The sequence below is a fragment of the Pantoea sp. alder81 genome (assembly GCF_020179835.1).
Lineage (GTDB): Bacteria > Pseudomonadota > Gammaproteobacteria > Enterobacterales > Enterobacteriaceae > Pantoea.
Genome location: NZ_JAIUDA010000001.1, coordinates 459992 through 517662, shown reverse-complemented (window position 1 = coordinate 517662; position 57671 = coordinate 459992). Strand labels below are relative to the sequence as shown.

General features: G+C 54.8%; 58 protein-coding genes (2 of these 58 running past the window's edge). 15 read left to right on the top strand and 43 right to left on the bottom strand.

Annotation, left to right across the window (positions count from 1 at the left end):
• The 5 genes from hflD to LBW88_RS02455 form a co-directional block, all read left to right on the top strand.
• On the top strand, positions 1–150 hold the 3' end of the coding sequence (gene hflD / locus LBW88_RS02475; protein ID WP_224929153.1) for a high frequency lysogenization protein HflD. The gene continues 492 nt to the left of window position 1, outside the view; only the last 150 of its 642 coding nucleotides appear in the window; its start codon lies beyond the left edge, outside the window; it ends in the stop codon at positions 148–150.
• 44 nt (positions 151–194) lie between these two features.
• The gene (gene purB / locus LBW88_RS02470; protein WP_224929156.1) at positions 195–1565 is read left to right on the top strand and encodes an adenylosuccinate lyase; all 1371 of its coding nucleotides are present in this window, start codon (positions 195–197) and stop codon (positions 1563–1565) included.
• Between the two features lie 232 nt (positions 1566–1797).
• Positions 1798–2466 (top strand): two-component system response regulator PhoP, encoded by a 669-nt coding sequence (gene phoP / locus LBW88_RS02465; RefSeq protein ID WP_034822036.1) that lies wholly within the window; start codon positions 1798–1800, stop codon positions 2464–2466.
• 3 nt (positions 2467–2469) lie between these two features.
• Positions 2470–3930 (top strand): two-component system sensor histidine kinase PhoQ, encoded by a 1461-nt coding sequence (phoQ, locus tag LBW88_RS02460; RefSeq protein WP_224929159.1) that lies wholly within the window; start codon positions 2470–2472, stop codon positions 3928–3930.
• Between the two features lie 57 nt (positions 3931–3987).
• Positions 3988–5109: a cupin domain-containing protein gene (locus LBW88_RS02455; RefSeq protein ID WP_224929162.1), complete on the top strand. Its 1122-nt coding sequence runs from the start codon at positions 3988–3990 to the stop codon at positions 5107–5109.
• 144 nt (positions 5110–5253) lie between these two features.
• Here LBW88_RS02455 and pepT read toward each other — a convergent pair whose 3' ends face one another.
• The 5 genes from pepT to lolC all read right to left on the bottom strand — a co-directional run bounded on the left by pepT (position 5254) and on the right by lolC (position 10720).
• The gene (pepT, locus tag LBW88_RS02450) at positions 5254–6480 is read right to left on the bottom strand and encodes a peptidase T (RefSeq protein ID WP_224929165.1); all 1227 of its coding nucleotides are present in this window, start codon (positions 6478–6480) and stop codon (positions 5254–5256) included.
• Between the two features lie 119 nt (positions 6481–6599).
• Entirely contained in the window at positions 6600–7433 is an 834-nt protein-coding gene (gene cobB, locus LBW88_RS02445) for a Sir2 family NAD+-dependent deacetylase (RefSeq protein ID WP_224929169.1), read from the bottom strand.
• A gap of 149 nt (positions 7434–7582) precedes the next feature.
• Positions 7583–8827 (bottom strand): lipoprotein-releasing ABC transporter permease subunit LolE, encoded by a 1245-nt coding sequence (gene lolE / locus LBW88_RS02440; protein WP_224929172.1) that lies wholly within the window; start codon positions 8825–8827, stop codon positions 7583–7585.
• Complete coding sequence (lolD, locus tag LBW88_RS02435; protein WP_224929175.1) at positions 8827–9528, bottom strand: lipoprotein-releasing ABC transporter ATP-binding protein LolD; 702 nt, start codon at positions 9526–9528, stop codon at positions 8827–8829. Before lolD ends, lolE begins: the two co-directional genes overlap by 1 nt.
• Complete coding sequence (gene lolC / locus LBW88_RS02430; protein WP_224929178.1) at positions 9521–10720, bottom strand: lipoprotein-releasing ABC transporter permease subunit LolC; 1200 nt, start codon at positions 10718–10720, stop codon at positions 9521–9523. The genes lolD and lolC overlap by 8 nt, the downstream gene beginning before the upstream one ends.
• Before the next feature lie 240 nt (positions 10721–10960).
• On the opposite strand from lolC, the gene LBW88_RS02425 reads away from it, so the two are divergent.
• Positions 10961–11170 carry a hypothetical protein gene (locus LBW88_RS02425; RefSeq protein WP_224929181.1) on the top strand — a complete coding sequence of 70 codons (210 nt, stop codon included), beginning with the start codon at positions 10961–10963 and terminating at the stop codon, positions 11168–11170.
• Positions 11171–11263: 93 nt separating this feature from the next.
• The gene (mfd, locus tag LBW88_RS02420) at positions 11264–14707 is read left to right on the top strand and encodes a transcription-repair coupling factor (protein ID WP_224929184.1); all 3444 of its coding nucleotides are present in this window, start codon (positions 11264–11266) and stop codon (positions 14705–14707) included.
• A 157-nt stretch (positions 14708–14864) separates the two neighbouring features.
• Here the strand turns inward: mfd and LBW88_RS02415 are convergent, their stop codons facing one another.
• From LBW88_RS02415 to hinT, 8 genes are all read right to left on the bottom strand, one after another.
• A complete protein-coding gene (locus LBW88_RS02415) occupies positions 14865–15407 on the bottom strand; it encodes a glycine zipper 2TM domain-containing protein (RefSeq protein WP_224929186.1) in 543 nt (180 codons plus the stop codon).
• Between the two features lie 296 nt (positions 15408–15703).
• Positions 15704–17008 (bottom strand): NAD(P)/FAD-dependent oxidoreductase, encoded by a 1305-nt coding sequence (locus LBW88_RS02410; RefSeq protein ID WP_224929189.1) that lies wholly within the window; start codon positions 17006–17008, stop codon positions 15704–15706.
• 213 nt (positions 17009–17221) lie between these two features.
• The gene (ycfP, locus tag LBW88_RS02405) at positions 17222–17764 is read right to left on the bottom strand and encodes an alpha/beta hydrolase YcfP (RefSeq protein WP_200571325.1); all 543 of its coding nucleotides are present in this window, start codon (positions 17762–17764) and stop codon (positions 17222–17224) included.
• Between the two features lie 39 nt (positions 17765–17803).
• Positions 17804–18847, bottom strand: a complete 1044-nt coding sequence (gene nagZ, locus LBW88_RS02400; RefSeq protein WP_224929192.1) for a beta-N-acetylhexosaminidase — start codon at positions 18845–18847, stop codon at positions 17804–17806.
• Positions 18848–18862: 15 nt separating this feature from the next.
• On the bottom strand, positions 18863–19678 hold the full coding sequence (gene thiK, locus LBW88_RS02395; protein ID WP_224930287.1) for a thiamine kinase: 816 nt from the start codon (positions 19676–19678) through the stop codon (positions 18863–18865).
• Entirely contained in the window at positions 19665–20261 is a 597-nt protein-coding gene (lpoB, locus tag LBW88_RS02390) for a penicillin-binding protein activator LpoB (protein WP_034822075.1), read from the bottom strand. The genes thiK and lpoB overlap by 14 nt, the downstream gene beginning before the upstream one ends.
• A 10-nt stretch (positions 20262–20271) precedes the next feature.
• On the bottom strand, positions 20272–20637 hold the full coding sequence (locus LBW88_RS02385; RefSeq protein ID WP_166931791.1) for a YcfL family protein: 366 nt from the start codon (positions 20635–20637) through the stop codon (positions 20272–20274).
• 18 nt (positions 20638–20655) lie between these two features.
• Complete coding sequence (hinT, locus tag LBW88_RS02380) at positions 20656–21006, bottom strand: purine nucleoside phosphoramidase (RefSeq protein ID WP_224929195.1); 351 nt, start codon at positions 21004–21006, stop codon at positions 20656–20658.
• Between the two features lie 357 nt (positions 21007–21363).
• On the opposite strand from hinT, the gene LBW88_RS02375 reads away from it, so the two are divergent.
• Both LBW88_RS02375 and LBW88_RS02370 read left to right on the top strand, forming a co-directional pair.
• Complete coding sequence (locus LBW88_RS02375; RefSeq protein WP_224929198.1) at positions 21364–22968, top strand: MFS transporter; 1605 nt, start codon at positions 21364–21366, stop codon at positions 22966–22968.
• Complete coding sequence (locus LBW88_RS02370) at positions 22965–24104, top strand: glycoside hydrolase family 105 protein (protein ID WP_224929201.1); 1140 nt, start codon at positions 22965–22967, stop codon at positions 24102–24104. The genes LBW88_RS02375 and LBW88_RS02370 overlap by 4 nt, the downstream gene beginning before the upstream one ends.
• Positions 24105–24465: 361 nt before the next feature.
• On the opposite strand, the gene ptsG is transcribed toward LBW88_RS02370, so the two are convergent.
• From ptsG to yceD, 14 genes are all read right to left on the bottom strand, one after another.
• The gene (ptsG, locus tag LBW88_RS02365) at positions 24466–25902 is read right to left on the bottom strand and encodes a PTS glucose transporter subunit IIBC (RefSeq protein WP_224929204.1); all 1437 of its coding nucleotides are present in this window, start codon (positions 25900–25902) and stop codon (positions 24466–24468) included.
• A 283-nt stretch (positions 25903–26185) separates the two neighbouring features.
• On the bottom strand, positions 26186–26977 hold the full coding sequence (locus LBW88_RS02360) for a metal-dependent hydrolase (RefSeq protein ID WP_224929207.1): 792 nt from the start codon (positions 26975–26977) through the stop codon (positions 26186–26188).
• A 17-nt stretch (positions 26978–26994) separates the two neighbouring features.
• Positions 26995–27984: a DNA polymerase III subunit delta' gene (gene holB / locus LBW88_RS02355; protein WP_224930290.1), complete on the bottom strand. Its 990-nt coding sequence runs from the start codon at positions 27982–27984 to the stop codon at positions 26995–26997.
• On the bottom strand, positions 27981–28616 hold the full coding sequence (gene tmk, locus LBW88_RS02350) for a dTMP kinase (protein WP_224929211.1): 636 nt from the start codon (positions 28614–28616) through the stop codon (positions 27981–27983). Before tmk ends, holB begins: the two co-directional genes overlap by 4 nt.
• Complete coding sequence (gene mltG / locus LBW88_RS02345) at positions 28606–29625, bottom strand: endolytic transglycosylase MltG (protein ID WP_224929214.1); 1020 nt, start codon at positions 29623–29625, stop codon at positions 28606–28608. The genes tmk and mltG overlap by 11 nt, the downstream gene beginning before the upstream one ends.
• The gene (pabC, locus tag LBW88_RS02340) at positions 29622–30434 is read right to left on the bottom strand and encodes an aminodeoxychorismate lyase (RefSeq protein ID WP_224929217.1); all 813 of its coding nucleotides are present in this window, start codon (positions 30432–30434) and stop codon (positions 29622–29624) included. The genes mltG and pabC overlap by 4 nt, the downstream gene beginning before the upstream one ends.
• Before the next feature lie 122 nt (positions 30435–30556).
• Entirely contained in the window at positions 30557–31798 is a 1242-nt protein-coding gene (gene fabF / locus LBW88_RS02335) for a beta-ketoacyl-ACP synthase II (protein WP_224929220.1), read from the bottom strand.
• Positions 31799–31884: 86 nt separating this feature from the next.
• The gene (acpP, locus tag LBW88_RS02330) at positions 31885–32121 is read right to left on the bottom strand and encodes an acyl carrier protein (RefSeq protein ID WP_007885774.1); all 237 of its coding nucleotides are present in this window, start codon (positions 32119–32121) and stop codon (positions 31885–31887) included.
• A 153-nt stretch (positions 32122–32274) separates the two neighbouring features.
• The gene (gene fabG / locus LBW88_RS02325; protein ID WP_100702799.1) at positions 32275–33009 is read right to left on the bottom strand and encodes a 3-oxoacyl-ACP reductase FabG; all 735 of its coding nucleotides are present in this window, start codon (positions 33007–33009) and stop codon (positions 32275–32277) included.
• 10 nt (positions 33010–33019) lie between these two features.
• Positions 33020–33952, bottom strand: a complete 933-nt coding sequence (gene fabD, locus LBW88_RS02320) for an ACP S-malonyltransferase (RefSeq protein WP_224929223.1) — start codon at positions 33950–33952, stop codon at positions 33020–33022.
• Between the two features lie 16 nt (positions 33953–33968).
• Positions 33969–34922 (bottom strand): beta-ketoacyl-ACP synthase III, encoded by a 954-nt coding sequence (locus tag LBW88_RS02315; protein WP_224929226.1) that lies wholly within the window; start codon positions 34920–34922, stop codon positions 33969–33971.
• On the bottom strand, positions 34923–35963 hold the full coding sequence (plsX, locus tag LBW88_RS02310; protein WP_224929228.1) for a phosphate acyltransferase PlsX: 1041 nt from the start codon (positions 35961–35963) through the stop codon (positions 34923–34925).
• A 27-nt stretch (positions 35964–35990) separates the two neighbouring features.
• Positions 35991–36161, bottom strand: a complete 171-nt coding sequence (rpmF, locus tag LBW88_RS02305) for a 50S ribosomal protein L32 (protein WP_007885783.1) — start codon at positions 36159–36161, stop codon at positions 35991–35993.
• A gap of 14 nt (positions 36162–36175) precedes the next feature.
• Positions 36176–36697 carry a 23S rRNA accumulation protein YceD gene (gene yceD / locus LBW88_RS02300; protein ID WP_224929231.1) on the bottom strand — a complete coding sequence of 174 codons (522 nt, stop codon included), beginning with the start codon at positions 36695–36697 and terminating at the stop codon, positions 36176–36178.
• A gap of 143 nt (positions 36698–36840) precedes the next feature.
• Here yceD and LBW88_RS02295 point away from each other — a divergent pair, with 143 nt between their 5' ends.
• On the top strand, positions 36841–37422 hold the full coding sequence (locus tag LBW88_RS02295) for a Maf family protein (protein ID WP_224929234.1): 582 nt from the start codon (positions 36841–36843) through the stop codon (positions 37420–37422).
• Between the two features lie 11 nt (positions 37423–37433).
• Here LBW88_RS02295 and rluC read toward each other — a convergent pair whose 3' ends face one another.
• Positions 37434–38390 (bottom strand): 23S rRNA pseudouridine(955/2504/2580) synthase RluC, encoded by a 957-nt coding sequence (gene rluC / locus LBW88_RS02290; RefSeq protein WP_224929236.1) that lies wholly within the window; start codon positions 38388–38390, stop codon positions 37434–37436.
• Between the two features lie 301 nt (positions 38391–38691).
• Here rluC and LBW88_RS02285 point away from each other — a divergent pair, with 301 nt between their 5' ends.
• Both LBW88_RS02285 and rne read left to right on the top strand, forming a co-directional pair.
• On the top strand, positions 38692–38898 hold the full coding sequence (locus tag LBW88_RS02285; protein ID WP_224929239.1) for a hypothetical protein: 207 nt from the start codon (positions 38692–38694) through the stop codon (positions 38896–38898).
• Positions 38899–38962: 64 nt separating this feature from the next.
• The gene (gene rne / locus LBW88_RS02280) at positions 38963–42457 is read left to right on the top strand and encodes a ribonuclease E (protein ID WP_224929242.1); all 3495 of its coding nucleotides are present in this window, start codon (positions 38963–38965) and stop codon (positions 42455–42457) included.
• Between the two features lie 267 nt (positions 42458–42724).
• Here the strand turns inward: rne and flgL are convergent, their stop codons facing one another.
• The 11 genes from flgL to flgB form a co-directional block, all read right to left on the bottom strand.
• Positions 42725–43687, bottom strand: a complete 963-nt coding sequence (flgL, locus tag LBW88_RS02275; RefSeq protein ID WP_224929245.1) for a flagellar hook-associated protein FlgL — start codon at positions 43685–43687, stop codon at positions 42725–42727.
• A 21-nt stretch (positions 43688–43708) separates the two neighbouring features.
• Positions 43709–45352 carry a flagellar hook-associated protein FlgK gene (gene flgK, locus LBW88_RS02270; RefSeq protein ID WP_224929248.1) on the bottom strand — a complete coding sequence of 548 codons (1644 nt, stop codon included), beginning with the start codon at positions 45350–45352 and terminating at the stop codon, positions 43709–43711.
• A gap of 118 nt (positions 45353–45470) precedes the next feature.
• Complete coding sequence (gene flgJ, locus LBW88_RS02265) at positions 45471–46412, bottom strand: flagellar assembly peptidoglycan hydrolase FlgJ (RefSeq protein WP_224929250.1); 942 nt, start codon at positions 46410–46412, stop codon at positions 45471–45473.
• The gene (locus tag LBW88_RS02260; protein ID WP_224929253.1) at positions 46412–47518 is read right to left on the bottom strand and encodes a flagellar basal body P-ring protein FlgI; all 1107 of its coding nucleotides are present in this window, start codon (positions 47516–47518) and stop codon (positions 46412–46414) included. The genes flgJ and LBW88_RS02260 overlap by 1 nt, the downstream gene beginning before the upstream one ends.
• Positions 47519–47529: 11 nt before the next feature.
• Complete coding sequence (locus tag LBW88_RS02255) at positions 47530–48261, bottom strand: flagellar basal body L-ring protein FlgH (RefSeq protein WP_234472966.1); 732 nt, start codon at positions 48259–48261, stop codon at positions 47530–47532.
• Between the two features lie 43 nt (positions 48262–48304).
• Positions 48305–49087 carry a flagellar basal-body rod protein FlgG gene (gene flgG, locus LBW88_RS02250; protein ID WP_084935295.1) on the bottom strand — a complete coding sequence of 261 codons (783 nt, stop codon included), beginning with the start codon at positions 49085–49087 and terminating at the stop codon, positions 48305–48307.
• Between the two features lie 16 nt (positions 49088–49103).
• Entirely contained in the window at positions 49104–49862 is a 759-nt protein-coding gene (locus tag LBW88_RS02245) for a flagellar basal body rod protein FlgF (protein WP_224929256.1), read from the bottom strand.
• Positions 49863–49882: 20 nt separating this feature from the next.
• Positions 49883–51139 (bottom strand): flagellar hook protein FlgE, encoded by a 1257-nt coding sequence (gene flgE / locus LBW88_RS02240; protein ID WP_224929259.1) that lies wholly within the window; start codon positions 51137–51139, stop codon positions 49883–49885.
• A 24-nt stretch (positions 51140–51163) separates the two neighbouring features.
• Complete coding sequence (flgD, locus tag LBW88_RS02235; protein ID WP_224929262.1) at positions 51164–51838, bottom strand: flagellar hook assembly protein FlgD; 675 nt, start codon at positions 51836–51838, stop codon at positions 51164–51166.
• A gap of 12 nt (positions 51839–51850) precedes the next feature.
• A complete protein-coding gene (gene flgC / locus LBW88_RS02230) occupies positions 51851–52255 on the bottom strand; it encodes a flagellar basal body rod protein FlgC (RefSeq protein ID WP_200571263.1) in 405 nt (134 codons plus the stop codon).
• Positions 52256–52257: 2 nt separating this feature from the next.
• Positions 52258–52671, bottom strand: a complete 414-nt coding sequence (flgB, locus tag LBW88_RS02225; protein ID WP_200571260.1) for a flagellar basal body rod protein FlgB — start codon at positions 52669–52671, stop codon at positions 52258–52260.
• 153 nt (positions 52672–52824) lie between these two features.
• Between flgB and flgA the strand changes: the two genes are divergently transcribed.
• The 3 genes from flgA (at position 52825) to flgN (ending at position 54335) form a co-directional block, all read left to right on the top strand.
• The gene (gene flgA, locus LBW88_RS02220) at positions 52825–53484 is read left to right on the top strand and encodes a flagellar basal body P-ring formation chaperone FlgA (RefSeq protein WP_224929266.1); all 660 of its coding nucleotides are present in this window, start codon (positions 52825–52827) and stop codon (positions 53482–53484) included.
• A 105-nt stretch (positions 53485–53589) separates the two neighbouring features.
• Positions 53590–53898, top strand: a complete 309-nt coding sequence (flgM, locus tag LBW88_RS02215; RefSeq protein WP_034830662.1) for a flagellar biosynthesis anti-sigma factor FlgM — start codon at positions 53590–53592, stop codon at positions 53896–53898.
• Positions 53899–53903: 5 nt separating this feature from the next.
• Positions 53904–54335, top strand: a complete 432-nt coding sequence (gene flgN / locus LBW88_RS02210) for a flagellar export chaperone FlgN (RefSeq protein WP_224929269.1) — start codon at positions 53904–53906, stop codon at positions 54333–54335.
• 31 nt (positions 54336–54366) lie between these two features.
• Here flgN and murJ read toward each other — a convergent pair whose 3' ends face one another.
• From murJ to rimJ, 4 genes are all read right to left on the bottom strand, one after another.
• Positions 54367–55905 (bottom strand): murein biosynthesis integral membrane protein MurJ, encoded by a 1539-nt coding sequence (murJ, locus tag LBW88_RS02205; protein WP_224929272.1) that lies wholly within the window; start codon positions 55903–55905, stop codon positions 54367–54369.
• A 121-nt stretch (positions 55906–56026) separates the two neighbouring features.
• The gene (locus LBW88_RS02200) at positions 56027–56947 is read right to left on the bottom strand and encodes a Gfo/Idh/MocA family protein (RefSeq protein ID WP_224929275.1); all 921 of its coding nucleotides are present in this window, start codon (positions 56945–56947) and stop codon (positions 56027–56029) included.
• A gap of 1 nt (position 56948) precedes the next feature.
• Positions 56949–57590 carry a DUF480 domain-containing protein gene (locus LBW88_RS02195; protein WP_224929277.1) on the bottom strand — a complete coding sequence of 214 codons (642 nt, stop codon included), beginning with the start codon at positions 57588–57590 and terminating at the stop codon, positions 56949–56951.
• A 12-nt stretch (positions 57591–57602) separates the two neighbouring features.
• Positions 57603–57671, bottom strand: the 3' portion of a protein-coding gene (gene rimJ, locus LBW88_RS02190) for a ribosomal protein S5-alanine N-acetyltransferase (RefSeq protein WP_034820126.1). It continues 525 nt past the right edge of the window; the window shows 69 of its 594 coding nt (coding positions 526–594); its start codon lies beyond the right edge, outside the window; the stop codon is at positions 57603–57605.

Sequence of the window (57671 nt, the reverse complement as noted above, 5' to 3'; positions counted from 1 at the left end):
AGCAAAGTCCGCGCTACCTTGCTGGCAGGCATTCGTGCTGCTGTGCTGTGGCAGCAGGTTGGCGGTGGCCGCCTGCAACTGATGTTCTCGCGTCAGCGTTTGCTGCGTGAAGCCAAAACCATTTTATCCCGGCTGGGCCCGGCGTATTAAGCGCCGCCCTGCCCTAATTTGTTAACGATTCAGGAGTTGCACTGATGGAATTATCCTCTCTGACCGCCGTCTCACCTGTCGATGGCCGTTATGGCGATAAAGTCAGCCCGCTGCGCGCCATTTTCAGCGAATACGGTTTGCTGAAATTCCGCGTTGAGGTTGAAGTTCGCTGGTTACAGAAACTGGCTACGACCGCAGAGATCAAGGAAGTTCCTGCATTTGATGCTGACGCAAACGCTTTCCTTGATGCAATTGTCGCCAATTTCAGCGAAGAAGACGCGGCGCGCATCAAAACCATCGAACGCACCACCAACCACGACGTTAAAGCGGTTGAGTACTTCCTGAAAGAGAAAGTGGCCGATATCCCTGCGCTGCATGCGGTATCAGAGTTCATCCACTTCGCCTGTACTTCTGAAGATATCAACAACCTGTCGCACGCGCTGATGCTGGAAACCGCTCGCCGTGACGTCATCGTGCCTTTCTGGAACAAAATCATCGATGCGGTGAAAGGTCTGGCGCAGGAATATCGTGATATTCCGTTGCTGTCGCGTACTCATGGCCAGCCTGCTACGCCATCCACCATGGGTAAAGAGATGGCTAACGTCGCTTACCGCATGGAACGCCAGCTGCGCCAGTTAAGCAAAATCGAAGTGCTGGGCAAAATCAACGGCGCGGTCGGTAACTACAACGCCCACATTGCTGCGTATCCGGAAGTGGACTGGCATCAGTTGAGCGAGCAGTTTGTGACCTCACTGGGCATCACCTGGAACCCGTACACCACTCAGATCGAACCGCATGATTACATCGCGGAGCTGTTTGATTGTATGGCGCGTTTCAACACCATTCTGATCGACTTTGACCGTGATATCTGGGGCTACGTTGCCCTGAATCACTTCAAGCAGAAGACTATCGCGGGCGAAATCGGCTCTTCCACCATGCCGCATAAAGTGAACCCGATTGACTTCGAGAACTCCGAAGGCAACCTCGGTCTGGCGAATGCGATGATGCAGCATCTGGCGAGCAAACTGCCGGTTTCACGCTGGCAGCGCGATCTGACTGACTCCACCGTATTGCGTAACCTTGGCGTGGGCGTGGGCTATGCGCTGATCGCTTATCAGGCGACGCTGAAAGGTATCTCTAAGCTGGAAGTGAACCGCGATCGTCTGCTGGATGAACTGGATCATAACTGGGAAGTGCTGGCCGAGCCGATCCAGACCGTGATGCGCCGCTATGGCATTGAAAAGCCATACGAGAAGCTGAAAGAGCTGACGCGCGGCAAACGTGTGGATGCAGCCGGTATGCAGGCCTTTATCGACAGCCTCGAACTGCCGGAAGAAGAGAAAGTGCGTCTGAAGCAGATGACACCGGCCAATTACCTCGGCCGTGCGATTCAGATGGTTGATGATTTAAAATAAGTATTAACGGTGTGCCTGCGGGCACACCCTTTTTCCCCCCAGACGTCCGAGCAGTAGCAAATCGGCAAATGTATTCATCCATAGTCCCCAGTAGCAGTCAGTGACCGGAATGCATTCACGCAGCTTTTTGCCGCCGTCGTTAAAATGATGACAGGCAAGTGTTGTTCTCTTGTTTAGCTCGCTTAACATATACTCTTGCCATCATCACTGAGTTTGAAGGTAAGGAAATTCTATGCGTGTTCTGGTTGTGGAAGATAATGCACTGCTGCGTCATCACCTCGCCGTGCAGTTACGTGAAATGGGTCATCAGGTGGATGCTGCCGAAGATGCCAAAGAAGCCGACTATTTCCTGCAGGAACACATTCCCGACATTGCGCTGGTCGATTTAGGCTTGCCCGATGAAGATGGCATGTCGCTTATCCGCCGCTGGCGTGGTGATGCTGTGCGTCAGCCAATTCTGGTGTTGACGGCACGCGAAGGCTGGCAGGCCAAAGTGGAAGCCCTCGAAGCCGGTGCCGATGACTACGTCACCAAACCTTTCCATATCGAAGAAGTCGCCGCACGTTTGCAGGCGCTGATGCGTCGTAACAGTGGACACGCCTCGCAGATTATTGCCATGCCGCCGTTCCAGGTTGATCTTTCGCGCCGTGAAGTCACCGTCAATGATGCACCCGTCAAGCTCACCGCGTTTGAATACACCATCGTGGAAACGCTGATCCGCAACGCCGGAAAAGTGGTCAGTAAAGATTCGCTGATGCTACAGCTCTATCCCGATGCCGAACTGCGTGAAAGCCACACCATTGATGTTTTGATGGGTCGCCTGCGTAAAAAAATTCTTGCGCTCCATCCGACCGAAGTGATTAACACTGTGCGCGGCCAGGGCTATCGCTTTGATCTCTGATTTATGAACTGGTTAAACCGCTTACGTCCTTTCTCGTTACGCGCCCGGTTTTTACTGGCGACTGCCGCTATTGTCCTGTTTTTGTCGCTCTCCTACGGCATGGTTGCCGTAGTGGGCTATGTGGTGAGCTTTGATAAAAACACCTATCGCGTGATGCGTGGCGAGAGCAACCTGTTCTTTACTCTGGCGCAGTGGCAAAACAATAAACTAACCATTGCCCAGCCAGAGCGTATGACGCTCAATTTCCCGACGCTGGTGTTTATCTACGATGAACACGGCAAGTTGTTGTGGCAACAGCGCGATGTGCCGGACATCCGCAAAAACATTCGCCGGGAATGGCTGCTCAAACCCGATTTTTATGAAATCGACACCACGAATCGCACCAGCCTGGCCGCCATCGGCAACAACTCCGAGGTCAAAGAGCGGTTGCATCAACTGGATAGCGACAACAACGACACCTTTACCCACTCGGTCGCCGTCAACCGCTACGATGCCACCACCAACCTGCCGGCGCTGACGATTGTGGTGGTGGATTCCATTCCTCAGGAACTGCAGCACTCAGATGTGGTGTGGTCATGGTTTAGCTATGTACTGGCGGCGAACCTGCTGCTGGTGATTCCACTCCTGTGGCTGGCGGCCCACTGGAGTCTGCGCCCGATTGGTCATTTGACCGCGCAGGTGCGTGAACTGGAAACGGGTCACCGGGAGAATCTGGACGACTATCCGCCGCAGGAGTTACGCAGCCTGGTGCGCAATCTCAACCTGCTGCTGACCAATGAACGCCAGCGCTACACGCGCTATCGCACCACTCTGTCGGACTTAACACACAGCCTGAAAACGCCGCTGGCGGTGCTGCAGAGTACCTTGCGCTCATTGCGCAGCGGCAAGGATCTCACCGTCGAACAGGCAGAGCCGGTGATGCTGGAGCAAATCAGCCGCATTTCGCAGCAAATCGGCTACTACCTGCATCGTGCCAGCATGCAGGCCGACCATAATCCGCTGCAGCGCGATCTGCATTCGGTGTCGGCGCTGCTGGATAGTTTGTGCTCGGCGCTGAATAAGGTTTATCAGCGTAAAGGCGTCGAAATCACGCTGGATATCTCCCCCGAGCTAACCTTCATCGGCGATCAAAATGACTTTATGGAAGTGTTGGGCAACGTGCTGGATAACGCCTGCAAATACTGCCTGGAATTTATAGAGGTCAGCGCACGGCAAACCGATAAGGCACTGCATCTGTTTATTGATGATGACGGTCCCGGCATTCCTGAAAGTAAACGCGATCTGATTTTCGTGCGTGGTCAGCGTGCCGATACGTTGCGTCCCGGACAGGGCCTCGGCTTAGCCGTGGTACGCGATATCCTCGAACAATACGCCGGTCAGGTGATCGCCAGTACCAGCCCGCTGGGCGGCGCACGCATGGAAGTGATTTTCCAGCGTCAGGAAGTTGAACATCACCGCGAGTAGAAAGGTCTGCGGGCTGTTATACTTGCCTGCATTCATGGCCCTAACCGGAACACTCGTATGGACTATCAGCTCGATATTAACTGGCCCGACTTTATTAAGCGCTACTGGCAAAAACGCCCGGTGGTGCTCAAGCGTGGTTTTAAAAACTTCATTGATCCCATTTCTCCTGATGAGCTGGCGGGTCTGGCAATGGAAAACGAGGTGGATAGCCGCCTGGTGAGCCATAACAACGGTAAATGGCAGGTTAGTCATGGGCCGTTTGAAAGCTATGATCATCTCGGTGAGAGTAACTGGTCGCTGCTGGTGCAGGCGGTCAACCACTGGCATGAACCTTCTGCCGCGCTGATGCGTCCGTTCCGCTTCCTGCCTGACTGGCGCATGGACGATCTGATGATCTCCTTTGCCGTACCGGGCGGCGGCGTAGGCCCGCACTTCGACCAGTATGATGTGTTTATCATTCAGGGCACCGGTCGTCGTCGCTGGCGCGTAGGCGAAAAAGTGCCGATGAAACAGCACTGTCCTCATCCCGATTTGCTGCAGGTTGAGCCGTTTGACGCCATCATCGATGAAGAGATGGAGCCGGGCGATATCCTGTACATCCCGCCGGGATTCCCGCACGAAGGCTATTCGCTGGAAAATGCCATCAACTATTCGGTCGGCTTCCGTGCACCTAACGGTCGTGAATTGATCAGTGGCTTCGCTGATTACATGCTGGCGCACGAATTAGGCAGCTATCGTTTCAGCGATCCGGATGTGCCATCGCGCGATTGCCCGTCACAGATTTTGCCTTCTGAAGTGGAAGGGATTCGTCAGGTGATGCTGGATGTGATTAATCAGCCAGAACAGTTTAATCAGTGGTTTGGTGAGTTTATCTCACAGACACGCCACGAACTGGATATCGCGCCACCAGAACCGCCTTACCAGCCCGATGAGATTTATGATGCGTTGCAGCAAGGCGATGCGTTGACGCGTCTTGGTGGCCTGCGCGTGTTAACGCTGGGTGATGCAGTGTTTGTGAATGGCGAGCGCGTGGCGTGCAGCCACCCGGAAGTGCTGGCGGCACTGGCACACAATCAGGTATTAACACTGGAAGATTTCGGCGATGCGCTGGATGACCCGTCGCTGCTGGCACAGCTTGCGGCGCTGGTGAACAGTGGCTACTGGTTCTTTGGTGAGTAATCCGCTGGGCTAAAATCGCGCATCCTGGTAGCGGCGCGATTTTTTACACTGGCCAGCAGCCCAATTGGCGCTGACAGATACCCAAGGGACTGCGCCGCAAAAAGAGATGTTGATGAAAGGCCTGCTTAGCAGGCCTTTTTCATGCTATTTCTTCTCTGCTGCCAGCGCAGACAAGCGCACAATCACGTCCACCGCCTGCGACATCACATTCAGTGACGCGAACTCGTGTTTACCGTGATAGTTATAGCCGCCGGTGAACAGGTTCGGGCATGGCAAGCCTTTCCACGATAGCGCGGAACCGTCGGTGCCACCGCGAATCGGCTTCACCACCGGTTCAATTCCGCAATCGCGAATCGCCTGCAGCGCCAGCTCAATAATCTGCGGATGCGGCTCAACTTTTTCACGCATATTGCGGTAGCTGTCGCTGATTTCCACTTTCACCGAGCATTCAGCCTGCAGCCCTTTACCGACGCGATCAGCAATCTCTTCCAGCAGCTGTTTACGCTTTTCGTAGCTGTCGGCGTCGAAATCACGAATCAGATACATCAGCTCGGCGTGCTCAACCGTGCCTTTGATGGTGTGCAGATGGAAAAAGCCTTCATAACCGTCAGTGAACTGCGGTTTTTCTTTCGCTGGCAGCTCGGCGTGGAAACGCATTGCCAGATCCAGCGCGTTCACCATGACGTTTTTTGCACTGCCAGGGTGCACGTTATTGCCGGTGATTTTCACCATCGCGGTGGCCGCATTGAAGTTTTCGAACTCGAACTCGCCGAGATCGCTGCCATCGATGGTATACGCCCAGTCCGCTGCAAAACCTTCCACATCGAAATGTGAGGCTCCGCGACCAATCTCTTCATCAGGGGTAAACGCCACGCGAATCGCGCCGTGCGGAATATCCTCTTTCACCAGGCGCGCCATCGCCGTCATGATTTCAGCGATGCCCGCTTTATCATCTGCGCCCAGCAAGGTTTTGCCATCGGTGGTGATCAGCGTATGGCCAATCAGCTTGTGCAGGATCGGGAACATCACCGGCGAAAGGATTTCATCGCCGTTGCCGAGCGCAATATCGCCGCCACGGTAGTTTTCGATAATCTGCGGATTGACGTTTTTGGCGGTGAAATCCGGTGACGTATCCATATGCGAGATAAAGCCAATCACCGGGGTTGGCCAGTCCACGTTGGCCGGCAAAGTGCCCATCACGCAACAATGATCGCTCAGGGACACATCCACAAATCCCAGTGCAATCAGCTCTTCCTGTAACTGACGCGCCAGCGTCCACTGCCCTTCACTGCTGGGCACCTGACGCGCCTGCGGTTTTGACTGAGTTTCTACTGCCACATAACTGAGAAAACGCTCAAGTAATTGATCCATTTGTCATCCCTCTAAAGAACCTGCGTTATTATCATGGCGCGTGAGGCGCGCCATGTTGCGTCAAATCATTATCCTTCAGGTTAGCGTTCTCAGCGCAAAGTGCTTAACCAGATATCGCCTTACTTATACAACCCGCGCAAAAAGGTGTGCACAAAATCCGGCACCACTTCACTGGCTAAACCATACTGGCTCTCCGCGAACTCATTCCCGACCTGGCTCGGCTCCAGATTGAGTTCAACGGTATGCGCACCCTGCAATTTCGCTTCATGGACAAAGCCGGCGGCTGGATAAACATGTCCGGAGGTGCCAATGGCGATAAACAGATTCGCTTTCTCGATCGCCTGATAAATTTCTTCCATGCCGAGCGGCATTTCACCAAACCACACCACATGTGGACGCAGTCGTGACGGGAACTGGCAGCAGGTGCAGCGATCGTCCGGCTTGACATCTTCCGTCCATTCCAGCACCTGACCACTGCTTTCACAGCGCACTTTCAGCAGTTCACCATGCATATGCAGCACGCGCTGGCTGCCTGCTCGTTCATGCAGATTGTCGATGTTTTGCGTCACCAGCAGGAAGTTGTCACCCAATACCTGCTCCAGCTCGGCCAGCGCTTCGTGCGCGGCGTTCGGCTGAATCTCTGGTTGTTGCAGTTGACGACGGCGCGCATTGTAGAACCCTTGCACCAGGTCGGGATTGCGATGAAAACCTTCTGGCGTGGCGACATCTTCAACCCGATGCTCTTCCCACAATCCGTCTGCGGCGCGGAAAGTTTGAATACCCGACTCGGCGGAGATGCCTGCACCGGTCAGTACCACTACGCGCGGTTGCGGATGCGCAGCCAGTTCGGCTTTGCGATCGCGTTCAAAGATGCGCTGGCGAAAGCGCTGATGCACTTTGCGGCGATTTTTCTTGTCGCGGGCGAGTCGTAGGCGGCGGCGCGGTATGCGCATAAAGGCTCCTTATGCTGCGGTGGTTTTCACCGCATGTCGGGTGTTTGGCTCGGGTTAATGGTTCCCGATAATAGCGGTTGCGCATGACGGCTGCATGCCACAGTCGCTGAAAATGTGCGCAGCCGCGAAGGCGGCTGCGTTTTTTATCATTACTGTCCGCTGAGTACGCGAGCCGGATCGATACGGCTGGCGCGCCGTGCCGGATACCAGCTGGCAATCAGGCTGAGCAGGATAGCGGTCACCAGCACCGAAATCACATCAATCCAGTGCAGCTCCGAAGGCAGGAAGTCGATAAAGTAGATATCGCCTGCCAGCAGCTGATGGCCGGTAACATGCTCAAGTCCACGGATGATCGGTGTCAGGTTGAGCGCCACCAGCACGCCCACTACCACGCCGCTGATGCTGCCGAGCAATCCGGCCAGCAAGCCATACCAGATAAAGATGGCACGGATCAGGCCATCTTTGGCACCCAGCGTGCGCAGCACCGCGATATCACTGCTCTTGTCTTTCACCGCCATCACCAGCGTGGAGACGATATTGAAACAGGCCACGCCAATCACCAGCACCATCGCCAGATACATGATGGCGCGAATCATCTGGATATCGCGATACATGTAGCCGTAAGTACCAATCCAGCTCTTAATATAGACGTAGGAGTGGGTGGCTTCACCGGCATCGCGTACCAGTTTCTGCGCCTGGAAGGGGTCGCTCATTTTCAGCGCGATACCGCTAACGCTGTCACCCATGTCGAGATATTTTTGCGCATCCGCCAGGGGCACCAACGCCAGGCTGTGGTCCAGCATCCCGCTGAGTTGCAGAATGCCCGACACTTGCAGGCGAATACGCTTCGGCTGCAGCAGCTTATTTTCACCGTCGTTATTCGGGATCATGATGGTGATCCAATCGCCCTGCTTCACGTTGAGCGATTTGGCAATGCCGCCACCGAGGATGATCTGCTGTTTATCCGCGCCGAACTGCTGCCACGCATCGCCATCGACAAAGCTCGGCAAAGCGCTGAGGCGTGATTCCTGTTGCGGATCGACACCTTTTACCTGCAGCGCCTGCATCTTCGCACCGCTCTCAATCAGGCCGGTGAAGTTAACATAAGGCGCCGCTGCCGCGATGCCCGGCACCTTTTCAATCGGTGCGATCATCGGCTGCCAGTTGCGGAAAGGCTGATTCACCGGCTCGATTTCACCGTGAGGTACCACGGCCAGAATGCGCTTGTTCAGCTCGCGCTCAAAACCATTCATCGCACTCAGGCCAATGATCAATACGGCGACACCGAGGGCGATGCCGATGGTTGAGATGATGGAGATCAGTGAGACCATGCCACCGCGCCGCCGACCGCGACTAAAGCGCAGCCCAAGCAGCAGGGATAATGATGAACCCATCAGATGGCTCCCAGCGTCAGATGCTCGCTCAGTTGGCCGTCACGCATCTCCATCTGGCGATTAAGACGTTTAGCCAGATTCAGATCGTGCGTCACCACCAGAAATGCGGTGCCCTGCTGCTGATTCAGCTCACCCAGCAGTTTGAAAATCGCATCGGCGTTACGCGCATCCAGGTTACCGGTCGGTTCATCGGCCATCACCAGGCGCGGACGGTTCACCAGCGCACGCGCGATTGCCACACGCTGACGCTCACCGCCGGACAGCTCAGACGGCCGATGTGCGGCGCGTTTTTCCAGTCCTACCGCTGCCAGCATTTCCAGCGCGCGCGCGGCGGCTTCGGCTTTTGCGGTTTTGCCAATCAGTAATGGCATCGCCACATTCTCCAGCGCGGTGAAGTCTGGCAATAAATGGTGGAACTGATAGATAAAGCCCAGTTCGCGGTTGCGCAATTCGGCTTTGGCAGCAGAGGACATGTCATTCAGTGATTTGCCATCGAACACCACATCACCTGAGGTGGGCGCATCGAGGCCGCCGAGCAGATGCAATAAGGTACTTTTACCCGAGCCGGAGCTACCAACGATGGCCGTCAGTTCGCCTGGCTGCAGGCTAAAAGCCACATTGCGCAGCACATCGGTCTGCACGCTGCCTTCCTGATAGCGTTTGCACAGGTCACGACACTGCAACAAAGGGGTATTACTCATAACGTAAAGCCTCAGCGGGTTGAACGGCGGCAGCGCGCCATGACGGATAAAGGGTAGAAAGCAGCGCAACGATCATTGAGACCAGCGCAATCGTGACCACCTGCCACACGTTGATGTCGACCGGCAACGCCGCGCCATCAAGGAACAGGCCAATCACTGGCATCAGATTGTTAAGCTGGCTGGCGAGCAATACGCCAAGCAGCGTGCCGAGCAAGGTGCCGATAATGCCGGCACTGGCGCCCTGCACCATAAACACCGCGACAATCTGTCGACGGGTTAAGCCCTGCGTTTGCAAAATCGCCACTTCGCCCTGCTTTTCCATGATCAGCAGACCGAGTGAAGTAATGATATTGAACGCCGCCACCGCGATGATCAGGCTAAGCAGCAGTCCCATCATGTTTTTTTCCATACGCACCGCCTGGAACAGATCGCCCTTGCGCTCGCGCCAGTCTTTTAGCGTCAGGCCATCAGGCAGTTTCTGTTCGCTGAACGCATCAACATTCAACGGTTTCTCCAGCCACAAGCGCCAGCCGGTAATGTTCCCCAGCGGATAGCGCATCACGCGCGAGGCATCCTGCTGATTCACCAAAATCTGATAGGCATCGACTTCACTGTTGGCGGCATAGGTGCCTGCAACCGTGAAGATACGCTGGCTGGGCAAACGCCCGACCGGCGTGAACTGACTCACCGTCGGCACCATCAGACGCAGCTGATCGCCGCGTTTGACACCCAGCTGTGACGCCAGCTGCTCGCCAAGAATCACGTTGTATTGGCCCGGTTGCAGCACGCTTTGTTGGGTATTGACGAGGTACGGCGTCAGCGGATCCTGCTCATCGGGATTGATGCCCAGCATCACGCCCACGGAAACGTTGCGTGCGCTTTGTAGCACCACATCCGCGGTGGTGAGCGGTGCGACACGCGTGACACCCTGCAACTTGAGGCTATCCGCCGTTACCTGCTGCGGATTGATGCTGCCTTTGTCGCTGGTGACCAGCGCTTGCGGCATCAGGCCGAGGATATTGCCTTCCAGCTCGCGCTCGAAGCCGTTCATGACGGACAGCACGGTCACTAACGCCAGCACGCCGAGCGTGATACCGATGGTGGAAAGCCAGGAGACGAAGCGACCAAAGCGGTCTGAAGCACGTCCACGCATGTAGCGTAAACCGATGAATAACGCGACTGGTTGATACATGAGATCCGTCTTGGCAGTTGCCTGAAAATAAGTAGGAGGATGATAAAGGAGCCGTCCTGTTTATGAAACCTCTAACCCTCTGAGTCTGCGGCAAAGTTGCATCCAAATACGTCGCAATCTGCGTCAATGCATAAAATTGCGACAGAATAATGATACTAATTGTGCGTTTATTGGTCATTACCTGGCGTAGACTGAGCTTGAAGTCTTTTGAAAGTTCCAGGCAGGCACAGAGGTACCCATATGTTCAAATATCCCAAGGGCAGTATCGTTAAGCACAAATCGGGAGAAATTAGAGGCGAGATCGTCAACGTCTTTGAACAGGGAGATGCGCCAACCGGCTATTACGTGAAGTGGGACGACGGCAATCACAGCTATCATCTGGAAAAAGAGCTGTCGTGGGCCAACGTCGATCGCCCGCGTATGCACTACACACAGCAATCGAGTAAGTAACAAAACCGAGAAATAGCACCGCGACAGATGATCCTCAGGGCGGATTATGGAATGATGACGCCCTGGAATCCAAGGAGAGAATGTCGAGTCCTTATGTCGGAACAGAGTCGTTATACCCTGCCTGCGAAAGCGGGCGACCATCGTCAGCTCGGCGAACTAATTGGTGCCGCGCAGGCGGTTGAGTGCGCCAGTATCACTGAACGCCACCCGGGTCCGGTGCTGATGATTACGCCGGATATGCAATCTGCCCTGCGCCTGCAGGAGGAGATTCGCCAGTTCACCGATCTGCCGGTCACTAATCTCGCCGACTGGGAAACGCTGCCTTACGACAGCTTCTCGCCGCATCAGGACATTATCTCCGCCCGTCTTTCCACTCTCTATCAACTGCCCAATCTGACTCGCGGTATGCTGATTATGCCGGTCAACACGCTGATGCAGCGCGTCTGTCCGCACAGCTTCCTGCACGGCCATGCGTTGGTGATGAAGCAGGGGCAAAAGCTGTCGCGCGATGCTCTGCGCGATCAGCTGGAACAGGCCGGTTATCGCCATGTCGATCAGGTGATGGAACACGGCGAGTACGCCACGCGCGGCGCCCTGTTGGATCTGTTCCCGATGGGCAGCGATCAGCCCTATCGCATCGACTTCTTTGATGACGAAATTGATAGCCTGCGTCTGTTCGATGTGGACAGCCAGCGCACGCTGGAAGCCGTTGAGGCCATCAATCTGCTGCCTGCGCATGAATTCCCAACGGATAAGGCGGCAATTGAGCTTTTCCGCAGCCGCTGGCGCGAGCTGTTTGATGTGCGCCGCGAGCCGGAACACGTCTATCAGCAAGTGAGCAAAGGCACGTTACCTGCCGGGATCGAGTACTGGCAGCCGCTGTTCTTTGAGCAGGAGTTGCCCACGCTGTTCAGCTATCTGCCCGCCAACACGCTGGTGCTCAACAGTGGCGATCTGCACGGCAGCGCAGATCGCTTCTGGCAGGATGCTAACGCCCGTTTCGAAAATCGCCGCATCGATCCCATGCGTCCACTGCTGGAGCCCGCAACCTTGTGGCTGCGCCCGGATGCGTTGCTGGGTGAACTGAAAGCCTGGCCGCGCATGCAGCTCAGCAGCGAAACGCTGCCAGAAAAAGCCGCCAATACCAATCTCGGCTATCAACCGCTGCCGGAACTGACGGTGCAGGCACAGGCCAAAGCGCCACTCGATCTGCTGCGCCAGTTCATGGAGCAGTTTGATGGACAGATTATTTTCTCGGTGGAAAGTGAAGGTCGTCGTGAGAGCCTGCAGGAGCTGCTGGCGCGCATCAAACTGCGCCCACAGCCAATTGAGCGTTTTGAAGACGCCGCCAGACAGCCACACAGTTTAATGATCGGTGCCAGCGAACGCGGGTTCATTGATAGCGCAGGCCATCGTGCGCTGATTTGTGAAAGCGATCTGCTGGGCGAACGCGTGAGCCGTCGCCGCCAGGACAATCGCCGCACCATCAATCCCGATGTCTTGATTCGTAACCTTGCTGAACTGCATCCCGGTCAGCCGGTGGTGCATCTGGAACATGGCGTGGGCCGTTATATCGGCCTGACCACGCTGGAAGCCGGCGGCATTGTCGCGGAATACCTGATGCTCTCTTATGCGGGTGACGCTAAGCTGTATGTGCCGGTTTCGTCGCTGCACCTGATTAGCCGCTATGCGGGGGGCGCCGATGAAAATGCACCGCTGCACAAACTCGGCAGTGATGCCTGGTCACGCGCGCGCCAAAAAGCGGCGGAGAAAGTGCGTGATGTGGCGGCCGAACTGCTGGATATCTACGCCCAGCGTGCAGCCAAAACCGGCTTCGCCTTTAAGCACGATCGCGATCAATATCAGCTGTTCTGCGAAGGCTTCCCGTTTGAAACCACGCCGGATCAGGGCCAGGCCATCAATGCCGTGCTGAGCGATATGTGCCAGCCGCTGGCGATGGATCGTCTGGTGTGCGGTGATGTGGGCTTTGGTAAAACCGAAGTCGCGATGCGCGCCGCCTTCCTCGCGGTAGAGAACGCCAAACAAATCGCCGTGCTGGTGCCCACCACGCTGTTGGCACAACAGCATTACGACAACTTCCGCGACCGTTTCGCCAACTGGCCGGTACGCATTGAGATGCTGTCACGCTTCCGCAGCGCCAAAGAGCAGAGCCAGGTGCTGGAACAGGCGCGTGAAGGCAAAGTGGATATTTTGATTGGCACGCATAAGTTGCTGTCAAACGATCTGAAGTGGCATGACCTCGGCCTGCTGATTGTCGATGAAGAGCATCGCTTTGGCGTGCGTCACAAAGAGCGTATCAAAGCGATGCGCGCTGATGTCGATATCCTGACCCTCACCGCCACACCGATCCCACGTACGCTGAATATGGCGATGAGCGGCATGCGCGATCTGTCGATTATTGCCACACCACCCGCGCGACGTCTGGCGGTGAAAACCTTTGTGCGCGAATACGACAGCCTGGTGGTGCGCGAAGCGCTGCTGCGTGAAATCTTGCGTGGCGGTCAGGTTTACTACCTGTACAACGATGTCGAGAACATCGAAAAAGCCGCGCAGCGTCTGGCGGAGCTGGTGCCGGAAGCGCGCATCGCCATCGGTCACGGCCAGATGCGCGAGCGCGATCTGGAACGGGTGATGAATGACTTCCACCACCAGCGCTTTAACGTGCTGGTGTGTACCACCATCATCGAAACCGGTATTGATGTGCCGAGCGCCAACACCATTATTATTGAACGCGCCGATCACTTCGGTCTGGCACAGCTGCATCAGCTGCGTGGTCGCGTCGGGCGCTCGCATCATCAGGCTTATGCATGGCTATTAACGCCGCATCCCAAAGCGATGACCACGGATGCGCAGAAGCGTCTGGAAGCCATTGCCTCGCTGGAAGATTTGGGCGCCGGCTTTGCGCTGGCGACGCACGATCTTGAGATTCGCGGGGCCGGTGAGTTGCTGGGTGAAGATCAGAGCGGCCAGATGGAGACCATTGGCTTCACGCTGTATATGGAGCTGCTGGAAAACGCCGTCGATGCGCTGAAAGCGGGCCGCGAGCCGTCGCTGGAAGACCTCACCAGCAATCAAACCGAAATCGAGCTGCGCATGCCTGCCCTGCTGCCGGATGATTTCATCCCGGATGTGAACACGCGTTTGTCGTTGTATAAGCGTGTGGCGTCCGCGAGCGATGAACAAGAGCTGGCAGAATTGAAAGTTGAGATGATTGATCGCTTCGGCAAATTGCCAGATGCGGCACGCAACCTGCTGGATGTCGCTGGCCTGCGCCTGGTCGCGCGAGCACTTGGCGTGCGTAAAATCGAAGCCAGTGATAAAGGCGGATTCTTCGAGTTCGCGCCGCAAAATCAGGTCGATCCCGGCTGGCTGATTGGCCTGCTGCAGAAAGATCCCAAACAGTGGAAGCTGGATGGCCCAACGCGTCTCAAATTCACCCGTGAATTGGAAGATCGTAAAGTCCGTATGGAGTGGGTGCAGGGCTTTATTGCCGAACTGGCGAAGAACCGGATTTAAGCCGCGCTATCGTCACGGCATCATGGATTGCGCTGCGATCAGCACAGAATGGTTTCTGCTTAGCGCAATCCCTCCCGCCGTAACGATGTTTAAGCCATAAAAAAAGCGCCTTGCGGCGCTTTTTCCGTTACTGCTGCTGTGACGTGTCTTTGCCCAATCAGGCCTGATTCGAATTCAGGATCAGCTGACCATTACGGTCGAGTTGAATGCGGGTGCCAGGGTCATTTTCCATGCGGATTTTGCCCTGCTGGTCGCCTATTTTATAGGTCACATCATAACCCAGCATTTTTTCCTGTTTGTCATAAACGGTTTTGCAACGCTGCTCGTTGGTGGTGTAGGTATCACGATCCTGCATTGCACCCTGCACCTGATTACCACCGTAACCGCCCGCCAGCGCGCCCGCTACCGTTGCGACATCGCGCCCACGACCGCCACCAAACTGGTGACCGAGCACGCCGCCCGCCACTGCACCCAGTACTGAACCGGCGATGCGGTTCTCATCCTGTACCGGACGACGATGCGTTAACGTCACATTGCGACACTCCTGTCGCGGTTGTTTGATGCTCTCTTTGATCGGCGTAGCCGAGAGAACCTGTGCATACTGCGGGCCGCGATCAAAGACATCCATGCTGGCGACTGCGGCAACACCTAATGCTGCTGCCACGCCGATACCGATACCCGCTAACATTGATTTATTCACAGGAATGTCCTCCTGAATGTTGTTATCGCGCATTCCTGCCGCTACGAAATCCTGTGTAGCCGAGGCATAACCGGCGTGCGCGCCGCGCCGTGTTTGTGGATATAAGTTTTACAGATGGTCCGTAATTGCAACATCAGATTAATGGAGGAAACGCAGCGGAAACCCGTCAGGGCCAGTTTTTCGGAGAGTTCTGAGAGAAGCTGAAATACCGCCGTAACCTTAAGCTGAGCTGTCGTTTATCAGCGGGTTACGGCAGACGAAGCGGCATCGGGCGGCAGTTTGCCGCCCGCAAATCATCAGTGCAGCTTGAGGCGAGGACGCAGTACGCGGTTCAGGCTACCGACCAGCATCATCAGGCCGGTTTTGAAGTATCCATGGAGCGCAATCTGGTGCATACGATATAGAGAGATGTAGACAAAACGCGCAATGCGCCCTTCTACCATCATCGACCCACGCATCAGGTTACCCATCAGGCTGCCCACGGTTGTGAAGCGTGACAGAGACACCAGTGAACCGTGATCTTTATACACATAGGCTTTCAGTGGCTTGCCTTTGCGCTGCGCCAGAATGTTTTCCAGCGCGCGTGACGCCATCTGGTGTGCAGACTGCGCACGCGGTGGTACAAAGCCGCCGCCTGGCAACGCGCAGGACGCGCAGTCGCCAATCGCGTAGATGTCATCATCCAGCGTGGTTTGCAGCGTGTCTTTTACCACCAACTGATTGATGCGGTTGGTTTCCAGCCCGCCAATCTCTTTCATAAAGTCCGGTGCTTTGATACCCGCAGCCCACACCATCAGGTCGGCATTGATAAATTCGCCGCCTTTGGTATTCAGCCCTTCTTCTGTTGCGCTGGTGACCATGGTTTGCGTTAGCACACGCACACCCAGCTTGGTCAGTTCCTGATGGGCCGCTGCAGAAATGCGCGGAGGTAAGGCAGGCAGAATACGCTCACCGGCTTCCACCAGCGTCACGTTCAGTGATGAGCTATCAAGACCTTTGTAGCCATAGCTGTGCAGTTGCTTCACCGCATTATACAGCTCAGCCGACAATTCAACGCCGGTTGCGCCGCCGCCGACAATCGCAATGTTCACTTTTTCCAGGCTGCCTTCACTGGCTGAGAAGCGCAGGAAAAGATTCAGCATTTCATTGTGGAAACGACGGGCCTGATGCGGGTTATCCAGGAAGATGCAGTGATCTTTTACGCCCGGTGTACCAAAGTCATTGGAGGTACTGCCCAGCGCCATCACCAGACGGTCATAAGCCATCTCGCGCTGCGGCACCAGCAACTCACCGTTCGCATCGCGAATTTCCGCCAGCTCGATTGTTTTAGTTTCACGATTGATTTGCGTCAGCGATCCCAGCTGGAACTGGAAACCGTGATTACGCGCGTGCGCCAGATAGCTCAGCGCATCAATCCCTTCGTCCATCGAACCGGTGGCCACTTCATGTAGCAACGGCTTCCACAGATGGCTGTGGTTGCGATCGACGAGAATAATCTCGGCTTTCTTGCTCCGTCCCAGCTTATGACCGAGCTGTGTTGCCAGCTCTAAGCCGCCAGCACCACCGCCAATAATGACGATTTTTTCCATAGATGTAGTCAACAAAGACCCCCTCAAAGTTGTAAACCAATAGTTAATTAATGGTTACTAAAAACCTTAATAAACATAGGGTTGGCGACGTTTAAATCGCGAGCTGAGGGCAGAATATCACGGCGCTAACGACATATCATAAGAAAATTGATGTACATCAATCTTTCAACAGCATTATCAGAATGTTACACATTTTGTGCGCCGCATCACGCGGCGCGAGGTGGCTCATGCAAGGGATTTAAAGGCTTTGATGCGTTGTAAATGCGGCGAGATGTTCTTGAATTTATGGCTGGCCTGTTCGTCCCAAACAATTTCATAGAAGGGATGCAGCTGCGCCGCCGTACGCTGATTATCCAGCGCTTCGTCATGACGGGATAAAATGGTCAGGCAGCGGTCTCGGTTTTTCTCACGGAAATCACTGACGCACTTAGTGGCGATATCCAGATACTCTTCCGGGCGATCAATCTTGCCTTCCATGTTCTCAAACGGAAACAGGTTGGGGTTGAAGATCACCTGGCGCATACCGCAAAGAAAACCGATGCGCTCGGCCCAGTAACCTCCCAGCCCCACCCCGCAAATTAAGGGGTGCGCATCACCGCCCTGCTGCAGCAATTTATCGCACTCTTTCAGCAGAAACTGCATGTCATGTTTGGGATGCAGCGTGCTGTAACTGATCAGTCTGACGTCCGGGTCGATAAACTGCAGCTGCAGCACTTTTTCGTGGTTGCCCGGACTATTGGAATCAAAACCGTGCAGATAGATGATCATGATTATCCTCAGCGTGGAATGACATCCGGGCAGCGACGCTTATCTGCCCGACGCTTTATGCTCCAGCCAGCGATCCTGTAGCACGCTAAGCTGGTGATGATTCTGCTTCCAGCGTTCACTGGATTGCAGTGTCCCTCGGGTGTAGCGCCCCTGATGGTATAACTGTGTAACACGCTCCGCCTGGATCGGCGTCAAGTTATCCAGCACACTCACCGCACCGGCGCGCTGATTACACACCAGGATCATGTCGCAGCCCGCATTGAGCGACTGCTGCGCGCGCTCAGCATAACTGCCCATCACCGCCGCGCCCTCCATCGACAGATCGTCGGAGAAAATCACCCCGTTAAAACCGAGTTCTTTACGCAGCACGGTTTGCAGCCAATAAGGTGAGCCGCTGGCAGGTAACGGATCGATCTCAGTATAGATAACGTGCGCCGGCATCACGGCATCCAGCAGTTGCTCATCGATCAACTGCTTAAAAATCGCCATATCATGCTGGCGCAGCGTAGCGGCATCACGCGGGTCGCGCGGTGTCTCTTTGTGTGAATCAGCACTCACCGCACCGTGGCCGGGGAAATGCTTGCCGGTGGTTTTCATGCCCGCTTCGTGCATGCCGTTGATAAAACGGCGGGCGATTTGCAATGCAATCGCCGGATCTTCGTGGAATGAACGATCGCCAATCGCCGCGCTGATGTGGCCGATATCCAGCACCGGCGCAAAGCTGATGTCGATATCCATGGCGATCATTTCCGCGGCCATCTGCCAGCCCGCTTGCTGCGCCACTTCACCCGCCGTGGCGATATCATGCAAGGCCGCAAAAGATTGCATTGCCGGGAGTTTGGTAAAGCCATCACGGAAACGCTGCACCCGTCCGCCTTCCTGATCCACCGCGACCACTAAGCGATTACGCGAGGCGGCGCGAATCTGGCGCACCAGTTCTGCCAGCTGATCGACATCGTGGAAATTGCGGGCAAACAGAATCAGTCCGCCCACCAGCGGATGTTGCAGAATATCACGCTCTTCGGCGTCGAGTTCATAGCTTTCAACATCCAGCATCAGTGGGCCGGGGGTATTCATGGTCATGGTTACAATCCTGAGTTAAAGATCCTGCCAGCTGGCCTGCGCCAGCTGTTGCAAATGAGGGTCACCGCTCTGCTCAGCACGCAGCTGATACCAGCTCGCCATTAGCAGATGGAGCCACGGCTGCCAGCGCCGCATGTGGCGCTTGAGTATCGCTTCGTCAAGCTGGCTGCGCTGCGCGTAACCGGCAGTCCAGTCGCTTTGATGTTCTCCATCGACCGCGCATAATGCAGCGAGTTCCAGCGCCACATCGCCATCGGCAGCATATTCCCAGTCGATGAGACGCAATCCGTTTGGCGTGGCAATCACATTGCCGGCGTGAACATCCATATGGATGGGTACGAGGCGCAACGGCTGGGGTTCACCTTGTCTGATGAGGCGCTGCAGTTGATGCTGCCAGCGCCAGTGGCGTTGCTGACAAAGCTGCCAGTAGTGTTGCAATAGCGGCGTCAGTCGCAGTCGATAGCCCAGCAGCGGCTGCTGATGTAAACGATGCAGCAAGGCAAGCACCGCGTCGTGCTGTTGATTGAACTGCGCAGGTGTCAGCACCTCGCCGGGCAACCAGCTCTGTAAAAGCCAGGGATGGTGCCAGTCCAGCGGTGCCGGCCCGAGTTGCGCCGCACGCATTTTACGTAGTACCCGATATTCGCGCTGACGATCAACAAACGGGATCGGATGCGGCGGTGAACGGCGCGCCAGCAGCTCGCCCTGTTCGGTTTTCACCCGCACGCTGTTGCCACTTAATCCCGGCAGCGCGAAAAAATGACCGGCAGCTTGCGCCGTCGGCCATTGTTGCTGTATCCGTTGCTGCAGTTGCGGATCAGGGTTGAGCAATACCATTTCCTGACCAGATAATTTCACCGGTTTGCACCAGCATCAGCTGCATCTGTAACGTCGGCGCTTTGACATCGCCCTGCGCGCTGCTGTACAGCACATACTGCGCGTTGACGTTACGCGCCAGGCCAATGGCTTTACTGCGCGAGTTAAGGCTGTCATCGGCTGACAAGCCCAGCGTCTGTTTTGCCTGTGCCAGCTGTTCTGGCGTCACCAAAGTGAATTTGCCGTTGTTCGCCAGCGCATTCTGAATAGCGTCGGTGGCTTTATCACTCTGCAACGATCCGTTGGTGCTGTTCTTGATGCGATCCACCAGCAGTACGCTGCCTGGATTCACACCGGCAGACTGCACCATATTCCCGACTAATGGTTGCACGCTGGCATTCCAGTTAATGGTTTTCAGTTTTGGCGGCTGCGGCACCGTTTCTGGCGGCGGCACCGGCTGCACAGGTGGCTGCTCCGGTTGAGTTGGCGTCGTCGGCTGGGTCGGTTCAACCGGCGCTGGGGTTTGCTGTTTCACCACACAACCGGTGAGCATCAACGCAAATAACAGCGCGCTGGAACGTTTTACACTGCGAATCACAGGTTACTCCTCAGAGATAAAGATAGAGACGCACCTTACTGGCGGTCAGGTTACCGATTTGCGAGACAACTTCTGTGCTGCCATGCGCCGGGACGATTTGGGTCTGAGCCGGTTCTTCCGGGGTAATCTCCAGTCCCTTCTCGTCATACCAATAAAAACGATAATGCACGGTCACCGGCGTTTCCCGCTGATTATAGAGCACGCTTGAGGCACGCATCTGTCCATCACGGCTGGCCAGCGCAGGTTCGTCGGTGATGATGCCCGCAGAGAGCACGGAAGATTCCATCACCAGCGATTGCGACGTGTTGATCATCGGTTTGTCACTGCTGCACCCGACAAGGGTCAGCAACAGCAGGCCACTCAGCCATTGACGCATCACTAGGTCCGCCTGAGGTTAAATAGACAGCATCGGACCCAGTGGCTGACCGCCGACCAGGTGCATATGAATATGATAAACCTCCTGACCACCATGCTGATTACAGTTCATGATCAGACGATAGCCATCCTCGGCAATCCCTTCCGCTTTCGCGATTTTCGCCGCCACGGTAATCATACGGCCCAGCGCATGCTCGTGCGCTTCTTGCACGTCATTGGCTGTCGGGATCAATACATTAGGGATAATCAGAATATGCGTCGGCGCTTTAGGCGCAATATCGCGGAAGGCGGTGACCAGTTCGTCCTGATAAACCACGTCGGCGGGGATTTCGCGACGAATGATTTTACTGAAAATCGTTTCTTCAGCCATGGTGCATTTCCTTAAGCCTGAGTTCAGTCAGGCAGTATGCGTGAGGAATTCGATTCCTTTCAACCTCAGGACAGCTTTTCTTGTATTAAATGGCTGCCTTTGCGCCATTTATCGCCTTCGTCGCATCTGTGTGCGGCACCTCGCATTTCTCAACGCTCAATCAACACGAAAATGAAACGCTGTTTTATAAATTAGAGATATCACGCCAGTTTCTTTGTGTTTTTGCCACTCAACCGACAACCCTTGCCAAATCACGAAGGTTTGCCGTTGCGCGGCGCTCTACTTTCTATCCAATCCGGGCAAGCAGTACGGAGTAATGAGGGATGTGTCATCCGTCGATTTCAAGGAGAACCTGCCATGCAGTCTCGTAAGATTGGTCTGGGCCATTATCTGGCTTACGGTTCCGGGGATTTCCTCGGCGCTGGCACCACGGCGCTTACCGCCGCCTGGTTGCTCTATTTCTACACCACCTTCTGTGGGCTTTCGCCGATTGAAGCCACCTTTATTTTTGCCGCTGCACGCGTGCTGGATGCGGTCGTCAGCCCGCTGATGGGCTTTCTCACCGATAACTTCGGATCCACCTGGCTCGGCAAGCGCTTCGGTCGCCGCAAGTTCTTTATCCTGCTCGGTATCCCGTGTGTATTCAGTTACAGCCTGATGTGGATCGGTGACATGAGCTTTTGGTGGTATCTGCTGACCTATCTGCTGTTCGATATGGTCTACACCATGATTCTGGTGCCCTACGAAACGCTGGTGCCGGAGATGACCGATGACTTTAAACAAAAGACTCGCTTCTCCGGCGCGAGAATTGCGCTGGCGCAGCTCTCCTCGATTCTGGCTGCCTTCCTGCCTGGCATTTTGATTGGCTGGTTTGGCAAAGAGAATCCCATCTCCTTCTTCTATGCCAGCCTGGTGTTCTCGGTAATCTGTGCGCTGGTGCTGACGCTGGTGTGGCGCTTTACCTGGGAACGTGCACCAGAGGATTTTTCCGCCGAATCGCGCCGGGCAGAAGAGGAGAAGGCGCAACTCACGCTATTCCAAAGCCTGAAGCGCCTGTATATCGAACTGGCCTCGACGCTGCGCATCCGCATCTTCCGTCAGCATCTTGGCATGTATTTGGGCGGTTACATCGCTCAGGACGTATTTAATGCTGTGTTTACCTGGTATGTGGTGTTTGTGCTGATGCAGAGCGCGCAAATCGCATCCAATCTGATGGGAACGATGGCGGTGCTGCAATTTATTGCGGTGATGGCGATGATCCCGCTGTGCATTCGCATCGGACCCGCTCCGGCCTATCGCATGGTGGTGATGCTGTTTGGCCTCAGCGCCCTCTCCTACGCCGGACTGTGGTACAGCGGGATGAACGATAACTTCGCGCTGTTAGTGCTGATCTCTGCCTTCGCTGGATTAGGACGTGGCGGCATCAACTACGTGCCGTGGAATACCTACACCTATATCGCCGATGTCGATGAAGTGATCACCGGACAACGCCGCGAAGGCATCTTCGCCGGGATCATGACGTTGACGCGTAAAGCCTCGCAGGCCGGTGCCGTGATGATAGTTGGCATCATGTTGCAGCTGGCCGGTTTCACCTCCGGTAAAGCTGAACAGGTTCCTGCGGTGGGCCACACCATTCTGCTGATCCTCAGCGTCGGCACCGTCGGCGTACTGATCTGCGGCTTCATTGTGTCGCTGCGCTTCAAACTTAATCTGCATACCCACACCGTTCTGCGCGAAGAGACGCTGAAGATGCGTGAAGCAGGACGCGTGGTCCCGGAACGTATTACACCGCAGGCGCGCGCCATCGTCGAAACCCTGGCGGGGATGCCGTATGAAAACTTATGGGGCAATAACAATGTCGGTTACCTCAACCGCAATAAGCCCGCAGCGCCCGCGCTGACCACACAACGCGACTCGCTTCACCCTCTCCCTACCCTGATTAACGATAGGAATGAACCATGACTGTATTTCCTGTGAAACACAGCGCCTTGTTGCGCCAGCCTGAATACCTGTTGCCACGCAGTGAGTTAGTGCAGCTGATTCACAAACTCACTGACAATCTGGTGAATATCACCGACCACAGCGGCGAGTTTTTGCTGCGGCTGGACGATGGCCGCGTCATAGATACCAAAGGCTGGGCTGGCTGGGAATGGACGCACGGTATCGGGTTGTACGGCATGCTGCATTACACCCAGCAGACGGGCGATCAGGCAACCCTCAAGATTATCGATGACTGGTTTAGCGCACGCTTAGCAGAAGGCACACCGACAAAGAACGTGAACACCGTATGTCCGTTCCTGACGCTGGCTTATCGCTATGAAGAGACCGGTAACGCAGCATGGCGTCCGGTGCTGGAACGCTGGGCAGAATGGGTCATGTATGAAATGCCGCGCACCGAGCAAGGAGGTTTACAGCACATCGTTTACAACAACGAAAATACCCAGCAACTGTGGGACGACACCTTAATGATGAGCGTGATGGCGCTGGCGAAAATCGGCCAGTTACTCGACCGCCCCGAGTTTGTCGAAGAAGCCAGCTATCAGTTTCTGATCCACACCCAATACCTGATGGATCGTCAGACCGGTTTGTGGTTCCACGGCTGGACCTTCGATGGCCGACACAATTTTGCCAACGCCCGCTGGGCTCGCGGCAACAGTTGGCTGACCATTGTGATCCCTGATTTCCTCGAAATGATGAATTGGCCGGAACAACACGCCACACGTCGCTTCCTGCAGCAGGTGCTGACCAGCCAGGTGAAGGCGTTGGCCGCTTGCCAGCACAGCAGCGGTCTCTGGCATACCCTGCTCGACGATCCACAAAGCTACCCGGAAGCGTCTGCCACCGCAGGCTTCGCTTATGGGATTCTCAAAGCGGTGCGTAAGCGTTATTTGTCCGATGAATATCGCCCGATGGCGGAAAAAGCTCTGCGCGGCGTGATCGCGAATATTGATGAGGACGGAGAGTTAAAACAGGTATCGTTTGGCACCGCGATGGGCAGCGATCTGGAGTATTACCGCCAGGTGCCGCTCACTTCAATGCCCTATGGCCAGGCGATGGCGTTGTTGTGTCTGACAGAGTATTTGCGGGTTTATCTGTAATCGCATTCACGTTGAAGTGGGAGAAAGCGGTGGCAGACGTGCAAATCTTACTGATTCATGGACCTAAGGCACTGAAAAGTAGAATGACCACCCAATGCCGCCAACACCGATGCCCTAATATCTGGCGATAAGTCAGTACAGTCCAATGAAGAACGGGGTTTTTTCAATACCGCACCTAAGGTGAGGTGCGAGGAAGCGGCGGCAGAGGAGTAAAGCGTCCCGCGACAGGGATGTCGCGGGCCGAGCCCCAGGGATGGTTTATGGCGTCTTTACGATCTGCCGCCGCTTCATCGCACAGGCTCGGCCTCTGCCTTGACCTTGACCTTGACCTTAGCCTCAGACCAAGCTCAATCCCAATCCTTTACATATTACGAATATAATCATCCATCTCAGTTTTCAGGTTATCGGACTTGGTGCCGAAAATCGCCTGAACACCGGAACCGGCCACCACCACGCCACGTGCGCCGAGGTTTTTCAGTTCAGCTTGATTCACTTTCGCCACATCCGCGACGCTCACACGCAAACGCGTAATACAGGCATCAAGATTAGTGATGTTCTCTTTACCACCAAATGCGGTAACCAGCTTACCTGCCATCTCGCTACCCGTGGTGGCGCTGCTCTGCTCCATTGCGGTGTCCTCACGTCCAGGTGTTTTCAGATTCAATTTCACAATCAGCACACGGAAAACGGTGTAATAAATTAAGCCGTAAATAATACCGACAATCGGGAACAACCAAATCTTGCTGCTGTTACCACTCAATACCACAAAGTCGATCAAACCGTGTGAGAAGCTGGTGCCATCACGCATGCCCAGCAGAATACAGATTGGGAAGGCCAGACCCGCCAGAATTGCATGGATCACGTAGAGAATCGGTGCAACGAACATGAACGAAAACTCGATCGGTTCAGTGATACCGGTCAGGAACGAGGTCAGCGCGGCGGAAATCATGATACCGCCCACTTTGGCGCGGTTTTCCGGTTTAGCCGAGTGCCAGATAGCAATCGCAGCAGCAGGCAGACCGTACATTTTGAACAGGAAGCCGCCAGAAAGTTTACCTGCGGTTGGATCGCCCGCCATATAGCGCGGAATATCACCATGGAACACCTGACCTGCGGCGTTGGTGAACTCACCAATCTGCATCTGGAAAGGCACGTTCCAGATATGATGCAGACCAAACGGCACCAGCGCACGCTCAACCACACCGTAGATACCGAATGCCACGACCGGGTTCTGATAGGCTGCCCACTGAGAGAAATCCTGAATGGCCGAACCGATCGGTGGCCAGATAAAGGACAACACGATACCAGTGAAAATCGCAGTCAGGCCGGAGATGATCGGCACAAAGCGCTTACCCGCAAAGAAGCCGAGATACTCAGGCAACTTGATGCGGTAAAAACGGTTGAACATGTACGCGGCGATCGAGCCAGCTATGATGCCGCCGAGCACCCCGGTATCAGCAAGGTGTTTCGCCTCAATTTCTGCTGGCGGTAAATGCAATACCAGCGGAGCCACCACCGCCATGGTCTTCACCATGATGCCGTAAGCAACCACAGAAGCCAGTGCCGATACACCGTCGTTATTGGTAAAACCGAGCGCCACGCCAATCGCAAAGATCAGCGGCATATTGGCAAATACGGAACCACCCGCCTCCGCCATCACATGAGAAACCACAGCCGGCAACCAGCTGAAGTTAGCCGAACCAACACCTAACAAAATACCGGCAATCGGCAAAACCGATACCGGCAACATCAGCGATTTACCTACTTTTTGCAGGTTCGCAAATGCGTTCTTGAACATAGAAACTCCTGAGTATGAGTGCATATTTGCGCAGTGCGCTGGCAAAGGGGGAGGATCCTTCACCGGGGTGACGCTGAGCGTCTTTTGATTTATTACGAAGGGTAAAATAAATCGATATTTGTTACTTTGACGGCTATCACGTTTCGTTCATGACAAGTGCTTGCTTTCTGTTATTTTTGACTGACTTGCCTGGATAAACAGCAACAAATCACTGCCCGTGCGGCGTTAAACGCCACACAGGTCAATGATTATGGAATTATTACAGAGTTTAAAATAAAGCGGATTAGCCGCCGAGACGGCTCATCGGGACATGGAAAAGACGCGAGAAGTTTTCGGTGGTGGCCGCGGCCAGTGTTTCGATATCCACACCTTTCAGTACCGCCATATAATCCGCGACATCGCGCGTAAAGGCAGGCTGGTTTTCTTTGCCACGATGCGGGACCGGAGCCAGATACGGTGAGTCGGTCTCTACCAGCATGCGATCCAGCGGCACATAACGCGCGGCATCACGAATCTGCTCGGCATTGCGGAAGGTCAAAATGCCGGAGAAAGAGATATAAAAGCCCATATCCAGCAACTGCGCTGCAGTCTCTTTATCTTCAGTAAAGCAGTGCAACACGCCGCCGCACTTTTCCACCTGCTCTTCACGCAGAATCGCCAGCGTATCTTCACGCGCATCACGGGTGTGCACGATGATCGGCTTATTCAGCGCGATGCCGGTGCGGATGTGTTCACGGAACGAGGCTTGCTGCTGCGCTTTAGTTTCCTGCTGATAGAAGTAATCCAACCCGGTTTCACCCAGCGCAATCACCTGCTCTTCTGCTGCCAGGCGACGGAACTCTTCAACATCGTATGGCGCTTCCTGATTCAACGGATGCACGCCGCACGCCAGGGCGATGTTTTCCCTGTCTCCAACCAGCTGTTTGATTTTATAGTAATCGGGCAACGTAGTGGCAATCGCCAGCATAAATTTCACGTTACGCGCTGCGGCTTTGGCGATCACATCGTCCAGATCGCGGTGCTGCTTCTCATAATCCAGGCCATCAAGGTGGCAGTGCGAATCAACAATAAACATACTTCTCTCTTTTACGCTTAGCCGACCGCCGTGGGCGACATTAAGCGTCCCCAGGCTAACAGGCGATCGGTCAGGATAAGTTCACGGTTCAGTGCGGCGACATGCAGCAGTTGCTCACGACACTGCATCCACTGCTGGACGCTGGCGTTGAGCGCGTTACTGTTAAGCTGCTGAGCCAGCTGTGAAACGACCTCAGGATGATCGCCGTTGCTCAGCCAGTTGCTGGCGCCCTGCTGCACTTTCATTGCATCCACCAGCAGTGAAATCAGCCAGCTTAAGCGCTCTGCCACATCGTCGCTGTTCAGCGCGGGCAGCAGTTGCAGGACATCGCTGTTTAACACGCCAGGCAAAGTTTCACACAGCTTCTCACGTGCCTGCCAGCGCTCTGGTTGCAGCAGCGCCAAGGCTGCAGCAGGCGCGCCGTTGCTCAAGCGAAGAGCAGCACGCAGAACCGCCTCGGATTGCGGCGACTGTTTCTGCAGCCACTGCAAACTTGGCAGCTCTTCCGGTGGGGAAAGATGCCACGTCATGCAACGGCTGCGCAAGGTTGCCAGCAAACGTGACGGTTCACGAACGCTAAGGAAAAACCAGCAGTTGGCCGGAGGTTCTTCCAGCGTTTTCAGCAACGCATTGGCGGCGGCTTCAGTGAGCTGCGCCGCATCCGGCAACCAGACAATCTTCGCTCCGCCCTGCTGAGCAAAATGGTAGAGCTTCTCGGTCACGTCACGTACTGCATCAATACCCAGCGAAGACTTGCCCTTTTCTGCCTCCAGACGATACCAGTCAGGATGAGTCTGCGCCTGCATCAGATGACAGCCGTGGCAATGCCCGCAGCTTTTTAATCCTTCCGGATGTTGGCACATTAACCAGCGGCTCACACCCCACACCAATGCATCGTCACCCATGCCATTGATGGCCTGTATCAGCAAAGCATGATGAGCCTGTCCGCTTTGATGACGGGTGATGATCTGCCGATAGGGCTGATTCAGCCACGGATACCAGTTCATGCCGCCTGACCTGCCAGCCATTTCTGCAATGCTGACTTAAGTGACAATGTCACTTCTTCAATGTTTTGAGTGGCATCAATGGTTAAAATGGTGTCATCGGAGGCCGCCAGCGCCAGATAACGCTCGCGTGTGCGTTCAAAGAAACGCAGTGACTCCTGCTCAATGCGGTCGAGTTCCCCGCGAGCACGCGCGCGTTGCAGACCGATTTCAGGCGTGACATCCAGATAAAGGGTCAGGTCAGGACGGAAGTCGCCCAGTACTGCATCGCGCAGCGTGGTCATCAACTGCGCATCCAGACCACGACCACCACCCTGATAAGCCTGGGATGAGAGATCGTGACGATCGCCAATCACCCACGCGCCGCGCGCTAACGCGGGCTTAATCACGTTCTCAACCAGTTGCACACGGGCAGCATACAGCATCAGCAGCTCGGCTTTGTCAGTGACCTGTTCGCCATCAATCCCCTGCTTCACCAGCACGCGCAACTGTTCTGCGAGCGGCGTGCCGCCGGGCTCACGGGTAAACACCACATCTTCGATACCCTGCTCATGCAGCACCGCCACGATGGCATCACGCGCAGTGGTTTTGCCCGCGCCTTCAAGGCCTTCAATGACGATAAACTTACTTTTCATTTTTTTCCTTCATAGCCAGCCGATAGACCTGCACCGCTTTATTATGGCTGGCGAGATTGGTGGTAAAGGTGTGTCCACCTTTGCCATCCGCGACAAAGTAGAGATAGTTGGTTTTTTCCGGGTGCGCTGCCGCTTCCAGCGAGGCGCGACCTGGCATCGCAATAGGGCCAGGCGGCAAACCCGTAATGGTATAGGTATTGTAATCGGTCGGCGTTTCGAGGTCTTTACGCGTAATGGTGCCAGTATAGTTATCGCCCATACCGTAAATCACCGTAGGGTCGGTTTGCAGCTTCATGCCGGTGCGCAAGCGATTAATAAATACCGAAGCAACACGCGCGCGCTCTTCCGTCACGCCGGTCTCTTTTTCGATAATCGACGCCATGGTGACCAGATCCTGCTCTTTTTTATAAGGCAGATTATCCATTCGCCCCTGCCAGATCTCATCCACCAGTTTATTCATGCGCGTATGCGCGCGTTCCAGCAGCGAAACATCACTGGTGTTGGCGGTGTACAGATAGGTGTCGGGGTAGAATGCGCCCTCCAGCTGGTCCGCATCCATCTTCAGTGCAGTCGCTACCGTCGCAAACTGATCGTCAGTCAGCGTGTGTTTGAGGTAAGGTGCCTTACGCAGTTCGGCCAACCACTCCTTCAGGCGTGAACCCTCGACAAAACGCACCGGGAACTGTGCTTCTTTACCGCTGGCCAGCAGCTGCAGCAGCTGCCTTACCGTCATATTACTTTCCAGTCGGTAGGTTCCGGCTTTGAACTTTGCCAGCTCGGGCTCAAGTTTCAATAGCGGTCCAAACCAGATACTTTCAGGAATGATGTGCTGGCTTTCCAGCTGGGCTTCCAGCACGACCCGACCGCTGCCGGCGGGCAATGTGTAGATCGTTTCCTCATTAATGGTCAACGGTGTATCGGCGAAACGTTCAATCTGCCAATAACTAAATGCAGCCGCGAGGCCGGCAATCGCCACAGCGCTGGCGAGTATTTTTTTCATTCGGGTCATGATGCTTCCATCTTTTGGCAACTGGCATACAGCTGCTGGTACAGCGTGCGTGCGGTGAACGAAACATCGTCAATTTTCCGCACAGGTAAAACTGGCATCAGGGCGTTGCAGATCACCACTTCGTCGGCGCTAAGCACATCCTCCCTGCTTCCTTCAATTAACTGACAAGCCTGGCCTTCCGACGCCATCTGCGCCATCAGATAACGGCGCATAATGCCATCGACACCCGCTTGCTCAAGACGCGGCGTGAATACCTGATCGCCTTTGCGCCAGAATAAATTAGCCGCACAGCATTCCACCACCGCCCCTGCAGTGTCAAGCACCAGCGCTTCGTCAGCACCGGTGTGGTCGAGATGCTGACGAATCAGCACCTGCTCAAGGCGGTTGAGATGTTTGAGGCCGGCGAGCAGAGGATTGCGTGCCAGTCTCACGGGGCTGGTCACAAGCGTAGCGCCCTGCTGCTGCAAGGTTTTGTAATGTTGCGGCCACGGGGAAAGGGAAAGGATGCGCGTCGGCGTTGTGCAACCGGCTCGGCTATATCCCCGGCCACCGGCGCCAGGCGTCAGAATCACTTTTAAAACCGCCTCGGCTTGACCGTTGGCGGCATGCTGCATCTCCGCAGCCAACTGCGCCATATCCGGTAAGGGGATGTATAAACGTTCACAGCTTTCCTGCAACCGCTGCAAATGGGCATTTAACAGTTGTATCTTGCCAGCCACCACCGCAGCAGTGGTAAAACAGCCATCACCAAACTGCACCGCGCGATCGCGTGCAGAAAGTTCGATCTGCTCGACGCCGTTTATCCACATTCCGATCACCTCTGGCTACCCTGCCAGTCTGAATACCACTGACAGCGGTGAGAATCTATGCCACTGCGTGACAAAATATAAAAAAGGCCCGCATTGCGGGCCTCTGTTTGGCTGGGTAAGACTTATACCTTGCGGAAGATCAGCGAGCCGTTGGTGCCGCCAAATCCGAAGGAGTTACACAATGTGTACTCCAGCCCGCTCACCTGACGTGCCGTGTGAGGCACGAAGTCGAGGTCACAACCTTCATCTGGATTATCCAGGTTAATGGTTGGCGGAACCGCCTGGTCGCGCAGCGCCAGAATCGAATAGATCGCTTCTACCGCGCCCGCTGCACCCAGCAGATGCCCGGTCATGGATTTGGTAGAGCTGACCATCACACTGTGAGCCGCTGCACCAAATACCGACTTAACTGCCTGAGCTTCAGCTTTGTCACCGGCTGGCGTCGAAGTGCCATGCGCGTTAACGTAACCAATCTGCTCAACATTCAGTTGCGCATCACGCAGTGCATTCACCATCGCGGCGGCTGCACCTGAACCATCTTCCGGTGGAGACGTCATGTGGTAAGCATCGCTGCTCATGCCGAAACCAATGATTTCCGCATAAATTTTCGCACCGCGCTTTTTGGCATGCTCGTACTCTTCCAGCACCACAATGCCTGCACCATCGCCCAACACAAAACCATCACGATCTTTATCCCACGGACGGCTTGCCGCCTGAGGGTTATCGTTATTGGTAGAGAGCGCACGTGCTGCACCGAAACCACCGACACCCAGTGGGGTACTGGCTTTCTCTGCACCACCTGCCAGCATCACGTCAGCATCGTTATACGCAATGATACGTGCTGCATGGCCAATATTATGCACACCAGAAGTACAAGCAGTCGCAATCGAGATGCTCGGACCTTTCAGGCCATACATAATAGTCAGGTGACCTGCCACCATGTTAACAATGGTAGAAGGAACGAAGAACGGGCTGATTTTGCGCGGACCGCCGTTGACCAGTGAACTGTGGTTATCTTCAATCAAACCCAGTCCGCCGATGCCGGAACCGATAGCTGCGCCGATGCGACCGGCATTTTCGTCAGTTACGACCAGACCGGAGTCCGCCATAGCCTGAATACCGGCAACAATGCCGTATTGGATGAAGTCATCCATCTTGCGCTGATCTTTGCGCGAGATGAATTCATCGCAATTAAAATCTCTTACTAAGCCCGCAAAGCGCGTTGCGTAGGCACTAGTATCAAAATGGTCGATCAGGCTGATGCCGCTCTGACCGGCAAGGAGAGCACTCCAGGTAGACTCTACGGTATTGCCGACAGGAGACAACATGCCAAGACCAGTCACAACTACACGACGCTTAGACACGTACGTCCTCCAGGGAGGGAAAAAATAACGCTATGTGGGGCAAACATAAAACTCAGGCGGTCGAGGTGACCGCCTGAAGATATTCATTAGCCTTGGTGGCTATTGATGTAATCGATCGCTGCCTGAACGGTAGTGATTTTCTCAGCTTCTTCGTCTGGAATTTCAGTATCAAACTCTTCTTCCAGAGCCATTACCAGCTCAACGGTGTCAAGAGAATCTGCACCCAGGTCTTCAACGAAAGAAGCAGTGTTAATCACTTCGTCTTCTTTAACACCCAGCTGCTCAGCTACGATTTTCTTAACGCGTTGTTCGATATCGCTCATACTATTTAATTTCCTATCAAAACTCGCTTTCGCGATGGTTTTCGTAGTGTATAAAATGTTGAAAAAGATGCAACAAAATCCCGGCTGGTCGAACCACGATTTTGCGCTATTCTGCGGTGTTTACCGCAGATAATGCAAATGATTTCGTGATTATCAGACCATGTACATGCCGCCATTGACGTGGAGCGTCTCACCCGTGATGTAAGAGGCTTCGTCAGAGGCTAAGAATGCAACAGCATTGGCAATCTCCTGCGGGTCGCCTAAACGACCTGCCGGCACTTCTGCCAAAATGCCCGAGCGCTGATCTTCGTTCAGTGCACGCGTCATGTCCGTCTCAATAAAGCCCGGAGCTACGACGTTTACGGTAATGCCACGTGACGCAATTTCTCGCGCCAGTGATTTGCTAAAGCCAATCAAACCTGCTTTTGCTGCCGCATAGTTTGCCTGACCCGCGTTACCCATGGTTCCAACAACAGAACCGATGGTAATGATACGGCCCACGCGTTTTTTCATCATGGCACGCAATACCGCCTTAGAAAGACGGAAGACAGATGTCAGGTTGGTATCGAGGATATCCGCCCATTCATCGTCCTTCATGCGCATCAACAGATTGTCACGCGTAATGCCTGCATTATTGACTAAAATGTCCACTTCGCCAAATTCGGCGCGAACTTTCTCGAGCACGCTCTCAATAGAGGCGGCATCGGTAACGTTCAACAGCAGACCTTTGCCGTTATTGCCGAGGTAAGCACTGATTGCTTCCGCACCGCTTTCGCTGGTGGCAGTTCCCACCACTTTCGCACCGCGCGCAACCAGCGTTTCCGCGATTGCACGGCCAATGCCGCGGCTTGCGCCAGTAACCAGCGCTACTTTACCTTCAAAGCTCATGTTTTTCCTCTTATTCCTGTGTAAGCGCAGCAGAGAGTGAAGCAGAATCGTTCACGGCTGCAGCGGTCAGGCTATCCACAATACGTTTGGTCAGGCCGGTCAGGACTTTACCAGGACCGATCTCAAACAGCTGGCCAACGCCTTGGGTGGCAACAAATTCAACGGCTTCGGTCCAACGCACTGGGCTGTAAAGCTGGCGAACCAGTGCACTGCGGATCGCAGCAGCATCGGTTTCACACTTGACGTCAACATTATTGACAACAGGCACGGCAGGTGCGTTGAAAGTGATGCTTTCCAGTGCCACAGCCAGTTTATCTGCTGCCGGTTTCATCAAAGCACAGTGTGAAGGCACGCTCACAGGCAGTGGCAGTGCACGTTTGGCACCCGCTGCTTTACATGCTGCTCCAGCACGCTCCACCGCTTCTTTGTTACCCGCGATAACCACCTGGCCCGGCGAGTTAAAGTTGACGGGTGAAACCACCTGACCTTGCGCGCTCTCTTCACAGGCTTTACGGATTGATTCATCATCAAGTCCAATAATCGCCTGCATGGCGCCCGTACCTTCTGGTACCGCTTCCTGCATCAGTTTGCCGCGTAACTCGACTAACTTGATCGCATCAGCGAAGTTCAGTACGCCAGCACACACCAGCGCAGAATATTCACCGAGGCTATGGCCAGCCATCAGCGTAGGCTGCGGGCCATTTTTGCTCTGCCAGACGCGATAAATCGCGACGGAAGCCGCCAGCAACGCAGGTTGCGTCTGCCAGGTTTTATTCAGTTCTTCAGCTGGACCTTGTTGCACCAACTGCCATAAGTCGTATCCCAATGCATCAGAAGCTTCACGGAAAGTGGCTTCAACCTGCGGGTTTTCCACAGCCAGATCGGCCAGCATGCCGACGGTCTGTGAGCCCTGTCCTGGGAAAACAAAAGCAAATTGTGTCATCTGTCTTTCCTGTCAATCAAAAGCGAACCAGCGCAGAACCCCAGGTGAAACCACCACCAAAGGCTTCCAGCAAAATCAGTTGGCCAGGCTTGATACGGCCATCTCGCACCGCTTCATCCAGTGCGCTAGGAACCGATGCCGCCGACGTGTTGCCGTGACGGTCAAGGGTAACCACCACTTTATCCATGCCCATGCCGAGCTTTTTGGCGGTGGCACTGATAATGCGCAAGTTAGCCTGATGCGGCACCAGCCAGTCGAGCATCTCACGATCAAGATTATTGGCTTGCAGCGTTTCATCAACGATGTGCGCCAGTTCAGTGACTGCAACCTTAAACACTTCGTTACCGGCCATGGTGAGATAGGCAGGTTGATCCTGATGCTCGCGATCCTGATACGGCAGCGTCAACAGCTTGCTGTAACGTCCATCGGCATGCAGGTGAGTAGACAGGATACCTGGCTCTTCGCTCTGGCCGAGAACCACCGCACCCGCGCCATCGCCAAACAGAATGATGGTGCCACGATCGTTAGGATCCAGTGTGCGAGCTAAGACATCTGCACCGATCACCAGCGCGTGTTTCACCACACCGTTTTTAATGTACTGATCGGCCACGCTTAACGCATAGGTGAAGCCCGCACAAGCAGCAGCCAAATCGAAAGCCGCACAGTCGTCAATTTCCAGCATCTGCTGGATCATGCACGCTGAGCTTGGGAAGGCGTGGCTGGAAGAGGTGGTCGCCACGATAATCAGGCCAACATCGCTGGCCGCAACGCCTGCCATTTCCAGCGCGCGCTGAGCGGCGGTGAAGCCCATAGTGGCAACAGATTCATCCGGCGCAGCAATGCGACGCTCACGGATGCCGGTACGGCTGACAATCCACTCGTCCGAAGTCTCCACCATTTTTTCCAGATCCGCATTGGAGCGAACCTGCTCAGGCAAATAGCTGCCCGTACCGATAATTTTGGTAAACATCTACGCTTTGTCACTCCTGGCTAATACAGCGTCAAGGCGCGCCGCAATCCTCTCTGGGACTTGCCTGCGCACCGCCTGCTCTGCCTGCTCTATCGCCACGGCAAACGCACGTTGATTCGCCGCACCGTGGCTTTTGATCACTGTTCCGCGCAATCCTAACAGACAAGCGCCGTTGTACTGGTCGGGGTTGAGATGACCGAAACGTTTAGCCAGGCGCTTTTGCAACCAGCGCCCTACCCATTTCAGCCACCAGGCCCGTTTTTTTCCATCCTCTGACGACTTGAGCAGAGAAAGAAACATTCTTACCACGCCTTCCATGGTTTTAAGCGTGACGTTTCCCACGAAGCCATCACAAACCAGCACATCCGTCTTGCCGGTGAGGAGATCGTTCCCCTCAAGATAACCAATATAGTTGATTTGCGGCGTGTCTCGCAGCACCGCAGATGCTGTGCGAATCGTTTCCAGGCCCTTTGTCTCTTCCTGCCCAATGTTGAGCAGTGCGACACGCGGTCTGTCGATTTCCAGCACTTCCTCGGCCATGACAGCGCCCATGATGGCAAACTGCACCAGCATATCGCTATCCGATTCTACATTTGCGCCAAGATCCAGCACCACTGTTTTGCCCTGTTGTTGATGCGGCAACACCGTCATCAGCGCAGGTCGCTCAATACCTTCCAGCGGCTTCAACAACATTTTAGCCAAGCCCATTAACGCACCGGTATTACCGGCACTGACACAGGCTTGTGCTTGTCCCTCTTTCACCAACTCTAACGCCACGCGCATCGAGCTGCCGCGACTGTTTCGAATGGCTTGTGAAGGTTTAGCATCACTTGCAATAACCGATTCGGCAGGAATAACCTGCACACGCCCCAGTAATGAGGAATCCGCTTTGGCAAGAAATGACGAGATGATGTCGGGATCACCGACCAGAAGAAGAACCAGATGCGTATGAGAGGCCAGTGCCTGCAAGGATGCAGGCACTGTCACGCAGGGACCGAAATCCCCGCCCATGGCATCAACTGCCAGGGTCAAACGTGTCAAGGTATCGCCTTGCGTAACCGCAAAGAATTACTTGGTGATAACCTTGCGACCGCGGTAGTAACCATCCGCAGTGATATGGTGACGCAGATGAGTTTCACCAGAAACTTTATCTACTGACAGAGCTGCGGTGGTCAGCGCATCGTGCGAACGACGCATACCACGCTTAGAACGGGTTGGTTTATTCTGTTGTACGGCCATGGACCTTACTCCTATTACTTACGCTTTAAACTGGCTAATACGGCAAATGGATTCGGTTTTTCTGCCTCTGCAGGCAACTTACCAAATACCATGTCCGCGTCGGACACTTCACAGTGTTCAGAATCATGCACCGGAACTACAGGCAGCGCGAGGATGAGTTCATCTTCGATAACTGCCAGCAAGTCGATTTCGCCGAAATCATTGATATCAACTGGCTCGTAAGCTTCCGGCAGTGCCTCGGCCTGCTCATCAGAAGAGACAGGACTGAAGCAATAGCTTACGTGAACAGCATGAGGGAATGACTGGTTGCAGCGTTGACAAGACAATGTCACCTGCGCATCAGCTGTTCCTTGCAGAACGGCTAAGCGCTGGTTGTCAATCGCAAACGACATGGTGCATTCCACATCACTGTCCACACTCACGACCGTGTCGGCCAGGCGCGCCACCAATTCAGGTGCATACACACCTTGGTAATCAAGGCGCTTTTGCGCGGCGCGGGCCACATCGATCGTCAGGGGTAATTTTACCTTTTGCATAGGGCGCGCATATTAACTTTGTAACGTCATAGAGTCAAAGAAAAAGGCCGGTTTACAGCATCTTTCACCCGTTAGTCGCATCCAGTGCGGCGCATAGTTTAAAATGCCTGTCATCTTTACGCTATCAATTCTGAAAAAAAATCATGACACCGTTAATTCTAGCCTCCACTTCCCCGTTCCGTCAGGCATTGCTGAGCAAGCTTGGCCTGCCTTTTATCGCCGTTGCGCCTGATTGCGATGAAACGCCGCAACCGAATGAAACTGCTCCGCAGTTAGTGCAACGCTTAGCGCTGGCAAAAGCACAGGCGCTCGCCGCGCTGCACCCACAGAGCTGGATCATTGGTTCCGATCAGGTCTGTGTGCTCGACGGCACTATCACCGGAAAACCGCATACGGTGGAGAATGCTTGCCGGCAATTGGCTTCTGCCAGTGGCAAAGCGATCACGTTTTATACCGGGCTCGCACTGATTCAGCCGCAAACGGCACAACAACAGGTGATTTGCGAACCGTTCAATGTACATTTTCGGCACTTAAGTCCGGAAGAAATCCGTCACTATGTCGAAAAAGAGCAGCCGTTAAATTGTGCGGGCAGCTTTAAAAGCGAAGGCATGGGAATTTGCTTGTTTGAGCGGTTGGAGGGGCGCGATCCCAATACGTTGATTGGACTACCGCTGATGGCTTTAAATGAGATGCTGATAAAAGTGGGCATCAACGCATTGGGTTGATGCCCGCTGAATTAAGCTTTTTTCTGACGCAACTGCGCCAGGCAGTGTTTCAGCGCGTTATCCAGTGGCGCTTCCATCCGCAGGACTTCGCCGGTATTGGGATGGGTAAACGTCAGCGCTGCAGCATGCAGGAACAATCGTCCCAGGCCGGTTGACGCCAGCTGACGATCAAAGTCCCGATCGCCATAGCGATCGTCAAAGGCGATCGGATGCCCACCATGCAGCGTGTGCACGCGAATCTGGTGCGTGCGCCCGGTCACCGGACTGGCTTTTACCAGGGTGGCGAAACCAAAACGCTCTTCCACTTTGAATCGGGTTTCAGATGGTTTGCCTTCCGCATTGACGCGAACGACACGCTCACCGCTTTGCAAAATGTTTTTCAGCAGCGGCGCCTGCACCACTTTCAAATGTGAAGGCCAGTCACCGCGCACCAGCGCCAGATAATCCTTCTGCATGCCTTTTTCACGTAACTGCTCGTGCAGCGAACGCAGCGCAGAACGTTTTTTTGCCACCAGCAGAATACCGGAGGTGTCACGGTCAAGACGATGCACCAGCTCGAGGAAACGGGCTTCAGGACGCAGCGCGCGCAAGCCTTCAATCACACCAAAGCTGAGGCCGCTACCACCATGCACCGCCGTGCCCGATGGCTTGTTCAGCACCAGCAGATGATCGTCCTCATAAAGGATGGCATTTGCCAGCGCGGCAACCTTATCGAGTTTCGGTGATACCGTCTGCTCTTCACGCTCGGCCACACGCACCGGTGGAATACGCACTTCATCCCCCGCCTGCAGTTTATATTCCGGCTTCACGCGTCCTTTATTCACGCGCACCTCGCCTTTACGCAAGATGCGATAAATCATACTTTTCGGCACACCTTTGAGCTGAGTGCGCAAAAAGTTATCAATACGTTGTTCGGCATTTTCAGCCGTAATGGCGACATAAAGTACGCCGGGATTCTCAGTTTTCATGGCGGCGATTCTAAATAGTGTCCCTGGATAGCGCCACCCCTTTTTCTGTGCTTAACTCTCTCTTTGTCGCGTTGGCAAAAGGTCATAATGATGACTTTTTCACCGATGCGATGTTAAGCCCTGCAAATGAACAGGTTAAGGATGCACAAACTTCACAGCTCGGCAAAAGTCGCCTTGCTATATGTGAGTGAGCAATGGAATAATGCAGGTGTTTCTGCCCTGGAAAAATCCAGGCAGGATAAAGAGCGAAATAAGTCATTTTGCCGGATTGAACGGACACGCAGCAATGGCGTAAGACGTAATGTTAAATCAGGCACTTAGCGGGCTGCGGGTTGCAGCCTGGACGACAGACTGGGATGTGTGGATTTCTGAATTTACTATAGCTATTCCACCTTCAGGCGCTGTTTTTCCTTATGAAAAACAGGCCACCGACAAGATTTGCGCCCCTTTAGCCGCCGACAACCGTGAGGTTGACGTCAGTGCATTAAGACACGGGGCCATCGGTTGATTCTCGTCCAGGGTAACGATGCCCGCAGCTACATCACTCATGTGAGAATAACGAGTAAGTCACGATGAAAAGAATGTTAATTAACGCATCTCAGCAGGAAGAGTTGCGCGTTGCCCTTGTTGACGGCCAACGTCTGTACGATCTGGATATCGAAAGCCCAGGACACGAGCAGAAAAAAGCCAATATCTACAAAGGTAAGATCACCCGTGTTGAACCCAGCCTCGAAGCGGCATTTGTCGATTATGGTGCTGAACGTCACGGTTTCCTCCCTCTGAAAGAAATTTCCCGCGAATACTTCCCTGCTAATTACAACGCACACGGCCGTCCAAACATCAAAGAGGTGTTGCGTGAAGGTCAGGAAGTTATCGTTCAAATCGATAAAGAGGAACGCGGAAATAAAGGTGCTGCATTAACCACCTTCATTTCTCTGGCCGGTAGCTACTTAGTCCTGATGCCGAACAACCCGCGTGCGGGTGGCATCTCTCGCCGTATTGAAGGTGACGATCGTACCGAACTGAAAGAAGCGCTGTCCGCGCTGGAACTGCCAGACGGTATGGGTTTGATCGTGCGTACTGCGGGCGTAGGCAAATCTGCCGAATCCCTGCAGTGGGACCTGAGCTTCCGTTTGAAGCACTGGGAAGCGATCAAAAAAGCCGCTGAAAACCGCCCAGCTCCGTTCCTGATCCATCAGGAAAGTAACGTGATCGTGCGTGCCTTCCGCGACTACCTGCGTCAGGATATCGGTGAGATTCTTATCGATAACCCTAAAGTTCTGGAACTGGCGCGTCAGCATATCGCTGCACTCGGTCGTCCGGACTTCAGCAGCAAAATCAAACTGTACACCGGTGAAATTCCGCTGTTTAGCCACTACCAAATCGAATCGCAAATTGAATCCGCTTTCCAGCGTGAAGTTCGCTTGCCTTCTGGTGGTTCGATTGTTATCGACAGCACCGAAGCACTGACAGCGATCGATATCAACTCCGCCCGTGCAACACGCGGTGGTGACATCGAAGAAACGGCATTTAATACCAACCTCGAAGCGGCTGATGAAATCGCCCGTCAGTTACGCCTGCGTGACCTCGGCGGCCTGATCGTTATCGACTTCATCGACATGACCCCTGTTCGTCACCAGCGCGCGGTAGAAAACCGTCTGCGTGAAGCGGTACGTCAGGATCGTGCACGCATTCAAATCAGCCACATTTCGCGCTTCGGCCTGCTGGAAATGTCGCGTCAGCGTCTTAGCCCATCATTGGGTGAATCCAGCCATCACGTGTGCCCACGCTGTAGCGGTACCGGCACCATCCGTGATAACGAATCGCTGTCACTGTCTATCTTGCGTCTGATTGAAGAAGAAGCGCTGAAAGACAACACTAAAGAAGTGCATGCCATTGTGCCTGTGCCCGTCGCCTCTTACTTGCTGAACGAAAAACGTGATGCAGTCAGTGCGATCGAGAAACGCCAGGGTGGCGTGCGTGCCATCATCGTGCCAAACGATCAGATGGAAACGCCGCACTACTCTGTACTGCGCGTGCGCAAAGGCGAAGAAACGCAGACGCTGTCTTACCATCTGCCGAAGCTGCACGAAGCTGAGATGGCGCTGCCTTCTGAAGAAGAACACGCTGAACGTCGTCGCCCTGAGCAGCCAGCGCTGGCCGCCTTTGTGATGCCAGATGCGCCGCCGGCACCGGTTGAAGTGGAAAAAGAAATCCCTTCTGTGGTTAAAGCTGATGTGAAACCGGCTGCTGCTGCCGCGCCTGCTGTTGCCAGCACCGGCTTCGTCGCTCGTCTGTTAGGTGGTTTGAAGAAACTGTTTGCTGGCGACGCGCCTGCTGCTGCACCGGTTGAAGCGAAGCCAGAAGAGAAAGCCGCTGAAAGTGAGAACAATCAGCAACGTGGTGACCGCCGCAACAACCGCCGTAGCAATAATCGCCGTGATCGCACCCCGCGCAACGGTGAAAATTCTCAGGGTCGCGAAGCCCGTGAACCACGTGAATCTCGTGAAGCGCGTGAACCACGCGAATCGCGCGAACCACGTGAAGCCCGCGAGCCGCGTGATAATCAGGACAATCGTCGTAACAAGCGTCAGAACGAGCCTCGTGGTGAACGTCCAGCGCTGACCGATGAGCAACTGCAGCAGCGTGATGAGCAGCAACAGCAACGTCGCGAACAGCGTGCTGAACGCCAGCGTCGTCGTCAGGATGAGAAACGTAATCAGCAGCAGGATCAAAAAGTCGCTGAAACCGTAGTTCAGACCGATATCGTTGATGAGAACGTTGCGCAGGAAGAAGAACGTGTGCAGGTTATGCCGCGTCGCAAACCGCGTCAGCTTAACCAGCGTGTCCGCGTAGGGGATACAACTGAATTCGCAGCGGCTATTCCAACGCCAGCAGCGACTGAAGCCGTTGTTGAAAATGCGCAACGCACTGCGTTCAATGAGCAATCTGACGTCGCGCAGGACGAACAGGAAGACAACGAGAACCGTGATAACGCCAATATGCCGCGCCGTTCACGTCGTTCACCACGTCACCTGCGCGTTAGCGGCCAACGTCGTCGTCGCTATCGTGATGAGCGTTACCCAACGCAATCTGCAATGCCACTGGAATCTGCTGCGGCTTCTCCAGAGATGGCTTCAGGCAAAGTCTGGATTACCTACCCGGTTGCCCAGACCCACGATCAGTTCTCCTCACAGGAAGCGCTGAACGAAATGCCTGATTACAGCTATCAACATACCGATGAATCGGCGGCACTGCCGGTTGCGGCAGCAGCAGAACACGTTGCTCAGCCAGCTGCGCAAGAAGCGGTTCATCAGTCTGAGCCGCAGGCACACACTGAAGTGCCAGTGGTGAATACCGATGATCTGACACCTGTCGCTGCGCCGGTTAACGAAGAGCCTGCTGTGATTTCTGCTGCTGTTGAGCAGACTGCGCAAGAAACCGCTGCTGAAGCCGTACCGGCTGATGAAGTGACAGCTGCGCCGGCTGAAACCGTAACTTCTAATGCAGTTGCAGATGTTCCGGCTGAATCAGTTCCTGCCGCTACATCTGCACCGGCTCAAGTCGTTCCTTCGGTTGAAGAGGCGTCGGCTAAGGCAGTCCCAGCGGTTGAAGAGGCATCTGCTCCAGCTGTTGCAGAGGCATCGGCTGAAGCGGCACCTGCTGCTGAAGTGACCGAAGCTGCCGCTGAACCTGTCGCGCCACGCGTCAGTGAAGCTGTCGAAGCGGCTGTACAGGCACCGGCTGATGTTGCTCCTGCGGTTGAAGCGCAAGTGGAAAACGTTCTGGCTGCACCTGTCGCTGCTGAAGCGCCTGTTGCACCAGTGACTGAACCGCATGCCCCTGTTGCCGCGCGTGATACCGTGGTGAGCAATGCTGAAACTCGCTGGAAGCATCATGCGACTGCGCCGATGACCAAAGCACCGGCCCCGGCATGGGAACCAGAAACCGTTCGTCACAGCGATTGGGTTCGCCCACCGTTTGATTTTGAAGGTCGTGGTTCTGCGGGTGGTCATAGTGCGACCCATCAGGCGACCGCACCGGCAACGCGTCCGGAAAGCGTTTAAGCTTTAGTTGCTATTCAGCGTTAACAAAACCCCGACTGGTTCGGGGTTTTTTATTGCCTGCCATTTGCCCGCTCACCTCTCAGCAAAGTCGCGTAAGGGTTGATGGGGTGATGGGGTGATGGGTTGACCTGGCATAGCCATCGAGGATGGCGCGATCAAGAACTTACACCGCTATCGGGCAGGCAAAAAAAATCCCACGGCCCCGAAAGGCGGTGGGAGAAACTAAGCGCGCCCGGTTTAAGCACGCTCAAATTTTCATGTCAGATCTTATGAGTTAAGCTGGAACAGCGACATCTTCGACATGTCAGTGAAGGTCTTATAAGACGCTTGCAGCGCGGTCTGTTGCATGGTGTAGCTGGAGATGGCTTGGGTGTAATCCACTTCGACCAGGTTACTCATCTGCGTAGCCATAATGGTGTCGTTGGTGTCACCTTGTGCATCCAGCGTATCAACTTCATCCATCTTAATACCGACTTCAGAACGCACTGATAACACGTTATTCAGGGAGTTGCTCAGACCACGGTTGGTCTTATCCATCGCATCCTGAAACGTCTGCTTAGTGGCATCATCAGCATCATCTTGCGGCACCTTCAGTGCTGCGATGGCGCTATCCAGCATATCAAACAGGTTAGTTTCACTGGTGCTGCCGTCCGGCTCAGCTTTCGCATTGCTGGTGATCGACATAAACACCGAATCACCGGTATTCCCTACTGTCATCGTACGGCTGTCACTGACTTTCTGGCTGATGGCATCGGTGCCACCCACATAGGTGACGCCCGTTCCCGTATCGCTGAAAGGCTCAGCTTCGGTTTTATAGCCCGCAAAAATGTAGCGACCATTGGCATCCTGGCTGTTCGCCAGTCCCAACAGTTGGTCACGCAGCCCCTGCAATTGTGTCGCCAGAGAGCCACGGTCATCATCACTGAGCGTGCCGGTTGAAGCATTGACGATGGTAGTCTGTGCGTCCTGAATGGCTGACGTCACGCCCTTCAGGGTATTTTCTTCTAACGACAAGCTCTGGTTAGCGAAGGTGCGGGCGGTAGCATATTGGCTACTCTTTGCCTGCGACTGCGCCAGGACGACCGAACTTGCCGCAGCAATAGGGTCATCGGAAGGATTATTCACACGCAGGCCGCTCGACAGCTGCTGGCCCACTTTTAACCAGGAGGATTGCGAGCCGGTAATGCCGCGCACCTGCTGGTCGAAAATCATATTGGTACTTAAACGCATGGCTATTTATCCTTTGATGACTTAGCCGCGGATATCCATCAGCGCGTTAAAAATGGTACTTGCCGTCTGCAGTACCTGCGCGTTGGCCATATAAAACTGCTGATACTTGGTCAGGTTGGCATACTCTTCATCGAGGTTTACGCCGGAAACCGATTGCTGACGGTCCGTGAGCTGCGTCACTACGTTTTCCTGAGTAGTGCTGGCCGTCTCTAGTGAGCTGGTTTTGTTGCCCACGGTGCTGACGATGGTGGCGTAGGCTTGTGCCAGGGTAGCATTGCCGTTGACCAGATTTTTATCCTGTAGCGCCAGCATTTTTTGAGCGTTAGTGTTATCACTTTCACCGCTGGTGGCAGACGATGCAGCCGCAATCTGCGACTCATCGGTAATCGCGACGGACATCCCGCTGATGACGTTTTGCACAGGTTTCACCAGGAAACTGTCTTTGGCTTGAGCTGTACCGCTGACTGTCAGGTCAAGACCATCAAAACTCAGCGTGGTATTGCCGTCAGTGTCAGTACCTGTCGTCGGCGTGACTTTCACGTTGTCAGACATGCGTGTTACTGACCAGTTGGTGCCGTCGTAGCTTACGGTGTAATTCGACGCCTTCAGCGCACTGCTGTCCGACCATGCCGCAGTCACTTCCGCGGTACCGGTGTTCTTGGTATTGCTCAATACGGTTGGGCTGCCGATATTGAAGAATTTCGAGCCCAAATCGCCATTACTGTCATAGCCGGTGGTTTGCACGGCGTTGAAGCTGGTGGTGAATGCAGCCGCCAGCTGACCCAGTTGGTTCTGCGCGGTGTCCAGGTCCTGCGTACGGAAAGCCAGTAAGCCACCTAATGAACCCGTGGTCAGCGTCTTCTCCGGAATTTCCACGTTGCCCGCAGTCTTATCGACGTAACCCACCGTGGTGCGCGAAGGATCGCTGCTGGATGGCATCGCCACCAGTTGCGTGGTGTTTTTACCGTTCACGAGAGTGGTGCTACCCATGGAAACGATATAGTTGCCATCCTGCTGCGACACGCTAACGCCCACAACGTTGTTCAGGTTATTGACCAGCTGATCGCGTTGATCCAGAAGATCATTTGGGGCGCTGCCAGCCGTGGTGAGCTTGGCAATTTGCGTGTTAAGGTCGGCAATCTGACTGGTGTAGGTATTAATCTGATCAACGCTGGATGAGACATCCGTGTTGACGCTGTTTTGCATGTTAGTCAGGTATTGCGCGGTGGTCTGGAACTGATTGACCAGCCCTTGCGCATAACTCAGCATTGACTGACGTGCTGACGGATCGTCTGCATTGCTCACCACGTTCGACACGTTGGTGAAGAAGCTCTGAATCGAGGTCGACAGGCTGGTGGTCGACGTTGACAGCAGGTCATCGATATTAGAAATCTGGTTATATTGCGTGTTTACCGCGCTGTAGTTGGCACTGGAGCCGCGCAACTGGGCAGTTATGAACTCATCATATTCGCGCTGCACGCCCGTAACATTCACGCCATTACCGTAATAGCTGTTGCCCGACAAGGTACTGTTCGCCTGGTTCAGCAAAATGGTCTGACGCGAGTAACCCGCTACCGTGTAGTTGCTGATGTTGTTACTGGTGGTGCTTAATGCGGCCTGTGCGGCGCTCAGCCCACTCATCGCTGAGTTAATTATGCTGGACATCTCGGTTCCTTTATTTCCCGTTAACCGGGCTGGCAGTCATCAGTGCGATTGCGCGGGCTAAAGCGCCCGCAGCTTATGATGGTTATCGGCGTGCTTAAGTGAAACTTGAGGCAAAAAATCAGAACAAATCAGTGATATCCTGGCTGTACGCCTTCACCACTTTTTCGCCCATGTTTTTGAATTGCTGGATCATTCCTACTAACTTCTGCGCATATTTCGGATCGGTCGCATAACCCGCCGCCTGCAAAGCACGTGCGCCCTGCTCCGGTGTCGCGGCATTGGCTACCGCGGCATAGCGCGGGTTATTGGAAAGCAGTTTGACGTAGTCGCTGAGTGCCTCCATATAGGAGCCATAAACGCGGAAGGTGGCGCGCACTTTTTTCGCCACGCCACCCTCATATTCAGTGGTCATGATGTCGGTGGTTGCGCCTTTCCAGTCTCCACCCGCCTTGATACCAAACACGTTGAAGCTCGGTTTGCCGTCGCGCGTCAGGATCTGGCGCTGACCCCAACCCGATTCCAGCGCCGCCTGAGCAAGAATCAGGTGATGAGGAATACCACTCTGCTGACTGGCGGCCTGCGCGGGTTGAGACAACTGGGCAATAAAGTCATTGCTATCCGTTGGGAAACTGGACGGCGACACCGGCAGGCGCGGTACGGCCTTGCGCACCATCTGTTCCAACTGGTTGGAGGGCAGATTGCTATAAATGAAGCTGTTATCCAGCTTCATCGGCACGGTGCCAGCGGTTTCATCCGGCTCCTGAGCGGGCTGCATCTGTTTGACGATCAGATCCGCCATCCCTAGCCCGCGTTTACCGATTTCCTGCGCAATTTGCTGATCGTACATTGAGGTGTACATCTTCGTTGAATCGCTGCTGAAGATGCCATCCTGCGGCAGGGCTTCACGCATGCTTTTCAACATCATCTGTACGAACATCCCCTCAACCTGTTTTGCTACCTGCATCGCCTTCCCTTTCGGGTCGGCGGCCGCTTCACGCTTCAGGTTGTTCAACGAGCGGCTGTCATAGGCCGCATTCATCAGCGATTGCGTATCGGTCATCAGATGATTTCCAGTTTGGCGCGCAGGCAGCCTGCAGTTTGCATCGATTGTAAAATCGACATCAGCTCGATTGGCGTGGCGCCCAGAGCATTTAATGCACGCACTACGTTGTTGAGATTGGCGCTGGAGTTAACATGCTGTAAGGCTCCACCGCTCTGGCGTAAATCGATTGACGTCTGGGTGGTAGCGACCGTTTGTCCACCGGCAAAAGGTGTGTTCGGCTGGCTGACGTTCTGCTGCTGATTCACCGTCACCGACAGGTTGCCCTGCGCCACAGCACAAGTGTTCAGTGTGACTTCGCGGTTCATGACCACAGAACCGGTACGTGAGTTGATGATGACCTTGGCATCTTCAATCGGCACGGAAACGTCAATGTTTTGAATATCGGCCAGCAGGCGCACCTGCGAGCTGTTGTTGGGTGAAACACGAATCTGCACCGTGCGAGCATCCAGCGGTTGCGCGGATCCCACGCCACGGCTGTTAATTGCATCAGCGATACGCTGTGCCATGGTGAAATCTTCATTATTCAGCTGCAGGTTGATGGTGTTCTGGCTGCCAAAGTTACTTTGCAGCTCACGCTCCACCGTCGCACCGTCGGTAATACGACCACCGTTAAGCTGGTTTACCTGCACACTGCTGCCACCGGCTGATGCGCCCGCACCACCGACGAGGATGTTACCCTGCGCCAGCGCGTAAACCTGATTATCGACCCCTTTCATCGGCGTCATTAGCAGCGTACCGCCGCGCAGGCTTTTGGCGTTACCCAGCGAAGAAACCACCACGTCGATGTTTTGACCCTGACGGGCAAAAGTCGGCAATTTGGCGGTGACCATGACCGCAGCCACGTTCTTTAACTGCATATTGGTGCCGGTCGGCACAGTGATGCCAAGCTGTGACAGCATGTTGCTGACGGTCTGCGTGGTAAAAGGCGTTTGCGTGGTCTGGTCACCGGTGCCATCCAGACCGACTACTAAGCCGTAACCGATCAGCTGGTTGTCGCGCACGCCCTGCACGGATGTCAGATCGCGGATGCGATCCGCATGGGCCATCAGACTGACACCGAGCAGCAGGCTCAGGCTCAGACGCAGCAGAGTGTTCATTTTCATCATTACCTCGATTACATCGGCGACACGTTCAGGAAGAAACGCTGGAACCAGCCCATGGTTTGCGCCTCATTGATATACCCGTTTCCGACATACTCAATACGTGCATCGGCCACCTGCGTTGACAACACGGCGTTGCTGGCGCTGATGGTGCGTGGGTTAACCACACCAGAGAAGCGAATAAACTCAGTTCCCTGGTTAATTTCGATCTGTTTCTCACCGACCACGCGCAGGTTGCCGTTGGACAACACCTGATTCACGGTGACGGTGATGGTGCCGGTAAAGGTGTTATTGGCGGTCGCGCCACCTTTGCCAGCGAAGTCATTTTTGCCATTGGCATCCAGACCGGCTTTCTCACCGGCGGCGCCGACCAGACCGCTCAGGCCGGTTGGCACAGTGCTCACGCCAAAGCTGTTGCTGCCATCGCGGCTGGCGTTGGCGGACGAGCTTTTGCTGGCGCTGACGTTTTCTTGCAGCGTAATGGTCAGGGTGTCACCAATGTTACGTGGACGACGATCCTCAAACAGCGGCTGGTAGCCGTAGTTCAAAGGTGCCACACCCTGAAAAATGGAACCGTTCACCACTGGCGGTGCGGATGGCGTTGGCTCTGCCGTTGTTGCGCCCTGCACCAGTGGCGTGCGCGGTACCAGCGCACAACCGTTAAGTGTCAGTAGCAGCGTGGCTACTAACCAATGCCCAGGCTTGAGAATCACTTGCTTCGCCACGGAGTTCTGACCTTTTTTCATGTTCTTAATCAGGCCAGCCCCAAGCTGGCCCAACGATCCCAGATTAAATCTGGGTTAATTTCTGCAGCATCTGATCAGAGGTGGTGATCGCTTTGCTGTTGATCTCGTAAGCACGCTGCGTCTGGATCATCGTCACCAGTTCTTCCGCCACGTTGACGTTCGAGGTTTCAACATAACCCTGATACAGCAAGCCGGCACCGTTCTGGCCAGGCGTACTCTGCGTGGCTGCACCGGATGCCTGCGTTTCCTGATAGAGGTTTTCACCCAGGCTATCGAGACCCGCATCGTTCATAAAGGTACTGATTGTCAGCTGTCCGACCTGTGCCGGGTTGGTCTGACCTTGCTGGGTCACACTGACTACACCGTCACGCGAGATGGTGATGCTGGTGGCGTTTGCCGGGATAGTGATCCCAGGCTGCACCGGATAACCGGCATTGGTCACCAGCTGACCGTTCTGATCCACCTGGAATGAACCGTCGCGGGTATAGGAAGAGGTGCCGTCTGGCATCTGCACTTCGAAATAACCCTGACCGTTGATCGCCACGTCTTTTGAGTTGCTGGTCTGCGACAGGTTGCCCTGAGTATGCAGACGTTCAGTGGTCACAGGACGCACACCGGTACCAATCTGCAAACCCGAAGGCAGCGTGGTCTGTTCCGATGACTGAGTACCCGGCTGACGCAGTGTCTGATACATCAGGTCTTCAAACACCGCACGCGAACGTTTAAACCCGTTGGTTGAAACGTTGGCGAGGTTGTTCGAAATGACGTCCATATTGGTTTGCTGGGCGTCAAGGCCAGTTTTAGCGATCCATAAAGAACGAATCATGTTTTTTCCTTACGCCTTAGCTGCTCATGTTGAGCAGTTGATTAGCTTTTTGTTCGTTTTCATCGACGTTGGTGATGACTTTCATCTGCATCTCAAAACGTCGGGCGTTGGCGATCATATCGACCATGGTTTCCACAGGCTTGACGTTACTGCCTTCCAGCACGCCAGGCATCACGGCAACCGTTGCATCAGGAGCCAATGCGGCACCGCGTGTGGCCTGTGTCGCCTGGGTCGGACGGAACATGCCGTCGTCACCACGCTGCAACTCTTTGCCCGTGGCTTTCACCAGCTTCAGCTTGCCAATCTGCACCGTAGCGTTGGGCGCATCACCCGCATTACGCGAGGTGATGGTGCCGTCAGCCGCGATGGTCAGTTCAGAGCCTTGCGGAATGGCGATGGGACCGCCATCGCCCATTACGGGATTGCCTTGAACGGTCAAAATACCGGTCGAGCTGATCTGCATGTTGCCGTTGCGGGTATAAGCCTCAGAACCGTCAGCGGTACGCACCGCCAGCCAGCCATCTTGCTGCACGGCCACATCCAGCGGACGACCGGTGTTGTCCATCGCGCCGGGCGTCATGTCCGCGCCCGGTGTTGAAGCAGCAACCAGGGTGCGCGTTGGCAGCGACCAGCCGTTGACCGGCACCGCGCGCAACGCGTTGAGCTGAGCGCGGAAGCCCGGCGTTGAGGCATTGGCGAGGTTGCTGGCAGTCACCGATTGTTGTTCCATCGTCTGACTGGCGGCGCTCATTGCGGTATATATTGCGTGATCCATAGTGCAATCCCGTTAGCGTATTAACGTAATTGAATCAGTGTGTTAAGAATCTGATCCTGCGTTTTGATGGTCTGGCTGTTGGCCTGATAGTTACGCTGCGCAACGATCATGTTGACCAGCTCTTTACTCAGATCAACGTTAGACGCTTCCAGTGCACCTGAGGTCAGTGAACCGTAAGTGCCGGTGTTAGCCAGACCGATGGCTGCCTGACCTGAAGAGTTGGTTGCTGACCAGACGTTATCGCCTTCTGACTGCAAACCTTCCGGGTTAGAGAAACTCGCCAGTACAACCTGACCCAGCAACTGAGTTTTCTGGTTGGAGTAAGTACCGGTGATGGTGCCGTCATCGTTGATGGCGTAGCTGGTCAGGTCGCCCGGCGCATAACCATCCTGCGTTGGGTTTCCGAATGAAGTGGTACCGGTGTTCTGCTGAGCACTGCCCAACAAGCTGAGGGTAATCACCTGGTTAGCCGCAGCACCGTTATCAGCAACGGTTCCACCGGCAACAGTTGGCGGGTTAATGGTCAACGCAACGGTGCCATTGGTGTTCACGGTGGCACCACTAGTCACTGAGGTCAATTGACCGTTAGTACTAAACTGCATGGTGAAGGTGCCGACATTGTCACCGGTAGTCGAATCCACCGCATTCACTGTCCAGTTGTTACTTGTGTCTTTAACGTAATAAAGATCCAGTGCGTGGTCATTACCCTGCGAGTCATAAACGGTCACTGTGCTTTTAGCGTTGTAGCTATCCACATTTGAAGAATCAAACGGGGTAACCGTAGGAGTCGCGTCCGTAGAGTTCAGGTTAGAAACCAAGCCTGCGGTAGTCGTCGCACGCGCTGCCATCTGGGTTGTTGGTACGCTCAGCGCCACTGGATTGGCACCGGTCTGAATCGTTGGCGGTGTACCGGTAGCGGGATAGCCGGTCACGCTCATACCCTGGGTGTTCACCAGGTTACGGTTCGCATCCAGTGTGAACTGGCCATTACGCGAGTAGTAAACGCTGCCCGCGGCGTCGGTCATACGGAAGAAGCCGTTACCGCTCAATGCCACGTCCAGACCACGGCTGGTTGAAGTGGTAGTACCGTCGTTAAAGTTCTGAATAACCGCAGCGACCTTGGTACCCATACCCACGTTCGAGCCAGCAAACATATCGGCGAATGAGATGGTGCTGGATTTGAAGCCCGCAGTTGCGGAGTTGGCGATGTTGTTACCAATGACATCCAGGTTACTGGAGGCCGCATTCATACCACTTACAGCTTGAGAAAAAGACATAGCGTGTCTCCTGCTAAAATTGAATTAGAGAATCTGACGAACTTCATCAAGAGTGGCGGAGCCCATGGTGCCGAGATCCAGTTTTGAGGTGCTATCCACCGTACTCACGCCATTCACGTAAGCGTAATTAAGCGGTTGTGCCACCAGTTGGGTGCTGCCGTTGCTGGCGGCAATCGATACAGAATATTTTCCATCAGCGACCGTGGTGCCATTCGCATCAGTGCCATCCCATGAGAAGGCATGCACGCCCGACGTCAACGCGCCCAAATCGATGGTACGGACTACGGTTCCGCTGCTGTCCTTGATGGTGGCAGTTGTCGCCGTGGATGCGGTGGTCAATTCCACACCAAACGGTGTAGTGGTACCGCTGCCGACTAATACCTGGCTGCCATCGATCATCACACCATGGCCGATCAGCGTGGTGCTCTGCAGCGACTGGCTGGTGGTGAGCTGACCGGAGATGGAGCCCAGTGTGGTGTTCAGCTTCTCAATGCCGCTCAGGGTATTGATCTGCGCCAGCTGGGTGGTCAGCTGGCTGTTGTCCATCGGATTGGTAGGATCCTGGTTCTGTAACTGCGTCACCAGCATAGTCAGGAACTGGTTCTGCAGGTCCTGTGCACTGTTTCCGGTGCCGGTTGAGCTGGAGGAACTCAGTACCGTTGGGTCAAGATTGGCATTAACGCCGACTGCTACGCTCATGTTCGTGCTCCGTTATTGACCCATCGTCAGGGTTTTCATCATCATTGACTTCACCGTGTTCAACACTTCGACGTTGGCCTGATAGCTGCGAGACGCTGACATGGTGTTAACGGTTTCTGATACGACATCGACGTTTGGCATCTTGACGTAACCCTTGTCATCCGCCATCGGATTACCCGGGTCATACACCAATTTGGCCGGGGTAGGATCGTTCACCACGCCCGCGACTTTAACGCCACCGGTGGCCGCACCAGGGGCGGCATCGGTCTGGAAAATCACCTGCTTGGCCACGTACGGCTGACCATCCGGCCCGGTAACGCTGTCGGCGTTGGCCAGGTTACTGGCGCTGACGTTGAGGCGCTGTGACTGCGCGGTCATCGCAGAACCGGCGATATCAAATATATTCAGCAATGCCATGGTTATTGCCCCTGCAGAACGCTCATCATGCCTTTGATCTGGCTACTGATGAGGGTGAGATCGGTTTGGTATTTCAGGCTGTTATCAGCAAACTGCGTACGTTCGCGATCCATATCCACGGTGTTGCCATCCGCGGCAGGTTGATCGGGAATGCGGTACATCAGGTCCATGGATGGCTGAGAATTGGTTTCAGCGGCGATGTGGCGCGAAGAGGTGACTTTCAGCGACATGCTGCTGCCCTCTGCGCGACCGTTTTCCATCACCTTGCTCAGTTGGCTGGCAAAGTCGATATCCCGCGCCTGGTAGCCCGGGGTATCGGCGTTGGCAATATTTGACGCCAGGATTTCCTGACGCTGAGCTCGTAGGTTTATCGCTTCTGTACCAAATCGCAGCGCGGCATCGAGTTTGTCGAGCATGCTTCCTCCGCGAATGAGAATTTTGAGCTGACAGCTTAAGTGGACAAATGCAAGGGTGATCGTCTGAATAGCAGCAAAAATCACGGCTATTTTTGACATTGAATTTTTCGCGCGAAGAGTAGACTCAGGCCATCTTCTCGACAGGAGGCGTTTATGCGCAGTTTTTCACCTTTGCTGGCCACGCTGTTGTTGGCCTTCGCGCTGCCCGGCCATGCGGCGGATCTGACCGCCCAGTTAACGCAGTTTTTTAAAGCGCGCGATCCGCAGCATGCTGCGGGTATGACCGTGGTGGTGCGCACGCCAAAGGAGCAGTGGCCGACTTGCGAGGCACCGGAACTGCAACTGCCAGGCAACAGCCGCCAGTGGGGCAATCTCAGCATTTCCGCTAACTGTGCGCAGAACCGTCGCTTTTTACAGGTACAGGTTCAGGTAACGGGCCAGTATCTGGTTGCCAGTCGTCAGGTGGCGCGTGGTGCGGCACTTGATCCCAATGACTTCCGCATGGAAACCGGCCGCCTGGATGAATTACCGCCGCGCGCGCTGTTTGATAACAACAGCGTGACCGATGCGATTGCCCTGCGCGATATCCCGCCAGGACAGCCGGTGACCGCATCAATGCTGCGCCAGCCATGGCGCGTCAAAGCCGGCCAAAATGTGATGGTAGTGGCGAGTGGAAACGGGTTTAATGCCAGCAGCGAAGGACGTGCGCTGAACAACGCCAGCGCGGCACAAATGGTGCGCGTACGCATGGGAAATGGTCAGGTTGTCAGTGGTCGCGTCGACGCGGATGGGAATATTCTGATATCGCTATAAAGCGTTAAAGAACCCTGTTGTTCTGCCGATAGAGATATCAACAAAGACATTACCCTATGCTGACTCAGTTGACTGACCCTCAGCTGACCTTACAGGAGCACTACCATGAGCATCGACAGAACGCAGCCTTTAATCCCGGTGAGCACTGTACAATCCCGCGACACCAACGATAACAACGGCAAGGTGCGCCAAAACGTTACCGCTTCGACCAACGCCAGCACCAGCGAAAGCGGTGCCGAAGTGAAGTTGAGCACGGCTCAGGCGCAGTTGATGCAGCCGGGCAGCAAAGACATCAACACCGCGCGTGTTGAACAATTGAAAACCGCTATTCGTAATGGCGAACTGAAAATGGATACCGGTAAGATCGCCGACGCGCTGATCGCCGATACCAAGGCGTATTTAGAGGGTAACTAATCCCAATGGACAATCTGTTGACCACCTTAGATAAAATGCAGGACGTGCTGGCTTCACTCACCGTGGTGATGGATGAAGAGCAACAGCAGCTTTCTGCCGGCCAGGTTAATGGCAACCTGTTGCAGCGCATATCAGAAGACAAAAGCGCGCTGCTAACGACGTTGAATTATCTGGACGAAATGCGCCGAAATACCGAAAAGTCACTCGGTACGCAGGCGCCCTATGGTGGTCACAGCGACCGTGAACGCCGCTGGCAGAGCATTCAGCAGCATACCCGCCGTTTGCGCGATACGAATACTCATAATGGTATTCTGCTGCAGCATCAGATTAACTTCACGAATGATGCGCTCTCGGTACTAAAACCGCACCAGACTCAGGCGTTTTACGGGCCCGATGGATTAGGCAAAGGTCAGTCGACGCTCAGCCGCAAAGGCTGATAAAGAAAAATCCCGCCAAGGCGGGATTTTTTTATGCCAGCGTACGGCGGGCAAAATCTCGGGGTCGGAAGCCCAGCAAGCCCAGCATCACAAAGTAGGCACCGCCGCCAATCGCACAGACTGCGGCCAGACGCAGTAATCGCCACCACATCTGCCCTTCTTCCCAGGCCGGCATCACATGCAAAATACCCAGCAGCGCTGCCGCCATCACCACAACCGCAATCAACAGACGCATCAGGAAGCTAAACCAACCCGGCTGCGGCTGGAAGATATCCTGTTTGCGCAATTGCCAGTACAGCAGCGCGGCGTTTAAACAAGCCGCTAATCCAATCGACAATGACAATCCGGCATGTTTGAGTGGGCCGATAAATGCCAGGTTCATCACCTGCGTCATGATCAACGTCACAATGGCAATCTTCACCGGGGTTTTAATGTCCTGACGCGAATAGAAGCCTGGCGCCAGCACTTTCACCACAATCAATCCCATCAAACCGACGGAATAGGCCACCAGCGCACGCTGCGTCATGGCGGCATCAAACGCGGTAAATTTACCGTACTGGAACAGCGCCACGGTCAGCGGGCCGGAGAGGATCCCGAGGGCAACGGCACTGGGCAGAGCCAGCAGGAAGCAGAGGCGCAGGCCCCAGTCCATTAGACGGGAATACTCATCATGATTACCGCTGGAGAAGCTTTTTGCTAATGACGGCAGGAGAATCGTGCCCAGAGCCACACCCAGCACGCCCGACGGGAACTCCATCAAACGGTCGGCATAATACATCCACGACACCGATCCCGAGACAAGGAACGAAGCAAAAATGGTGTTGATAATCAGGGAAATCTGGCTCACCGAGACGCCAAGAATTGCCGGCCCCATTTGACGCATGACGCGCCACACGCCTGCGTCACGCAGGTTGAGACGCGGCAACACCAGCATGCCGATTTTCTTCAGATGCGGTAGCTGATAGAACAACTGTAACACCCCACCGACCACCACCGCCCAGGCCAGCGCCATTACCGGCGGATTGAAGTGAGGGGCAGCAAACACCGCAAAACCAATCATGCTGATGTTTAACAGCGTGGGCGCAAACGCCGGAACGGAGAAGCGATTCCAGGTATTGAGTATTGCACCGGCCAGCGACGCCAAAGAGATCAGCAGAATATAAGGGAAGGTGACGCGCAGCAGTGAACTGGTGAGCGCGAACTTATCGGCGGTATCGGCAAATCCGGGCGCGGTCACCACTATCACCCAGGGCGCGGCAATCATGCCAAGCACCGTCACCACCGCCAGCACCAGCGTCAGTAAACCGGAGACGTAAGCAACAAAGACGCGCGTGGCATCTTCGCCCTGCTTACTTTTGTACTCCGCAAGAATAGGCACGAACGCCTGCGAGAAAGCGCCTTCCGCAAAGATACGGCGCAGCAAATTGGGCAGTTTAAAGGCCACGAAGAAGGCATCGGTGGCCATGCCGGCACCGAAAACGCGTGCCACAATGGCATCACGGGCAAAGCCCAGCACGCGGGAAAAAAGGGTCATCGAACTGACCGCAGCCAGCGATTTCAACAAATTCATTTTGAGTGGCGCATCCTGAAAAGTGTCGGATAAATGAGCAACTTAGCGCGGACATCTGCTGATGTCCGGCGATAGTCTACTGCCACGGCGGGAAATGACCAGCATTGAGTGTTACAAGGGGTTATTCCTGTTCGGCATCGCGCCACAGTTTTTCCACCAGACGCTGCGCCGCCAGCGCCTGTTCACCACTGGTCTCAGGCATCGTCTGATTTTGCACGCACTGAATAAAATGCTGTGCCGCACCGCTGAAACCGCGCTGAGTGAGATGGCTTTGCCAGGAGGGTGATGGATCGGTACGTAAACCGCCGAGGTTCTCCTGCTGCCAGTCACGCATCTCATTAATTTCGATGTAATCACCGTCGCAAATGGCGCTGACCACTTCGCGCTGTGTGCCCGCGCGACGATGCATACTAGTGGTAATTTGCAGCGCGCCTGCTGAGAAGTGATGTTCGGCGTACAACATCGCGCCCTCTTCATTGGTTTCAATAAAGCCCTGCTCACGCGTCAGCTTGCCGCCCGCCAGCCACAGCGCCGTATCCACCACGTGCAGGTAGTCATCCAGCAAGGTAAAACGCAGATCCTGCGGACCCACGCTATCCGCACGATGCTTTTCAATGCGCAGTGAGGCTGCACGCGGCATCTCGGCTTTCAACTTTTGATAGCGTGGAGCAAAGCGGCGATTAAACGCCACCATCAGTTTACGTTTGCGCTTCTCCGCCAATGCCACCAGCGCTTCCGCCTGCTGCAGGGTTTCGGCTAAAGGTTTATCCACGCAAACATCTTTGCCGGCAAGCAGTAGCGCCTGCACCACTTCAAAATGACTGGCGGTGCTGCTGTGCACAAATACCGCATCACTGGCTGCCGCCAGCGCGTCCAGCTGGTTGAAATAAGGCATGCGATAGCTGTCGCAAATCGGCTGGGCTTTTGCCTGATTCGGCGAAAACGCGCCCGCCAGCTGCCAGTCAGTCGCGTGAGACAATACGGGCAACCAGGCTTTTTGCGCGATGCCACCTAATCCAACAATGCCGATGCGTAGCGTCATGTTATTGCTCCTTCTGCAGCAGTTGTTCCAGTTGGGATTGCAGTTGAGCCACCTGCTGCTCCAGCTGCGCGACCCGGCTCACCAAATCATCGCTGTCCATCTCATCCGCACTCGCGGCGGGCGCTTCAACAACATCACCGCCAAACAGATGCATGTAACGACTTTCGCGTTTACCCGGCTCACGTGCCAGACGCACCACCATCGGGCCGTCATCACGGGTGATTAAGCCGCTCAGCGTCTGCTCAACCTCATGCATATCAGTGAACTCATGCAAGCGTCCACTGCGAGTACGCAATTCACCCGGCGTCTGTGCGCCGCGTAAGAACAGTAACGTCAGCACCGCCACTTCTGCGCTGTTAAGCTGCAGATTACCGAATGCGGAGTTACAGAAGCGCTGTTCATACTTACTGACACGTTGACCGAACCCGTTATTGGAGGTGGCCAGATGCTTTTTCACCAGCTCATCTAGCTGAGATTGCACCTCCATTTCACTCAGATTCATCACCGGTTCGCGGTTGGATTTTTGATTACAGGCGGTGACCACGCCGTTGAGGGAAAGCGGATATTGATCCGGAGTGGTGACCTGTTTCTCTAACAGGCAACCGATCACACGCAGCGCCTGCGCGGATAAAGCCATCTTCATGCGTATTTCCTTTTATTGTCCACGACGATCCGCGGTCCACTCCTGCCAGGTCAGCGCGGTCAGCACGTGATCCTGCCAGCG

Bases quoted from the DNA above. Each gene is read 5' to 3' on its own strand.
- LBW88_RS02295 (WP_224929234.1), top strand. From the start codon at position 36,841: ATGACACCGTTAATTCTAGCCTCCACTTCCCCGTTCCGTCAGGCATTG.
- LBW88_RS02200 (WP_224929275.1), bottom strand. From the start codon at position 56,947: ATGACGCTACGCATCGGCATTGTTGGATTAGGTGGCATCGCGCAAAAA.
- lolC (WP_224929178.1), bottom strand. From the start codon at position 10,720: ATGTATCAACCAGTCGCGTTATTCATCGGTTTACGCTACATGCGTGGA.
- LBW88_RS02375 (WP_224929198.1), top strand. From the start codon at position 21,364: ATGCAGTCTCGTAAGATTGGTCTGGGCCATTATCTGGCTTACGGTTCC.
- flgN (WP_224929269.1), top strand. From the start codon at position 53,904: ATGGACAATCTGTTGACCACCTTAGATAAAATGCAGGACGTGCTGGCT.
- pabC (WP_224929217.1), bottom strand. From the start codon at position 30,434: ATGTGGATAAACGGCGTCGAGCAGATCGAACTTTCTGCACGCGATCGC.
- murJ (WP_224929272.1), bottom strand. From the start codon at position 55,905: ATGAATTTGTTGAAATCGCTGGCTGCGGTCAGTTCGATGACCCTTTTT.
- LBW88_RS02315 (WP_224929226.1), bottom strand. From the start codon at position 34,922: ATGTTTACCAAAATTATCGGTACGGGCAGCTATTTGCCTGAGCAGGTT.
- cobB (WP_224929169.1), bottom strand. From the start codon at position 7,433: ATGCGCATACCGCGCCGCCGCCTACGACTCGCCCGCGACAAGAAAAAT.
- flgE (WP_224929259.1), bottom strand. From the start codon at position 51,139: ATGTCTTTTTCTCAAGCTGTAAGTGGTATGAATGCGGCCTCCAGTAAC.
- LBW88_RS02255 (WP_234472966.1), bottom strand. From the start codon at position 48,261: ATGAAAAAAGGTCAGAACTCCGTGGCGAAGCAAGTGATTCTCAAGCCT.
- holB (WP_224930290.1), bottom strand. From the start codon at position 27,984: ATGAACTGGTATCCGTGGCTGAATCAGCCCTATCGGCAGATCATCACC.
- flgJ (WP_224929250.1), bottom strand. From the start codon at position 46,412: ATGACCGATACGCAATCGCTGATGAATGCGGCCTATGACAGCCGCTCG.
- fabG (WP_100702799.1), bottom strand. From the start codon at position 33,009: ATGAGCTTTGAAGGTAAAGTAGCGCTGGTTACTGGCGCAAGCCGCGGC.
- LBW88_RS02285 (WP_224929239.1), top strand. From the start codon at position 38,692: ATGTTAAATCAGGCACTTAGCGGGCTGCGGGTTGCAGCCTGGACGACA.
- lolE (WP_224929172.1), bottom strand. From the start codon at position 8,827: ATGGGTTCATCATTATCCCTGCTGCTTGGGCTGCGCTTTAGTCGCGGT.
- phoP (WP_034822036.1), top strand. From the start codon at position 1,798: ATGCGTGTTCTGGTTGTGGAAGATAATGCACTGCTGCGTCATCACCTC.
- mfd (WP_224929184.1), top strand. From the start codon at position 11,264: ATGTCGGAACAGAGTCGTTATACCCTGCCTGCGAAAGCGGGCGACCAT.
- fabD (WP_224929223.1), bottom strand. From the start codon at position 33,952: ATGACACAATTTGCTTTTGTTTTCCCAGGACAGGGCTCACAGACCGTC.
- nagZ (WP_224929192.1), bottom strand. From the start codon at position 18,847: ATGACCATGAATACCCCCGGCCCACTGATGCTGGATGTTGAAAGCTAT.
- acpP (WP_007885774.1), bottom strand. From the start codon at position 32,121: ATGAGCGATATCGAACAACGCGTTAAGAAAATCGTAGCTGAGCAGCTG.
- flgK (WP_224929248.1), bottom strand. From the start codon at position 45,352: ATGTCCAGCATAATTAACTCAGCGATGAGTGGGCTGAGCGCCGCACAG.
- flgA (WP_224929266.1), top strand. From the start codon at position 52,825: ATGCGCAGTTTTTCACCTTTGCTGGCCACGCTGTTGTTGGCCTTCGCG.
- pepT (WP_224929165.1), bottom strand. From the start codon at position 6,480: ATGGATCAATTACTTGAGCGTTTTCTCAGTTATGTGGCAGTAGAAACT.
- mltG (WP_224929214.1), bottom strand. From the start codon at position 29,625: ATGACCCGAATGAAAAAAATACTCGCCAGCGCTGTGGCGATTGCCGGC.
- flgB (WP_200571260.1), bottom strand. From the start codon at position 52,671: ATGCTCGACAAACTCGATGCCGCGCTGCGATTTGGTACAGAAGCGATA.
- flgM (WP_034830662.1), top strand. From the start codon at position 53,590: ATGAGCATCGACAGAACGCAGCCTTTAATCCCGGTGAGCACTGTACAA.
- phoQ (WP_224929159.1), top strand. From the start codon at position 2,470: ATGAACTGGTTAAACCGCTTACGTCCTTTCTCGTTACGCGCCCGGTTT.
- LBW88_RS02360 (WP_224929207.1), bottom strand. From the start codon at position 26,977: ATGTTTATTGTTGATTCGCACTGCCACCTTGATGGCCTGGATTATGAG.
- LBW88_RS02245 (WP_224929256.1), bottom strand. From the start codon at position 49,862: ATGGATCACGCAATATATACCGCAATGAGCGCCGCCAGTCAGACGATG.
- flgL (WP_224929245.1), bottom strand. From the start codon at position 43,687: ATGCGTTTAAGTACCAATATGATTTTCGACCAGCAGGTGCGCGGCATT.
- rluC (WP_224929236.1), bottom strand. From the start codon at position 38,390: ATGAAAACTGAGAATCCCGGCGTACTTTATGTCGCCATTACGGCTGAA.
- LBW88_RS02425 (WP_224929181.1), top strand. From the start codon at position 10,961: ATGTTCAAATATCCCAAGGGCAGTATCGTTAAGCACAAATCGGGAGAA.
- LBW88_RS02455 (WP_224929162.1), top strand. From the start codon at position 3,988: ATGGACTATCAGCTCGATATTAACTGGCCCGACTTTATTAAGCGCTAC.
- LBW88_RS02370 (WP_224929201.1), top strand. From the start codon at position 22,965: ATGACTGTATTTCCTGTGAAACACAGCGCCTTGTTGCGCCAGCCTGAA.
- ptsG (WP_224929204.1), bottom strand. From the start codon at position 25,902: ATGTTCAAGAACGCATTTGCGAACCTGCAAAAAGTAGGTAAATCGCTG.
- purB (WP_224929156.1), top strand. From the start codon at position 195: ATGGAATTATCCTCTCTGACCGCCGTCTCACCTGTCGATGGCCGTTAT.
- flgC (WP_200571263.1), bottom strand. From the start codon at position 52,255: ATGGCATTGCTGAATATATTTGATATCGCCGGTTCTGCGATGACCGCG.
- lolD (WP_224929175.1), bottom strand. From the start codon at position 9,528: ATGAGTAATACCCCTTTGTTGCAGTGTCGTGACCTGTGCAAACGCTAT.
- yceD (WP_224929231.1), bottom strand. From the start codon at position 36,697: ATGCAAAAGGTAAAATTACCCCTGACGATCGATGTGGCCCGCGCCGCG.
- flgG (WP_084935295.1), bottom strand. From the start codon at position 49,087: ATGATTCGTTCTTTATGGATCGCTAAAACTGGCCTTGACGCCCAGCAA.
- hinT (WP_224929195.1), bottom strand. From the start codon at position 21,006: ATGGCTGAAGAAACGATTTTCAGTAAAATCATTCGTCGCGAAATCCCC.
- LBW88_RS02260 (WP_224929253.1), bottom strand. From the start codon at position 47,518: ATGAAAATGAACACTCTGCTGCGTCTGAGCCTGAGCCTGCTGCTCGGT.
- ycfP (WP_200571325.1), bottom strand. From the start codon at position 17,764: ATGATCATCTATCTGCACGGTTTTGATTCCAATAGTCCGGGCAACCAC.
- rpmF (WP_007885783.1), bottom strand. From the start codon at position 36,161: ATGGCCGTACAACAGAATAAACCAACCCGTTCTAAGCGTGGTATGCGT.
- flgD (WP_224929262.1), bottom strand. From the start codon at position 51,838: ATGAGCGTAGCAGTCGGCGTTAATGCCAATCTTGACCCAACGGTACTG.
- rne (WP_224929242.1), top strand. From the start codon at position 38,963: ATGAAAAGAATGTTAATTAACGCATCTCAGCAGGAAGAGTTGCGCGTT.
- tmk (WP_224929211.1), bottom strand. From the start codon at position 28,616: ATGAAAAGTAAGTTTATCGTCATTGAAGGCCTTGAAGGCGCGGGCAAA.
- LBW88_RS02195 (WP_224929277.1), bottom strand. From the start codon at position 57,590: ATGAAGATGGCTTTATCCGCGCAGGCGCTGCGTGTGATCGGTTGCCTG.
- LBW88_RS02385 (WP_166931791.1), bottom strand. From the start codon at position 20,637: ATGCGTCAATGGCTGAGTGGCCTGCTGTTGCTGACCCTTGTCGGGTGC.